This is a genomic window from Streptomyces rhizoryzae (genome assembly GCF_023155275.1).
GTDB lineage: Bacteria > Actinomycetota > Actinomycetes > Streptomycetales > Streptomycetaceae > Streptomyces > Streptomyces rhizoryzae.
Map to the genome: position 1 here is coordinate 1 of NZ_JALMUV010000025.1, position 57,671 is coordinate 57,671.

The window sequence follows — 57,671 nt, forward strand, 5'->3', positions numbered from 1 at the left end:
TCCGGCCGTTTCGCTTTCGCTTTCCGGCCTTTCCGACTTTATCAGATCTTCTTTCCTTCCCGGTCCGCATCTGCAAGAGCTGCGGTCGGTTCAAATTTCGATCCGATTCCCCGTCGGCGGGGTGTTCACTACGTTAGCGGAATTCCTCGGTGACGCCTAATCAGGCGCCCGGAATGAATTTCGACATGCGGAATTCAGTCCCGTTGAGGAGGCCGTGCAGTAGTGGGTTGCCGCGATGCGGCGGGATGGCCGCCGCAGAACCGTTCCGGCTCATCGGCAACTCGGAGAACACTACGGATCGATGGGGGCCGTGTCAACTCGGGTCAGTCGAGGTCGCTCAGCCGGCCTTCGGCGTCCGGCTGGGCGTCTTCCACCCGGCGCAGCAGGCGGGTCAACGCGTCACCCAGGATGCGGCGTTCCTCGCCGGAGAGGTCCTGGAGGAGCTCCTCCTCGAAGACCGTCGCCATGCGCATCGCCTCCAGCCACTTCTCGCGCCCCTCGTGCGTCAGCTCGACGATGACGCGGACGCGGTTGGTCTCGTCGCGTTCGCGGGTCACCAGGCCCTCGTTCGCCATGCGGTCGATGCGGTGCGTCATGGCGGCCGGGGTGAGGCCGAGGCGCTTGGCGAGTTCGCCGGGGCCCAGGCGGTACGGCGCGCCGGAGACGACGAGGGCCTTGAGGACCTCCCATTCGGCGTTGCTCAGGCCGAGGGTGGCGGTCTGGCGGCCGTAGGCGACGTTCATCCGCCGGTTGAGGCGCTGGAGGGCGGAGACGACCTTCTCCACCTGGGGGTCCAGGTCCTGGAACTCGCGCTGGTAGGCCGCGATCTGTTCCTCGAGGCTCGGCTCGCCGGGGCCGGCGGGCGCGTCTGAGGGCTCTGACATGCGGCGCAGTATGGCACGAAAGTCATTGGCGTTGAAGTTCTTCGTCATGTAGTCTTTAGCTTCGAACTTTAGGGTCGAAGTCTTGAGGGTGTGACTGTCCGGTCTCGGACATCCGGGCGTCATGGACGTGCCTCGGCTCGGCCCGGGGGGTTCCGACTCGTATCCGTCTTTGTGACCTGACCTAGGAAGGTGAGTGTGACCACCGCGATGGGCGCCGCGCTGCGCCGGATCCAGCTGGGTAACGCGCTGAGCGCGTTCGGCAACGGCTTCACCGTGCCGTATCTGTACGTCTACGTGGCGAACGTGCGGCATCTCGGTGCGAACACGGCCGGTGCGGTGCTGGCGATGCTGGCGGTGTCCGCGCTGGCCGTGCTGCCGCTGACCGGGCGGGCCATCGACCGCCGCGGGCCGCTGCCGGTGGCCGTCGCCGGCACCGTCGCGGCCGCCGTCGGCTCGCTGGGGATCGGGCTGTCGGCCAGCGTGCCGGCGGTGCTCGCGTCGGCGGTGGCGCTGGGTGCCGGTATAGCGGTGATCCAGCCCGCGCTCGCCACGATGATCGTGTGGTGTTCGACGACGCTGACCCGGTCGCGGGCGTTCGCCACCCAGTTCTTCCTGAACAACCTGGGGCTGGGCATAGGCGGCCTGGTCGGCGGCCAGCTGGTCGACGAGGCGCACGCGTCGAGCTTTGTGCGGCTGTTCGCCATCGAGGCTGTGATGTTCCTGGTGCTGGGGGCCGCCATCGCGACCGTGCGGCTGCCGCGGGTGCCGAAGGTCGAGGACGCGGTGCCGACCGGGGAGCGGGCCGCGGGGGCCTGGCGGACGCTGTTCGGCGACCGGCGGATGGTGTGGCTGTGCGTGCTGGGCTTCGTGCTCTTCTTCGCCTGCTACGGGCAGTTCGAGTCGGGGTTGGCGGCGTACGCCACGGAGGTCACCCGGATCGAGCCGGCGACGCTGGGCATCGCGCTGGCGGCCAACACCGCGGCGATCGTGGCGGCGCAGTTCGTGGTGCTCAGGCTCGTCGAGCGGCGGCGCCGGAGCCGGGTCATGGCGCTGGTCGGCGTGGTGTGGACGGTGGCCTGGACGGCCGCCGGCCTGTCCGGGCTGGTGCACGGGGCGCAGGCGGTGGCGACCGTTCTGCTGATCTCCACGTACGCGCTGTTCGGAGTCGGGGAGTCGCTGCTGTCGCCGACCGTGTCGCCGCTGGTGGCCGATCTGGCGCCGCCCTCGCTCATAGGCCAGTACAACTCGGCGTTCGCGCTGGTCAAGCAGCTGGCGCTGGCGATCGGGCCGGCCGTGGGCGCGCTGATGGTCGGGCACGGCCTGTACGTCGCGTACATCGGGATGCTCGTGGCGTGCGCGATCGGCATCACGGTGCTGGCGCTGCGGCTGGGGCGGATGCTGACCCCGGCGCAGGACCAGCCGCACCGGGCGGTGGTCCCCGCGCAGCGGGTGGAGGCCGAGCCGGTGGCCGCGGCCGTCTGACCGGCGGCCGGCCGGCGCCGTCCGCCGGGGGCGCGGCCCGTATCCGCCGGGAGCCAGGGGGATACGGGCCGGTGGCGCGTTCCGGTCAGTTCCGGGGCAGGGCGAATTCGCACCAGACCGCCTTGCCGCCGCCCGGGGTCCGGCGGGAGCCCCAGGACGAGGCGATGGTGGCGATGATCGAGATGCCGCGGCCGGCCTCGTCGGCCGGTTCGGCCCGCCGCCGGCGGGGCAGGTGCTCGTCGCCGTCGGTGACCTCGATGATCAGGCGGCGGTCGGTGCGGCGCAGCCGCAGGCGCATCGGCGGGGTGCCGTGCTGGAGGGAGTTGGCGACCAGTTCGCTGGCGGCCAGCACGCCGAGGTCGTGCAGCTCCTGCGGGAAGCGCCAGGAGGCGAGGACCCCGGAGGCGAAGGCGCGGGCCCGGGGCGCGGCCTCGGTGCCGCCGTGGAGTTCCAGTGCCGCGTTGTGGAACAGCTCGGCGTCGTGTCCCGTCCGGACCGGGTTCTGGACGACGAGGATGGCGACGTCGTCGTCATGGGCGGCGGTGATCCCCAGGGAGCGCAGCAGCCGGTCGCAGACGATGTCGGGGCTGCCGGTGGCACCGGCGACGGCCCGTTCCAGGGCGGCGACACCCTCGTCGATGTCCTTGTCGCGCCGTTCGACGAGGCCGTCGGTATAGAGGACGGCGCTGCTGCCGGGGCCCAGCGGGACCGAGCCGGAGGTGTGCAGCCAGCCGCCGGTGCCCAGCGGCGGGCCGGTCGGTTCGGCGGCGCGGCGGACCGCGCCGTCGGCGTCGCGGACGAGCATCGGCAGATGCCCGGCCGAGGCGTAGACCAGGCGGCCCTCGTTGGGGTCGTGCACGGCGTAGACGCAGGTGGCGATCTGGCTGGCGTCGATCTCGGCGGCCAGGCCGTCCAGGAGCTGGAGGACCTCGTGCGGCGGGAGGTCCAGGCGGGCGTAGGCGCGGACGGCGGTGCGCAGCTGGCCCATGACCGCGGCGGCGCGCACCCCGCGGCCCATCACGTCCCCGATGACCAGGGCCGTCCGGCCGGCGCCGAGGGTGATGACGTCGTACCAGTCGCCGCCGACCGCGGCGTCGGTGCCGCCGGGCTGGTAGGTGGCGGCGACGCGCAGGTCGTCGGGCTGCTCCAGCTCCTGCGGCAGCAGTGAGCGCTGGAGGGTGACCGCGGCGGCGCGCTGGCGGGCCTCGCTGGCGCGCAGCCGTTCGGCGGACTCGATCTGGTCGGTGACCTCGGCGCCGAAGACCAGGACGCCCTTGTGCGGGGCGAGGCAGGCGACCTCCGGGTCGGGGGCCGGACCGCTGGCGGCGACCTCGATGGGGGTGCAGGTGAAGGTGTAGTAGCCGTCGCGGGTGCGGTCGCCGCCGGCACCGGCCGGGACCTTGCGGGACTTGACCGTGCGGGGCCGGCCGCTGCGCAGGACCTGGTCCATCAGGGGCAGCAGGCCCAGTTCGGCCAGCTCGGGGAGCGCTTCGCGGGCGGTGCGGCCGGCCGGGCGGGGGCCGAAGACCCCGGCGTAGGCGCCGTTGACGTAGGCGAGGCGGTGCTCGGGGCCGTAGACGACGGCGACCAGGGCGGGGATGGTGCCGAGGATGTCGTGGACGGAGAGCGCGTCGACGGTGGGCGGCGCGGCGCCGGGCGCGGGGTCCTCGCCGGCGGGGCCCTCGGCACGGGCGGCGGGGACGCTGCCGGACGGGTCGCCGGCGGGCGCGGCGGAGTGCGCCGCGGGCCCGGCGGGCGGGGTGGCGGCGCGGTCGGACCGGGCGGCGGTGCGCCGCTGCGTGCCGGGGAACTTGGCGCTCCAGCGCGTGAAGATCACGGAGGGGTACCTCTTACTTCGCGTCGGGGCGCGGGGTCGGGCCATCGGCGTGGGCGGGCGCCCCGTGGCGTGGCGAGGGGCACTGTCGGCCCCCTCTGACGGAATGCAGCAAACGTCCTGAATCCTCGCGATTGTCACTCTTCGCAGATACGAGCCCACCCATGGTCACACGCCCAGTGTGGCCGACCGGACTGTCATCCGTCAGGCGCCGGGCGCCGGGGCGCACGTGCCCGCGCCGGGGCGCCCGGTGCGCGTCCGCCGGGCGGGTGGCCAACGCCGCTGGTCGGGGCCGGTCAGGTGGTCTCGTTGTGCCGGCCGGTGCCCGCGGCGAGTTCGAATTCGGCGCGCGGATTCTCCAGCGAGCCGAGCGAGACGATCTCGCGTTTGAACAGGCCGGCGAGGGTCCATTCGGCGAGGATCCGGGCCTTGCGGTTGACGGTGGGGACCCGGCTGAGGTGATAGGCGCGGTGCATGAACCACGCCGGGTAGCCCTTCAGCTTGCGGCCGTAGACGTGGGCGACGCCCTTGTGCAGGCCGAGCGAGGCCACCGACCCGGCGTAGGCGTGCTCGTAGTCGCGGATCCGGCCGCCGCGCAGGGCCGCGGCGACGTTCTCGGCGAGGACCTTGGCCTGGCGGACGGCGTGCTGGGCATTGGGGGCGCATTCGGGGCGCGGCGCACCGGGGGTGGCGGGCGCCGGGGCCGCCAGGTCCGGGACGGCGGCCGCGTCCCCGGCCGCCCAGGCGTGCTCGGTGCCGTCCACCCGGAGCGCGGCGGTGCACTTGAGGCGCCCGCGGTCGGTGAGCGGCAGCTTGCTCGCGGCCACGATGGGGTGGGGTTTGACGCCCGCGGTCCACACCAGGGTGCGGGCGGGGAAGCGGGAGCCGTCGCTGAGCCGGACGATGCGCCGCTCGCAGGACTCCAGGCGGGTCTCCAGCCGGACGTCGATGTTGCGGGCGCGCAGTTCGCGGACGGTGTAGCGGCCCATGTCGGGGCCGACCTCGGGCAGGATCCGGCCGGTCGCCTCGACCAGGATCCATTTCATGTCCTCGGGGCGGACGTTGTGGTAGTAGCGGACGGCGTAGCGGGCCATGTCCTCCAGTTCGGCCAGCGCCTCCACGCCCGCGTAGCCGCCGCCGACGAAGACGAAGGTCAGCGCCGCGTCGCGGAGCTCGGGGTCGCGGGTGGAGGAGGCGATGTCGAGCTGTTCGAGGACGTGGTTGCGCAGCCCGATGGCCTCCTCGACGGTCTTGAAGCCGATGCCGACGTCGGCCAGTCCGGGAACGGGCAGGGTGCGCGAGACCGATCCGGGCGCGAGGACCAGCTCGTCGTAGGGCAGGGTGAACGCGCCGTCGCCGGTCTCCTCCGCGGCCAGGGTGGCGATCGTGGCCTTCCGCTCCTCGTGGTCGAGGGCGGTGACCTCGCCGACGACGACCGTGCAGTGCGGCAGGGCGCGGCGCAGCGGGACGACGACGTGGCGCGGGGAGATGGCGCCGGCGGCGGCCTCCGGCAGGAAGGGCTGGTACGTCATGTACGGGTCGGGGTCGACGACGACGATCTCGGCGGTGCCCTGGCGGAGTTCCTGCCGGAGGGTCCGCTGCAGCCGCAGGGCGGTGTACATCCCCACGTAGCCGCCGCCGACCACGAGCACGCGCGCCACGTCGTCCGAAGACACAGTCTTCACAGAGGTTCTCCTCGCGGTGTCGACCAGCCCGGGCGGCCACCGAGCGGGTGGCCTGGCCGGCGGCGCGGCCACCTTCGGGCGCTGCGCCCCCGGACAGCGCAGCACTGTTCCATGACGCATCCCCGGCGCGGCTTTGTCCACAGCCCGGTCGAAAAGTATGGCCGGAACCGGTGGCTGTGCGGAGGGGGACATTCCGCGTGTCCGGTGCGAAGTACGCTGGTCAGGCGGAGATTGGCGCGGAGTGAGCGGAGGGGCGTACGGGGCGGATCGGGCCGATTGGGCCGATCGGGGGGCGCGGTGTGCGGAACGCCCCCTTCAATCTTGACGCGGGCTCAACTATGTTCGTACTTCGCTGGGGTGCACCCTCTTCTCGGGTCGCTCCGGCCGTCAGGGCGGGGAAGTCTCCGGGGGGAGACATCATTACCGGGGGATCACTATGCACATTCAGGGCTCTCAATGGCCGGCGTCGGTCGCGATGACCGCCGCGACCGACGGTGTCAACGGCAGCAGCGGAACGGGCGCACCGACCGGCGCCAACGGCCGGAGCACGCCGCTGCGGGTGGACGCCCAGCGCAATCTGGAGCATGTGCTGCGGGCGGCCCGCGAGGTCTTCGGTGAGCTGGGGTACGGCGCGCCGATGGAGGACGTGGCCCGGCGGGCCCGGGTCGGTGTCGGGACGGTCTACCGCCGCTTCCCGAGCAAGGACGTCCTGGTCCGGCGGATAGCCGAGGAGGAGACCGCGCGGCTGACCGAGCAGGCGCGGGCCGCGCTCGGCCAGGAGGACGACCCGTGGTCGGCGCTGGCGCGCTTCCTGCGGACGTCGGTCGCCTCGGGCGCCGGGCGGCTGCTGCCGCCGGGCATCCTGCGGGTGGACACGGGCGAGGACCGGGCGGCGGAGGCCGCCGGCGAACCACGGCTGCCGGACGGCGGCACCGGGGCGCGGGTCCCTTCGCAGCGGGTGGCGCCCGGTGAGGCGGACGGCACCCGGGCGGGCGCCGAGGCCGAGGAGACGCCCGGCGGCCAGGCGCTGCTGGAGGTCGTCGGCCGGCTGGTGGAGCGGGCGCGGACCGCGGGTGCGCTGCGGCCCGACGTCACGGTCTCCGACGTACTCCTGGTGATCGCCACGGGCGCGCCGGCCCTCCCCGACCCGGGGCAGCAGCAGGCCGCCTCGACCCGGCTGCTGGAGATCCTCCTGGAGGGCCTGCGGTCGCGCCCGACGGGGTGACGGGCGGGCCTTGACGGCCGGCCCGGACGGCTGAGACCGGGGCGGGCGGTGGCCACCGAGGGTCATGGAGGGCCATCGGGGGTCGGCCATCGATCGGCTCGGGGGCGTGTTACCGCAGCTCGGTGCGGGCGGGGGTGGTGGGGGCGCGGGGGCCGGGCCGCCGCCGTTCCGTTCGGCGAGCAGCGACCGCACGCGCCGGGCGAACTCGATGCACCGGGCTAACTCGTCGCGCCGGGTGATCTCGTCGCGCCCGGTGATCTCGTCGCGCCGGGCGGGTGGCGGTCGGTCGGGGGCGTTCGGTCCGGTGGGGCTGGGAGCACCCCGGACGCGGGACGCGTGCGGGCCGGTGGTCGGCTGCGGGCTGCGGGCTGCGGGCTGCGGGCTGCGGGCTGCGGGCTGCGGGCTGCGGGCACCCCTACGGGTGGCACCGGCGGATGCGGAAGGGCCCGTACGGGTGAACTCCAGTGCGGGCGCCCCGGATGAGTGGTTGGCCGGCGGAGGACTGAAGCACGGGCGCCTGGTGTGGCACGCTTGCGCGGTGTTGCGGTGTGACAGCGGGTTCGGGGGCCTCGGCGATGGGCGTTGACGGGCGGGACGAGCGCGGCGGCGAAGGCGCGGGAACACCGTCCGGTCAGGTCCCGGGGCAGGGCGGGCCGCGGGGATCGGCAGCACCGGCGGACGGCGCGGAGAGCGCCGGGCCCAGCGTGCCGGCGCAGCGCAGGCGCACCCGGCAGCCGGCGGACGGGCGAGAGCCGGTGGACGGGCGGCAACTGGCGGACGGGCGGCAGTCGGCGGACGTGTCCGCCGGGCCGGTGGACGGCGGGCCATCGGCCAGCGGGCCGGGGGACGGCGGCGCCGCGGGTCCGGACACCGTTCCGCCGCCGTCCGACGCCCAGTTGGTGGCCGCCCTGCGGGCCGGGGACGACACCGCCTACGAGGAGCTGTACCGCCGGCACGCGGAGGCGGTCCGCCGGTACGCGCGCAGCTGCTGCCGGGATGCCCACACCGCCGAGGACCTCACCGGGGAGGTGTTCGCCCGCACGCTCCAGGCGGTGCGCGGCGGGGCGGGCCCGGACGCCGCGGTGCGGGCCTACCTCCTGACGACCGTCCGGCGGGTCGCCGCGAACTGGGCCAAGAGCTCCCGGCGCGAGCAACTGGTCGAGGACTTCGCGGTGTTCGCGGTGTCGTCGGCCGGTGCGTCCCTGGACGACGACACCCTGGACCTCGGCGCGGACGTCCGGGCGATGCACGAGGCCGAGCAGACGATGGCGGTGCGGGCGTTCCGCAGCCTGCCCGAGCGCTACCAGACGGTGCTGTGGCACACCACCATCGAGGACGAGTCGCCGAGCGAGGTCGCGCCGCTGCTCGGGCTGACGGCCAACGCCACCGCGGTCCTGGCCCACCGCGCCCGGGAAGGGCTCAAGCAGGCGTATCTCCAGGCGCATGTGAGCCGGTCGCTGACCTCGGGAGGCGACTGCGCCCGCTATGCCGACCGGCTCGGCGCGTACGCGCGGGGCGGGCTGCGGGTGCGGGCCGAGCGGGGGCTGCGCAAGCACCTCGACGAGTGCGCCCGGTGCCGCGGGGCGGCGCTGGAGGTCGCGGACCTCAACCAGCGGATCGGGGCGGTGCTGCCGATCGCGGTCATCGGCTGGTTCGCGGCCGGGTACGCCCTCAAGGGCGCCGCCGCCGTCGCGGGAGTCGCCGGTGCCGGGGCGGCGGCGGGTGCCGGAGTGGCCGCTGCGGCTACGGGGTCGGGTGCGGCGACCGGGGCCGCCGGTGGCGCGGCTGGTGGCGGGGCTGCTGGTGCGGCCGGGGCCGGCGGGGCTGGTGGCGTGGCTGGGGCTGGTGGGGCTGGTGGGGCTGCTGGTGCCGGGGCGGCGGGTGCGGGAGCTGGTGGCGCGGGGGCCGGTGGGGTGGCTGGTTCTGGTGCGGTGGGGGCCGGAGCCGGGGCCGGTGCGGGAGGGGCGAGTGGGGCCGGCGGGGCCGGTGGTGGGGCGGCTGTGGGTGAAGGGCTGGCCGCGCCGGTGAAGATCGGCGTCGGTGCCGGTCTGGTGGTGGCGGCGGGCGCCGCGCTGGCGTTCGCGCTGGCCGGGTCCCCGCAGCCGGACCCGCACCCCCAGGCCCACCCGGCCCCACCGGCGTCGTCCGCCTCCCGGGTGCCCTCCCCCGCGCCGCCGGACACCCCGCGCCCCCCGGCGGGCGCACCGGCCCCGGAGCCGCACCCCACCCCCACGCCGTCCCCCGCCCCGGCGCCGCCGAAGCCCACGCCTGCTCCTCCCCCGGCGCCCACGCCCACGCCGTCGTCGCCGCACCCGACGCCGACGCCGACCCCCACACCCCCGCCGGCTCCGGCGCCCACGCCCACTCCTCCGGCTCCGCCGCCGACGGCGTATCACGTGAGCGCGCTGCGCTATGACTTCGCGGGGGACGGCACCGCACCGGAGGTGCGGGCCTTCGACAGCAGCTGGCTGTGGAAGCGGAACCACCCGCGCATCGGCGGCGCGGCGTACGACCACGGGGTGAGCGTGCACGCGTCGTCCTCGGTGATCATCGACCTCAACCGGCAGTGCACCGCGTACGACGCGGCGGCCGGCGTGGACGACCTCAGCCTGGGGCTGGGCGCGCTGCGCTTCTCGGTGTACGCGGACGGTTCCCGGCTGTGGCGGTCGGGCGTGGTGCGCGGCGGGGACCCGGCGGTGCCGGTGCACGTCCCGCTGACCGGCCGGAAGACGCTCCGCCTGGTCGTCGAGCCGGAGAGCGCGGAGGATCTGGTCGCGCTCGGGGATTGGGCGAGGTCGCAGATCAGCTGCCGGTAGGTCGTGGTTTCAGCCGCAGTGGGGCGGAGATCGGCTGCGGTAGGTCGTGGTTCAGCCGAAGTCGTGTTGTGCTGCCTCTTGCCTCGTCTTGCCGCTGGCCTCCCCGGCGGTCTCCCCGGCGGTCTCCCCGGCGGTCTCCCCGGTGGCCTCCCCGTCGGCCTCCGGCCTGCCTCCGCATCGGGCCTTGCCGGCTCTGCCAGGTGCCTTGCCTGTCGATGGCTCGTGGGCCTTGCCTGTCGCCGGCTCGTGGGTTGTCGCCGGCTCGTGGGTTGTCGATGCTCGCGATTTGTCGATGGCTCGTGGGTTGGCTCTGCTCTGTTTTGCCTTGGTGGGGCCTCCTGCCTGCTGCCTGCTTCCTTTTGGGGCAACGATTACGGAGAGTGATTGGTTCCCGGGGTTCGGGTTAGGGGAGGGGGAGGCGGGAGCGGGGGGTGAGGCCGGTGGGGAGGGCGCGTTGGCGGGAGGGTTCGGTGCCGGTCCAGCAGGAGCCGCGGCGGGCCAGGAGGCGGCGCAGCCACAGTTCCGCGGAGACGAGTTCGGCGAGTCCGTCCAGGGGCAGGGGGGCACCTTCGGTGGCGGCGTGCAGGGCCTTGCGGACGACGCGGGCCTCGATGAGGCCGGCGTCGGCGAGCAGCGGGGCGTCGAAGAGCTGGTGGAGGAGACCGGCGGCGGCGCGCAGGCCGGCGCGGGCCGCCGCGGTGTGCGGGAGGTGGGAGGCGGCGCCCCAGCCCGGGGGCAGGTCCCGTACGCCGGCGCCGGCCAGTACGGAGCGCAGGACGGCGGCGCGGGCGCCCGGCTGGACGCGGAGGGTGTCCGGGAGGGCGCGGCAGGCGAGGACCACCTGGTTGTCCAGGAAGGGGGCGTGCAGCCGCTGGCTGCGGACCTCGGCGGCCTGCTCGAAGACGCGGTGGTCGGCGGCCTGGCGGGCGAGGGCGGCGCGGGCGCGCCGTTCGCCGGGGCGGCCGGCACCGGGTGAGCGGTGCGCCGCGTCGCCGAGGCGAACCGATACTTCGGCGAGCGCCTCGCCCGTGAGCCAGCGGGCGGCGGGCCCGGGGCGGCACCAGGTGAGCGCGGCCAGGGACGCGTCCACCGCGCCGCCCGCCACCGGCTCGTCGGCGAACTGCCGTTCCCGCAGGCGCCGGGCGGCCTCGGCGATCCCGGTGGCGTAGGGGGTGCGGGCGAGCTTGCGGGCGGCGCGGTAGACGGTGAACGGGACGAGGACGGAGTGGGCGGACGGGCCGTCGGCCCGGGCGAGTGCGGTGACCGGCCGCAGCAGGTGGCGCCGGCGGCGGTCCAGGAGGAGGTCGGCGAGGCGGGCCGGATGGGCGTCGAGGGCCTGGCGCGCGCCGTTGCCGACGAAGTGGTCGGCGCCGCCGGACAGCAGCCGTCTGCGGTGCCGGGCGGCGAGGGTGAGCGCGGGGCCGGGTTCGTCGGTGAGCGGGAGGGCGTCGAGGCCGGTGTACGGGAGGGCTTCCGCGCCGGCGGCGACGACGACGTGGTGCAGCCGGGGGTCGTCGGCGATGCCGCGGGCGCGCTCCAGTTCTTCCTCGTGCTCGGGGTGGCCGCCGTGGGTGGCGCGGTCGTTGAAGGTGACGGCGAGGAGGCGTTCGCCGTGGCCGTTGAGCCGGCCGGGCTGTCCGGGGAGGCCGGCGGCCAGGAGGGCGAGCGTTCCGGAGGCGCTGCCTCCGGAGAGGTCGGCGCCGATGCCGGGGGCGGGGCCGCCGCGGGCCGCGCGGCGTTCGGCGGGGCCCATGCCGGGGACGGGTCCGGGGTCGAGGCGTTCGGGCCCGTCGGGGTCGGGGGCGAAGCGGGGGGCCGCCAGGCGGGCCCGGACGGCTTCCACGAGGGCTTCCCGGACGCCGTCGACGGCTTCGTCCGGGGCGAGTTGGGGGGCGGCGACGGCCAGGGATGCGGCCTGCTCGTAGGAGGCGGTCTCGGTGGTGCCGTTGCGCAGGACGAGGGCGTGGCCGGGCGGGATCCGGTGGACGCCGTCGTAGGGGGTGCCGGTGCCGAGCGCCTCGGGGGCGTCGGGGCAGGCGAGGAGCGCGGCGAGGTGGCCGACGTCGAGGCCGGCCTCGACGAGGTCGGCGAGCGGCAGGGCGGCGGTGGCGTACGCGGTGCCGTCGGCCCAGCGGGTGTGGAAGACGGGGCGGGCGCCGGCGAGGTCTCCGGTGACGGTGACGCGGCGCCCCACCCGGGCGACCGCGGTGTAGCTGCCCGGCCAGGCGGTGAGGTGGCGCAGGGCGCCGCCGCGGGCGGCGTACAGGCCGACCCGGAGCTGGTCGTCGGTGGCGCCGCAGACGCCGAGGACGGCGAGCCGGGTCTCCGGGTCGGCCTGGACGACGCGTACCTCGTGGGGGCGCCAGTCGCCGACCGCCCAGAGGGGGTCGGGGCCGTCCCAGAGGAGTTGGGCGCCGACGGGGTGGAGGGGGTGGCTCTGCCTGCCGGTGGCCGCGGGACTGCTCCACCCCACCAACCAGCGCATCCGCCGCCTCCACCCGTTTCCCCGTCCGCCCGGTGGCCGGCGGCCGTCCGGTGCAGCGGTTTCCCCAGCTGCCGTGCGGACCATGCTGCCACGGCGGTGGGGGGCGGGAGGTGGACGAGGGGGCGGGGATACGGGTGAGGCGAAGGGCCGAGGGACGGCGACGGGAGGCGGGGGCGGGGTGCGGTGCTCCCGTGGGGTGGCGGCCCCGGGCGGCCCCCCGTGTGGCCCCCGGGGCCGGCGGCGGCGCGAAAGCATCACCCGTCGCTTTTCGGCCAAAGTCCGGGCGCGATAGTGGAGTTGACGCCCGGACGACCGTGCCGGACGGGGCCGCATGGCGCGCGGCGGCCGGACGGCACCCCGCCCCGCGACGGTCCGGGAAGCGGGCTGCGCCTCCCGGACCGGACCGCCACCCGCGGGGAATGAGGTGGCGGTGTCCCCCAGCCCACTGGATCCAGTGCAGCGGGCCGACCCACGCAGAACTCATCGAAGCGCGGCCCCCGTTGGGCAGCCAGCGCGCACGAACGGGCGCATGGGCACACGTACCCGGAGCACATGCCAATTCCCGCACCCCCGTTTGAACACGAATCTCGCCATCCAAGACACCGGCCCTTAACGGTCGGGATCCGGCGAACTACTCTGGGTGGACGCCTGCCCCGGGGTACGGGGCGGCTGTCGCTGTGTCGAGGGGTGCGCATGTCCAGCAATACACGCGGGCCGAACGAAAAGCTCGGCACCGTTCTCGCCCTCGCGGGGATCAGCAACGCCGGCCTGGCGCGCCGGGTCAACGACCTCGGTGCGCAACGCGGCCTGACGCTTCGCTACGACAAGACGTCGGTGGCCCGCTGGGTCTCCAAGGGCATGGTGCCGCAGGGCGCCGCGCCCCACCTGATCGCGTCCGCGATCGGCAGCAAACTGGGGCGCCCGGTGCCGCTGCACGAGATCGGGCTGGCGGATGCCGATCCGGCGCCCGAGGTGGGGCTGGCGTTTCCCCGGGACGTGGGCGCGGCGGTGCGCTCGGCGACCGAGTTGTACCGTCTCGATCTCGCCGGACGGCGGGGCAGCGGCGGCGGCATCTGGCAGAGTCTGGCCGGTTCCTTCGCCGTCAGCGCGTACGCGACGCCCGCGTCGCGGTGGCTGATATCGCCGGCGGACAGTTCGGTGGCGCGGGAGGCGGCCGAGGCGCGGGACAAGGACGCCGCGGCCGCCGGTGACGGCGGGACCCCCCAGCACGTCGGCCACAGTGACGTCACCAAGTTGCGGGAGGCGGCCGAGGACGCCCGGCGGTGGGACTCCAAGTACGGGGGCGGGGACTGGCGTTCGTCCATGGTGCCGGAGTGCCTCCGGGTGGACGCGGCGCCGCTGCTGCTCGCCTCGTACAGCGACGAGGTGGGCCGCGCGCTCTTCGGGGCAACGTCCGAACTCACCCGGCTCGCCGGGTGGATGGCCTTCGACACGGGCCAGCAGGAGGCGGCGCAGCGGTACTACATCCAGGCGCTGCGACTGGCCCGCGCGGCCGCGGACGTCCCGCTGGGCGGGTATGTGCTGGCGTCGATGTCCCTCCAGGCGACGTACCGCGGGTTCGCCGACGAGGGGGTCGATCTGGCGCAGGCGGCCCTGGAGCGGAACCGCGGGCTGGCGACCGCCCGGACCATGAGCTTCTTCCGGCTGGTGGAGGCGCGGGCGCAGGCCAAGGCCGGGGAGGCGCGGGCCTGCGAGGTGGCGCTGAAGGCGTCCGAGGGCTGGCTGGAGCGGTCCCGCAGCGGTGATCCGGATCCGTCCTGGCTGGACTTCTACTCGTACGAGCGGTTCGCGGCGGACGCGGCGGAGTGCTATCGGGACCTGCGGCTGCCCCGTCAGGTGCGGCGCTTCACCGAGCAGGCGCTGTCGCGGCCGACGGAGGAGTTCGTCCGCTCGCACGGGCTGCGCCTCGTCGTGTCCGCGGTCGCCGAACTGGAGTCCGGCAATCTGGACGCGGCCTGCGCGGCGGGCGCCCGTGCGGTGGAGGTGGCGGGGCGCATCTCCTCGGCCCGTACGACGGAGTACGTCCGCGATCTGCTGCACCGCCTGGAGCCGTACGGGAACGAGCCTCGGGTCGTCGAACTCCGCGAGCGGGCCCGGCCGTTGCTGGCAGCGCCGGCGTAGGGGCGTACGGGGCGAGGGTGGCGCAGGGGGCGTAGGGGCGTAGGGGCGTACTGGCAGGGGTGGGCACCGGGCGGCCCGGGGCCGGGGTGCAGGGGCCGGTGCGTGGCTGGGGTGGCGGTTCGGGGTGGCGGTTCAGGGTGGCGCTGGGGTGGCTCGGGGTGGTCCAGGAGGGGTCAGGCCGGGTCAGGCCGGGTCAGGCCGGTGCGACAGGTCAGGACGGACCGAAGCGCATCGCGTCGGGTCGGCGTGGGCCGGAGCGGGTCGGCGTGGGCCGGAGCGGGGTGGGGTCGGTCGCGGTGCCTGGGGAGCGGCGGGTTGGGGACCGGCGGGTTTCGGGTGGCTTTCGGCGGCTTCGGGCGGGGGCGCTGACGGAGGTCACAGCGGAATGTCAGTGCCGCGCGTCATGATGGACTACGTCGTCGGCGATGACGCGCGGGCCCGCGGTGACGGGCGGGCCGGCGGTCATGCGGTTGGGGAGGTGCAGTGGCGGCGTACGACTGCGATGTGCTGGTGATCGGTGCCGGGATCGTGGGGCTTTCCACGGCCCATGCCCTCACGCGCGCCGTGCCCGGTATACGCGTCGTGGTGCTGGAGAAGGAGCCCGGCCCGGCCCGCCACCAGACGGGGCGCAACAGCGGCGTGATCCACAGCGGTATCTACTATCCGCCGGGTTCGCTGAAGGCCCGCTTCGCGCTCCAGGGTTCCGCGGAGATGGTCAAGTTCTGCACCGAGCACGACATCGCGCACGAGGTCACCGGCAAACTGATCGTCGCCACCGAGCGCAGGGAGCTGCCCCGGCTGCACGGGCTCATCCAGCGCGGCCGGGAGCACGGCCTCCCGGTGCGGGAGCTGGGCCCGGCCCAGATCGCCGAGTACGAGCCGGAGGTCCGCGGGCTGGCCGCCATCCATGTCGGCACGACCGGTATCTGCGACTTCGGCGCGGTGGCGCGGCAGCTGTCCCGCCTCGCCCAGGAGGACGGCGCGCGGGTCGGGTACGGGGAGGAGGTCACCGCGATCGGCCGCCGCCCCGGCCGGGTCGCGGTCCGTACGGCCGGCGGCACGGTCTACCGCGCCCGCGCCCTGGTGAACTGCGCCGGTCTGCACTGCGACCGGGTGGCGCGGCTGGCGGGGGACGCCCCGGGGATGCGGATCGTCCCGTTCCGCGGGGAGTACTACACGCTCGCCCCGGAGCGCGCGGAGCTGGTCCGCGGCCTGGTCTATCCGGTGCCCGACCCGGCCTTCCCGTTCCTGGGCGTGCACCTCACCCGCGGGGTCGACGGCTCCGTCCACATCGGGCCGAACGCGGTGCCCGCCCTGGCCCGCGAGGGCTACGACTGGCGCACGGTCCGCCCCGCCGAGCTCGCCGGGACGCTCGCCTTCCCCGGCTCCTGGCGGATAGCCCGCCGCCACTGGCGCTACGGCGCGGGCGAACTGCACCGTTCACTGTCGCGCCGGGCCTTCACGGAGGCGGTCCGCCGGCTGCTGCCGGCCGCCCGCGAGGAGGACCTCGTGCCCTCCCCCGCCGGGGTCCGCGCGCAGGCCGTGCTGCCCGACGGGACGCTCGTCGACGACTTCCTCTTCGCCGAGTCCCCCGGCATGATCCACGTCCTGAACGCCCCGTCCCCGGCCGCCACCGCCTCCCTGCCCATCGGCCGAGAGGTGGCCCGGCGGGTCCGGGGGGTGCTGGGGCTGCCGGCGGGGGCGGGGCCTGGGGCGAGCTGACCTGGAGGTCAGGTGGGGTGGGGGTGGACCGGGGGTGTCCTGGGTGGCGGACTGTCCTGGGCGGCCGGAACGTCCTGGGCGCGCCAGGCGGGGGCCCGGTGGCTCGGTGAGCCGGTGGGTCGAGGGCCCGGTGGCTTGGTGAGCCGGTGTGGGTCGAGGGCCCGGTGGCTTGATGACCCGGGGCTTGGTGCCCGGGGGCCTGGGGCCCCGGCGGCGGACCTTGGCGGACCGCTGGCGGGATGCCGGGGACGAAGGCGAGGGCGGGGTCGCCGTACGTGGCCACCGGGTCGGCGTTCCGGGTGCCGGGCCGACGTTCCCGAGTGCCGGGCCCGCGTCCGTAGAATCGAAATACTGTGTCGAAGAATCCCGCCACCCCTGAGACCGCCGCCCCCGAGACCGCCATCCCCCAGGCCCTCACTCCTGAGACCGCCGCTCCCGGAACGGCCACCCCCGAGGCCCCCGCCGCCACCGCGGTGGACGCCCGCGCCGCCGCGGACGCCCACGCCGCCACCGGCGCAGCCGCCGGTGCGAGCCCGCATGCAAGCGCGCCTTCGAGCGAGAGCGGCAGTGCGACTCGGAGAGGGAGTGCGGGCGCGGAGGGTGCGGAGGACGAGGATACGGCGGGCCCCGTGACCGCCGTCACGTCCGCGCAGGCCGGCGGGGAGCGGCGCGGTAAGCCGATGTCCCCCGAGGGGACGGGCCCGGCGGCCGACCCCGCGGGCTCGCACCACGAGCGGCGGATCCGTTCCTTCCAGCCGCGCCGCAGCCGCGTCACCGCTTCCCAGGCCGGAGCGCTGCGCCGCCTGTGGCCCACGTGGGGCGTGGACGTCGACGGGCTGTCCCGCCTCGATCTCGACGCGTTCTTCGGCGGCCTGCCGGTCGTCCTGGAGATCGGCTTCGGGATGGGCGAGGCGACCGCCCGGATGGCCGCCGCCGACCCGGAGACCGGCATCCTCGGCTGTGATGTGCACACCCCGGGCCAGGGCAACCTGCTCGGTCTCGCAGAGCGGAACGGCCTGTCCAACATCCGGGTGGCCAACGGCGACGCGATCATCCTGCTGCGCGAGATGCTCGCCCCTGGCTCCCTCGCCGGCCTGCGCGTCTTCTTCCCGGACCCGTGGCCGAAGAAGCGCCACCACAAGCGGCGCCTGATCCAGCCGGAGTTCGTGGCGCTGGCGTCGTCCCGGCTCGCGCCCGGCGCCCTGGTGCACTGCGCGACCGACTGGGAACCGTACGCGGAGCAGATGCTGGAGGTGCTCTCCGCCGAGCCGGCGCTGGAGAACCTCTACGCGGACTACGCGCCGCGGCCGGAGTTCCGCCCGTTCACCAAGTTCGAGGGCCAGGGCCTGGAGAAGGGGCACGTGGTGCGCGACCTGATGTTCCGCCGGCGCCCCTGAGAGGGGAACGAGCTCACCGGCGTCCTTGAGACGGAGGCGCCCCTGAGGCGGAGGTGCCCCTGAGGCGGAGCGAGCCCACCGGTGCGCGTCTGACGGAGCGTGCCCACCGGTGCGCATGCGACGGAGCGTGCCCACCGGTGGGCCCCCGCCTCCGCCCCCGCGTGGCCCGCGGCCCGCCCCTCCTGGTTCTGCCGCGCCTCTTGGATCTTCCGCGCCTCTTGCTTCTGCCGCGCCTCCCGGCCCGGACCGTAAACCCGCATGCCGGACCCGCCCGGCCCTCGTTAGGGTCGTTGGGTGTACCCGTCCCCGCCGCCGCTCCCCGAGCGCTCCGCCGGCCCGCCGCCGTACACATACGCCGAGGCGCACCGGGGCCCGCGGCGCCGGCCCGCGCCCTGGCACAGCAAGACCGTGCGGGCCGTCGCGCTGGCGTCGCTGCTGGCGCTGTCCGGGGTGATCATCCTCGGGATCGTCCGGCGCCAGACGGGCACCGAGGGGTTCCTGGTGGGGCTGGGGCTGGCGGTGTTCCCGGTGCCGCTGCTGATCGCGGCGTTCTGCTGGCTGGACCGGATCGAGCCGGAGCCGTGGCGGAATCTGGCGTTCGCGTTCGCCTGGGGGGCGTGTGCCGCCACCCTGGTCGCGGTCCTGGCGAACGGTTTCGCCACCGACTGGCTGGCCAGCAACATCGCCTCCGCGTCGCCGACCGAGGCCCAGGCGTGGGGCTCGACGGTCGTCGCGCCGATCGTGGAGGAGGTGATGAAGGCCGCCGCGATCGTCCTCCTCTACCGCTTCCGGCGCCGTGACTTCGACGGCATCACGGACGGCATCGTCATCGCCGGGATCACCGCCACCGGCTTCGCGTTCACCGAGAACATCCTGTATCTGGGCAGCGCCTTCGGCGAGGACCAGTCCATGGGCCACACCGGGCTGAGTTCGCTGACGGCCGGGACGTTCTTCGTCCGGATCGTGGTCTCGCCGTTCGCGCACCCGCTGTTCACGATCCTCACCGGGCTGGCGTTCGGCATAGCGGCGACCCGCTACCCCCGCCGCCGCGGCGCCCGGGCGGCGCTGATCCTGCTGGGGCTGGCCACCGCGGTGCTCCTGCACGGCGTGTGGAACGCCGCTTCCAGCCTGGGCGACGCCGGGTTCCTGATCGTCTACACGGTGATCATGGTGCCGGCGCTGCTGGCCCTGACCTGGCTGGCGCTGTGGGCGCGCCGGCAGGAGCTGCTCTCCGTGCGCGCCTACCTCGCGCCGTACACCGCGGCCGGGTGGCTCGCCCCGCCCGAGCCGCTGGCGCTGTCGTCGCTGAAGACCCGCGCGCTGGCCCGCGACATCGCCCGCCGCACCCACGGCCCGGCCGCCGCCCGCGCCGTCACCGCCTACACCACTCTGGCCACCGCCCTCTCCTTCCACCGCCGCCGCGCCCACCTGACGGGCCCGCCCCCCGACTACACCGCCCGCGAACGCGACCTCCTGGAACGCCTGTGGCGCTACCGCCCCTGGGCGGGCCCGGCCCTCCTCCAGGCATGGGCGACGAGCACCATGGCGGGTGGGCGAGGGGCGGAGGCGTCGCCACGGGAACACAGCTGACCGCCCGGGCGGCCTCCGGCACAATTGGCCCCGTGCCCGCCAAACCCTCGTCCCCCGGCGTCTCGGCCCGTATGAGCGTCCAAGCCCGCCGGGACACCGTCCCCGAGATGGCCGTACGACGTCTCCTCCACGCCTCCGGTCACCGCTACCGGCTGCAGCACCGGGTGCCGGGCCTCCCCCGCCGCACGATCGACATCGCTTTCCCGGGCGCCAAGATCGCGGTTTTCCTGGACGGCTGCTTCTGGCACGGCTGCCCCCGGCACGCCACCCACCCCAAGGCCAACGCCGAGTGGTGGCGCACCAAACTCGACGGCAACATGGCCCGGGACCGGGAGACCACGGAACACCTCGTCGCGGAGGGCTGGACGGTCCTGCGTTTCTGGGAGCACGAGGACCCGGCGGCCGTCGCCGACAAGGTCGCGGCGGTTGTCGCCTCGATGCCGCGGCGCACGCGCGGAACGGGCCCGGCACCGCGCCCGGAGTGACCCGTCGCCCGCTGCTGCGGCACCCGCGACGGCGAGTGGCCCGGGGCAGCGGGTGCCGTGCCGGTCGGGCTGCTGACGGGGAGTGAGCCGGGCGTAGGCTCGTTGGAGTTGTTGGTTGTCCGTGAATGGGAGGTTTCTGTGATGGCTGGGATACCGACGAGTGTGGTGGCGGCCGGTGGCCTCGTGGGGGGTTACGGGGTGGCCCGGTGGACGAAGAAGCGACCGCTGGGTGGAGCGGCGCTGGCGGCTGCCGGGGCCGTAGCGGCCAAGGGGTGGCACGACAAGGCCGGTACGAAGGCGGCTGCTGCGCTGAGTGGGGCGTATGTGGCGGCGTTCGCCGGGTCGCACCCGCTGGCGAAGAAGATCGGGGCGTGGCCCTCGGTGTTCGCGGTGGCGGGCGCGGTCGCGCTGGCGTCGTGGGCGGTCGCCGACCGGCGAGGCTGAGCCGGGCGGGAGGGCGGCGCGGACGGTGGCGCCGCTCGGCCGGGCGGGAGGGCGGCGCGGACGGTGGCGCCGCTCGGCCGGGCGGGCGGTGGGCGTCAGTGGCTCGCCGCCGGCCCGGGCCTGCGGTGCCGCGGCGCCGGGCCGGCCGCGGGCCGCGCGTCGTCCCGCGGCCCGCGCGGAGGGGCACCGGTCAGGCTGATGCCTCGGTGAGGAGGGCCAGTTCGGTGTCGGTGAGGGTGAGCTCGCCGACGGCCAGGAGGGCCGGAAGCTGGGCGAGGGTGCGGGCGCTGGCGATCGGGGCCGTGACGGTGGGCTGGGCGGCGAGCCAGGCGAGGGCGACGGTCGCCGGTTCGGCATGGTGGGCCTTGGCGACGGTGTCGAGCGCCTCCAGCACGCGCGGGCCGCGCTCGGTGGCGAGGTACTCCGCCGCCTTCCCGGCGCGGGCGCTGTCGACCGTGCTCCCCGGGCGGTACTTGCCGCTCAGGAAGCCGGAGGCGAGCGCGTAGTACGGGACGGCGCCGAGGCCGTTGCGGGCGGCCACGTCGGCGAGTTCACCCTCGTAGGTGTCGCGGGAGACCAGGTTGTAGTGGGGCTGGAGGGCCACGTAACGAGCCACGCCCTCACGGTCGGAGAAGTCCAGCGCCTCCTGGAGGCGCGATGCGGAGATGTTGGACGCGCCGATCTCGCGGACCTTGCCGGCCCGGACGAGGTCGTCGAGCGCGGTCAGGAACTCCCCTACCTCGACCGACTCGTCGTCGTAGTGGGTGTAGTAGAGGTCGATGTAGTCCGTGCGCAGACGGGACAGGGAGAGATCGACCGCGGTCTTGATCGTGGCGGCGGAGAGGCCCTTGTGGTCGGGGTGGGCGCCGACCTTGGTGGCGATCACGACATCGTCGCGGTTGCCGCGGGCCGCGAGCCAGTTGCCGAGGACGGTCTCGGACTCACCGCCCTTGTTGCCGGGGACCCACGCGGAGTAAACGTCGGCGGTGTCGATGAAGTTCCCACCGCCGGCGACGTACGCGTCGAGGACGGCGAAGGACTCGGCCTCGTCGGCGGTCCAGCCGAAGACATTGCCTCCCAGGCAGAGCCGGGAGACGGACAGCGATCCGAGCGGCTCGTGGGCGTGGGCGGAGCTCTGGGTGTGTGTCGCGGTCATGTGGGCGCAACGCCGGGGGCGGGGAATTTGTTCCCCGGGGTGCTGCCGGGCCGGTGGATGTCGCAGGGGCGGCGACTGCTGTGGGGAGGCCGCGGTTGGGCGGGTTGGTATGGGGGCGGCTGGTGTTGGGGGGGACTGCTGTGGGGGGACTGTTGTGGGGGGAGCTGCTGGTGGCGGGCGAGGGGGACGGACGCGGGGGCGGTGGCCGCGCCTTCCCTGGGTTCGGGGGGCGGTTGCGGCCCGGCCTCCCCTCGGTTTGCGGGGAGGCCGGGCGGGCGGCGGCGGTCAGACGGTGACGCCCCGGTCGCGGAGCCATGAGGCCGGGTCGGCGGGGGCGCCGCCGGCCGGGCGGACCTCCAGGTGGAGATGCGGACCGGTGGCGTTCCCGGTGGCGCCGACGCGGCCGATCACGTCCCCCGCAGCGACCTTGCCCGACGTCTTGACCATCGACGACAGGTGGCAGAACCACACCTCCGTACCGTCCTCCAGGGTGAGGACGATGCGGTAGCCGTAGGCGCCGGCCCAGCCGGCATGGGTGAGGGTGCCGCCGTGAACTGCCGTGACCAGCGTGCCCGTTGGGGCCGTGAAGTCCTGCCCGGTGTGGTCCGCCGCCCAGGGGTCACCGGCCTGCCCGAAGCCGGTGGCGAGCGTGTACGAGGAGAGGGGGGCGACGAAGTCGCCGGTCGGGGCGGTCGGGTGGCCCGCGTCGGCGGTGGCGGCGGGTTCCGCTTCCGGGTGGTCCTCGCCGGCTTCCCCGGCGGCGGCCGACGCCTCCGGCCGGTCCGCGGCGCCGGGGGGCGTGGCGGCGTCCCCGTCGCCCGTCTCCGGGGCCACTGCGGGCTCGTCGGTGGGCGCGGCCGATACCGGCTCGTCGGTGGGCGCGGCCGACACCGGCTCGTCGGCGGTCCGGGACGGGGCGGCAGGACCGGAGCCCTCGTGGGCCGGACCGTCGGAGGCGGACGTTGGGGCCGGGGCCTCGTGGGTGGGGACCGGGCCCTCCTGGGCGAGGGCCGGGGCAGCGTCCTCGGGGGCGGGGTGCTGCGGTGCGTCGGCTTCCCGTTCGGTGGTGGCCTGGTGGGCGTCGGCCTGCTGGAGGATGCGGTTCCGCAGCGCCTCGGCCGCACCCGCGCCCTGGTTGCCGTCGCCGGAGGTGACACCGGCCCGGAGGACGGCGGACGCGGGGACGGCCGCATGGGCCGAAGCCCCTGAGGCGGGGGCCGGGGCGGGTGCGTGGGGCGCGGACGGCGCGTGCGCAGCCGTCACGGGGGACGCGCTCGCGGCACCCGCGCCGGGGGCTCCGGTGGTGACGGCATCCGTACCGGTGCCGGTACCGGGGGCAGACGTGGCGTCCTGGTGGGCGCCGGTGGAGTCGTCCGCCACGCCACCGGGGTCGGGCATCGATATGGGCACCGGAGGCCGGCCTTCGGCCGCCGCCACGCCGCTCGCGCCGACCGCCGCGATCACGCCGACACCGAGGGCCGTGCCGCCCCTGGCGAGTCCGCCGCTGCGCGGTTTGGCCACCCGGTGCTTCGCACGGAAGCCCGGCGCCAGACGATCGTCGTCCCAGTCCAACGGGTCGGGGGAAGCGGCGCGTTCGGGGCCCTCGGAGGCTTCCCCGAGACCAGCCGCTTCGGCGGCTTCGGCGGCTTCGGCGGCTTCGGCGGCTTCGGACGGCCCGGCGGCGGACGGGTGGGCGGACGGCGAGTACGAGGGCGCGGGGTGCGGGGAAAGCTCGGGCGACGCGCCGTACGGGAGCGGGGCCCGGGGCGCGTCCCCATAGGCCCCGTGGGAGGCGTAGGCCCCCGGGGTCGCGGCCCCCCGGAGTGCATCTTCGCCGGCCGCTTCCCCGTAGGCCGCGGCAGTGCGGGGCGGCCCGCCGTAGGGGCCGTCAGCGCCGAACGCCGTACCGGTGTCCGGGCCGAGGGTGGCGCGGGCCGGCCCCGCGAAGGCGGGAACGTCGGGAACGTCGGGAGACGGAGCAGCAGCCGAGGGCGCCCCGACGACACCGACGCCGCCACCACCAGCAGCACCTGCTGCACCGGCAGCACGTGCCACACCTGCTGCACCGGCAGCACCTGCCGTGCCTTGCGAACCTGCCGTACCACCGCCCCCCACAGGGACGGTGAACCCGGTGGCCACTCCGGCACCGACCACCCCGCCGAAATCAGCGGGACCGCCGGAACCCGCCGGCCCGCCGAAGGCGGCGGGGCCGCCGAGACCCGAGGTGGACGAGGCATGGGGGGCTGGTCTGTTGGACGCGGACGCCACGGGGGCGCACTCCTTTCCTTCCTTCTCGCCTACCGGGTTAGCTGACGGGTTCGGAGCAGGAAGGTCTCCTACGGCACCCCTTGGCGAGAGGCGTCCGATTCACCCCAAGAGGGTGGTTCCCCGGTTCCTTCGGCGCAATTCCCGGCAAATCCAGGCGGATCCGGCAAGGACCGGAACCGTTCGTTCCGGGTGACCCGTCGCGGTACGAGGACACGGATCGGGCGGCTCGGAGTGCCGGCTCGGGCGGGCCGCCCGGAGTCGTTCTGGACGTGCGGGAAGAGCGCGTACGGGATTCGGCGTCGGCGCGCGGTGCCGCCACTGGCGACGGCTGGGACAACCGCGCTCCGTTATCGGACAGTAATAGAGACGGCGCGGGAAATCCAAGCGTTCCCACGAATCCACGGGAGTTCCGAAAGCCCTCCGAACGACCTTTGGCGTGGACTTTTACCCCCAGCACGGCTGCAATCAGGGCGAGTTGCCGCCTCGTCGCCAAACGATCTTCCGATGATTGTGCGCGACTCGTTATGCGGAGGGACGCCCCGCAGTTACGTAGCGTGAGGACGGTAACGTCGCCTCATGGCCGTCAACGTCGCGCACACCGGGAACGTCGTCAACAACCCGCAGGAAGTGGCGGAGCGGTACCGGGAGTTCTCCTGGCACCAGGCGCGGGGACGGTCCGAGGCGCACGCGGAGCTGGCCGCCCGGATCAGCGGGGACGCGGAGCTGTGCGACCTGCTGGCGGGTTCGCTGCCGGCCGGCGCCAAGCAGCAGCCGGACCTCCTGCTCGCCGCGGTGCGCTATCTCGACGGCCCGCACGCGGAGTTGGGGCCGCGCGGCGAGCTCGCCTACGGGCGGTGGCGCGAGTGGGCGATCCGGCACTGGGACGAGGTCCGCGCGGTGATCATGCGCCGCTCCGCCCGGTCCGATGAACCGGCCCGCTGCGCCCCGCTGCTGCCCCTGCTGGCCCGTATGCCACAGCCGCTGGCCCTCCTGGAGGTCGGGACATCGGCGGGGCTGTGCCTGTATCCCGACCGGTATCGGTACCGCTATCACCGGGCGGACGGCCCCGCGTATGACCACCGGGCGGACGATCCCACGTACGGCCACCGGGAGGGCGGACAGCCGTACGGCCACCAGGACGGTCGCCCGCACGGCCACCAGGCGGACGGCCCCGCGTACGGCCACCAGGCGGGCGGGCGCCCCTCCAGGCAAGGGGGTGACGGCGCGTCCGGGTACGGGGAGGGCGGGGCCGACGGCGGCGCCGTCACGTTCACCTGCCGCACCAGTGGGGCGGCACCGTGGAGCGAGGGCGGCGCGGCGGCGCTGCCGGGCCCGCTGCCGGAGGTCGTCTGGCGCGGCGGCATCGCCCCGGACCCGCTCGACCCGGTCGCCGACCCGGACGACCTCCGCTGGCTGCGGGCCCTCGTCCGGCCGGGCGACGAGGCCCGTACGGAACGGCTCTCGGCGGCCGTGGCGGCGATGCGGACGGGTCCGCGGCCGCACCTGGTGCGCGGCGACCTGCTCGGCGAACTGCCGGGGCTGGCCGCCCGGGTGCCCGCCGGGGCGACGCTGGTGATCTTCCACAGCGCGACGCTGGCCTACCTGCCGCCCGCCCGGCGCGAGGAGTTCGCCCGGCTCGTGCGGTCGCTGCTCGCCGAACGGGACGGCGGCGGGCACTGGATCTCCCAGGAGCACCACAGCGTGCTGCCGTGGATCACCGCGCCGGAGCACCGGTCGCTGCGGCCGGAGGACCCCATGCTGCTGACCCTCGCCCTGGACGAGCGCCCGGTCGCCCTCACCGACCCGCACGGCCACAGCGTCCACTGGCTGCGGCCCCCGCTCCCGTAAGGGGGTGACCCGGCCCTCCGCGCGCCTCCGGCCCGCGGGCCCCGATCCGCCCGGTTTGCCCGGGGCACCCGGTCCATCCGGGTCCGCGCGCTTCCGGGCCGCACACCGGCGTCGTCCGCACGCCTCCCCACCCCCCTACGCCTGCGCCTGCGCCTACGCCTACGCCTCCAACGGGCGCTGGACCGCCAGGAGTGCCATGTCGTCCGCGGGGGCGCCTCCCGTATGGCGGGCGACGTCCTCGGTCAGGACGTCCAGCAGGTCGTCGGGCCCGGTGAACCGGCTGCCGCGCAACCGGGCGCAGGGGTCGTAGAACCGGCCGGCCCGGTCGCGGGCCTCGGTCACCCCGTCAGTGAACAGGAGCAGCAGCGCGCCGGCCGGGAAGAACGTCTCGTCGACACGGTCCGGCCAGCCCGCCACGTCGCTCAGGCCCAGCGGGAGCGCGGCGGCGGACGGGGGCAGTTCCCGCAGCCCGCCGTCGGGGGTGAGCAGCAGCGGGGGCGGGTGGCCGCGGTTGAGGACCCGGAGGGCCGACCGGTCCCCGGCGGGGATCTCCGCCAGGACGGCCGTGGTGAAGCCCTCGAACCGGTCCAGGCCCGCCCGGCGGCCGCCCTCCCGTTTGAGGGCGCGCTCCAGCCGGCCCGCGACCGCCTCCAGGGTGGCTTCCTGCTCCGCGGCTTCCCGGAAGGCGCCGATGGCGACCACCGCGGCCTCCACCGCCTCCAGGCCCTTGCCCCGCACATCGCCGACGATCATCCGTACGCCGTGCGGGGTGTCCTGGATGGCGTAGAGGTCGCCGCCGATCCGGGCGCCGGCCCGCGCGCCCACGTAGCGCGCGGCGACCGCGAGTCCGGCCACCCGGGCGGGCGGGGCGGGCAACAGGGCCCGTTGGGCGGCCTCCGAAACGTCCCGGGCGGAGGCCAGCCGGGCGTCGCTCGTCCGTACGACCCGGTTGATGCCGAGTGCCAGCAGCGCCACGACGACGACCGTGGCCGACTCGGTCACCGACTCGTAGTAGTCCTCGACGCCGTGGTAGGTGGCGATGAGGAGTTCGCTGACGATGGCGGCCAGGGCCGTGACGGCGGTGGCCCGGAACGTGTAGAGGGGGGCGGCGACCAGCGGGGCGGCGGAGAGGAAGGGGGCCGCGGTGTACTGGGGCGGGGTCAGGACCTCGAAGACGACGCCCAGGAGGATCAGTACGGCGGGGAGCCAGCGCGCCAGCCGGCGGACGAGCGGGGGCATCTCGTCGTCCCGGGCCCGCCGCTCGCCCTCGTCCGTGCGGTGTCTGCCGCCTCGAAGCATCCGCACCGGCCTCTTCCCGTTCCCGCGTTCCGCTCCACCGCCGACCGGCCCGGGCCCGGGCCCGGCACTACGGCGCCCCGCCTTGCGCAGGGCCGCCCGGCAACCACACCCGCGGGCCACCACGGATACGCGGCGACACCGCCCGTAAACGCGGGGGGCACTGCCGCCCGTACGCGAGGAGCCACCGCACGAACGCGCAACCCCGCGCGAGACCGGAGCGAGTCGCCGCGCCCGGACGCGGGGCGCCGGATACCCGTCGCTGCATGTCGCACCGCCGCACGCCGTGCCGTCCTGGACGCCGCCGCCCGTGTCGCCGCCTCGTCACCTCGCCGTCCCGCCGTACGCCGCGGAGCACCTGACGGGGCGTGACGCCGGTGGGGCCGCTGGGCCTCGGGCGCGCGCCGCCGGTGGCGTTCCCGCCGTGGGCGTCGGGCTCGGCGTCCGTCGCGGGGACGCACGCCGTCCCCCCAGGCTTGCCGCCGGCCCGCCGCCCGGCGAGTCCGCCTGACCCGTCCGGGGTATGCCTCAGGCCGGGGCCGCCCCACCCCCTACGGGCCCCACCCCCGCCGGGCCGCCGTGGCGGGTTTCATGGGGTGCGGCGCAGCGCTCGAACCGCCAGGCGGACGCATACCGCTGTGAGCGGAAGTTCTGCGAACAACGCCATGACCAGCGCCGCGCGCAGTTCGCTCCCGCCGGCCGCGGTCATCGTGTCGAACCAGGCGTCGACGGTGAGCAGGGCGGCCGTCGCGGCGGCGACCGGCACCAGCCGCCGATCGCCGCGGGTGGCAAGCAGACCTGTGGTGATCAGGCCGACCGCCTCCAGCGCGTCCAGCCCCACCCAGGCGGCGGACCAGTGCGCGGCACGGAAGGTGGCCGGCAGGCTGGTGGCCAACACGACGAGCCACGGCAGTAGCGCCACCCCGCAGCCGACCAGGACGAGACCCCGCCGGCGGCCTGGAAGGCGGTCCGGACGACGGCGCTGCGGGCCGGGGAGCGATCCCGTGCGCGGGTTGTGCGGCCTGCGTATGCCGCGCTCGGCGTCCGGCTCCGGGAACAGTTCGATGATTTCCTGCACGCCCTTCAGCCTGAGCCGCACGGCGATCACAGTCAGTAATGCCGGGTGCCGTTCCCAGGGTGGTGCCAGCTTCACCATCGATCCGGATACACGATGCATGGCATAGCCCTCACCTGGCGCTTTACCGTCGGGCCATGACGATTCCCCGGGCGCTGCGGCGCAGAGTTGTTCGGGTCCGGCGGGACACCGGTTTCTTGGCGGCCGGGATTCCGCTGCACCTTGCGCTGGTGCCGTTGTGGAGCTGGATGGCGAGTGTCGCGAATCCGAAGGCGTGGCGGGTGCTCCCGCTCCCGGTTGTGCTGATCTTGCTCGGGGTGCTGGCGCTCACCGCTGTGCAGCGACGCCGTTACCGGGCGCTGTTGGGAGTGGAGATCCGCCGGCTGCCGGCCGCGCGCGAGGAAGGGTGGCTGAGGCGCGCTCTGCGGTGGCTGTCCGTGGCCCAGACCTGGCGGCAGGCCGCATACCACCTGCTTGTCGGTCCGCTCCTGGCTGTGGTGGAGCTGGGGGTGGTCGCTGCGTGGGTCGCGGGCCTGGCCGGCGTCACCGTCAACGGGTGGGCCTGGATGTTGCCGGTCCAGGTTCGCCTGGACTACGTCGACTACGCGACCCAAGCGGTGTACTACACCGCGGCAGGCGTGCTGCTGCTGTGCGCCGCACCCTGGCTGACCGGGCCGGTGACCCGCGCCGAGACCCGGATCGCGCTCGCGCTGCTCGGGACCAGCCGCTCCCAGCAGCTTCAGCAGCGTGTCGAGCACCTCTCCGAGAGCCGCACCGACCTGATCGACGCCGTCGATACCGAACGCCGCCGCATCGAACGCGACCTGCACGACGGCACCCAGCAGCGCCTGGTCTCCCTCGCGGTCAACCTGGGCCTGGCCAAGGCCGCCCTCACCAACCTGCCGGACGAGGCCCGCACCGTGATCGACGAGGCACACCGCGAGGCGAAGGAGGCCATCGCCGAACTCAACGACCTGGTGCGCGGCCTGCACCCGGCCGTCCTCGAAGACCGCGGGCTGGACGCGGCGCTGTCCGGGCTGGCCGCCCGGGTACCGATCCCGGTACGGCTGCGAGTCGACCTCGAGGAGCGAGCGGCGCCCACCGTGGAGTCGGTCGCCTACTTCGTGGTCTCCGAGGCGCTCACCAACGTCACCAAGCACGCCCGCGCCAGCCGCGTGGACGTCACTGTCAAACAGGTCGGGAGAATGCTGCGCGTGAACATCACCGACGACGGGATCGGCGGCGCAGACACCTGCACCGGCAGCGGACTGAGCGGGCTGGCCAAACGGGTCGGGTCCGTCGACGGCACCTTCCACCTCAGCAGCCCGGTCGGGGGCCCGACCACCATCGCCGTGGAGCTGCCGTGCGAGCCGTGATCGCCGAGGACTCCCTGCTGCTGCGCGTCGGGCTCGTCAAGGTCCTGGAAAGGGCCGGCTTCGAGATCGCCGCCGAAGTCGGCGACGCCGAAGCCCTGCTTGCGGCCGTCGGGGAACACCGGCCCGGGCTGGCCCTGGTCGACGTCCGCATGCCACCCGGCTTCACCGACGAAGGCGTGCGCGCCGCGCTGGCGATCCGTGAGCGATGGCCGCGGACCGCGGTGGTACTGCTCTCGCAGTACGTCGAGGAGCGGTATGCGGCCGACCTGCTGACGGCCCACACCAGCGGCGTCGGCTACCTGCTCAAGCAACGCGTCGCCGACGTGGAGGAGTTCGTGGCTTCCATCCGGCGGGTTGCAGCCGGGGGCACGGCACTGGATCCCCAGGTGGTCGCCCAGTTGCTCGTGCGCCGCCGCAGCGACCCGCTCGATCGGCTGACGCCACGCGAACGGGAGGTACTCGCCCTGATGGCCGAGGGACGCTCCAACACCGGGATCGCCGAGGCCCTGGTCGTCAGCGACAGCGCAGTGGCCAAGCACATCAACAACATCCTCGCCAAACTCGACCTGCCCGCAGCCGACGCCGACCACCGGCGCGTCCTCGCCGTCCTGAGATTCCTCGGCGCTTCCCCGACGTAACCGACCCGCCGTCCTGCGGGCCCACCGCGAACACCAGGGGCAGGAGCGGAAGGCGTGGGGGGGGGGGCGGCCTGACGCGGTGCCTGCCGCGCCGTCCGCTCACGCATCGCTCACGCGCCCGGCCGGAAAAGCGACGCGCCCCGGCCGATGATCTCCGGCCGGGGCACTGATCCGCAGGTCAGAGACCTGCTCCGCATCGTTTTCGGTGGGCCATCAGGGGCTCGAACCCTGAACCAATGGATTAAAAGTCCACTGCTCTGCCAATTGAGCTAATGGCCCGCACCGAGCAGCATAGCCCGAGGAGGTGCCGCAGCCCGAAGGCATGAGGGATCTGGCCAATCCACGGCGTGCCGCGGGCCCGCCCGGTCCACCCCGCCGCCCCCGGTACGGCCCGCTCCGCGCCCGTACACCCCAGATCAAAGCCCAGGGCCCGTACGGCACTTGGGTGCGGTACGGGCCCTGAAGGTCATGCAGGCCGGCGGCGGGAATCAGCCACGGCCGGTGGTTCAGCCGTTGCGCTTCCAGCGCGGCTTGTCCTCGCGGCGGCCGAAGCCGGACGCGCTGCCCGAGCCGCGGTGGTCGTCACGACGGCCGTAGGGGCGGTCGCCGCCGGAGCGGTAGCCGGAGGACGGGCGGCCGCCGGGGCGGTCGTCGCGGTTGAACGGGCGGTCGCCGCCACCGGAGCGGTAGCCGCCGGAGGAGCGCCCGCCGCGGTCGTCGCGGTTGAACGGACGGCTCGGGCGCTCACCGCGGTCGCGGTGGAAGCCGCCGCGGTCGTCCCGGCGGTCGAAGGAGCGGCCGCCGAAGCGGTCGTCCCGGCGGTCGCGGTCGCCGCCGCGGTCGCGGTCGCCACCGCGGTCCCGGCCGAAGCCGCCCCGCTCGTCCCGGCCCTCGCCGCGCCGGTCGTCCCGACGGTCATCGCGACGGTCGAAGGAACGCCCGCCGAACCGGTCGCCACCGCGCTCACGGTCGCGGTCCCGGCCGAAGCCGCCCCGCTCCTCGCGCCGCTCGAAGGACCGGCCGCCCGAGCGCTCGTCCCGGCGGTCGCGGTCACCACCGCGGTCGCGGCCGAAGCCGCCCCGCTCGTCCCGGCCCTCGCCCCGGCGGTCGTCCCGCCGCTCGAAGGAACGCCCGCCGAACCGGTCGCCACCGCGGTCACGGTCGCGGTCCCGGCCGGAACCGCCCCGCTCCTCGCGCCGCTCGAAGGACCGGCCGCCCGAGCGCTCGTCCCGGCGGTCGTCCCGCCGGTCGTACCCGCGGCGCTCGCCCGGTCCGGCCTGGGCCGGCACGACGGCCTCGGCCGCCGCCGCCTCGGCCGCCTCCGCGGCCTCCTGGGCGGTGGCCGCCAGCGCCTCCGCCGGGTCCTCGCCGCGCTCGCGGGCGGCCCGGGCGGTCAGCCGGTCGGCCTCCTCGCGCAGTTCGGCGGCGCGGCGCTGGAGCCGCTCCAGCTCGCGGGCCAGGACGCTGACCTCGCGCTCGGCCTGCTTGGCGGTGTTGTTCGCCGACTCGGCCTGCACCTCGGTGAGCGAACGCGCACCGGTGATCCGGGCCAGGTCCTCGTCGAACGCGCCGGCGCCGCCGACGATGTGGCGCGAGGCGTCCACGCCCGCGTCCTCCATCAGGCGGAAGATCTGGCGGCGCTGGTGCGGCAGGGACAGCGACACCACGGTGCCCTCCCGGCCGGCGCGCGCGGTGCGGCCGGCGCGGTGCAGGTAGTCCTTGTGGTCGCCGGCCGGGTCCACGTTCAGGACCAGGTCGATGCCGTCCACGTGGATGCCGCGGGCGGCGACGTCGGTGGCGACCAGCGCGTTGAGGTAGCCGTCCTTGAAGTCGGCGAGCACCCGGGAGCGGGCGCCCTGGGTCATGCCGCCGTGCAGCGCGTCCGCCTTCACGCCCGCCTCGATCAGCTGCTCGGCGACCCGCTCGGCGCCCAGCTGGGTGCGGACGAAGATGATGGTGCGGCCCTTGCGGGCGGCGATCGCGGCGGTGACCGGCGCCTTGTCCTTCGGCTTCACGACGAGGACGTGGTGGGTCATGGTCGTGACGTTGCCCTGGGCGCTGTCGACCTCGTGGCTGACCGGAGCGGTGAGGTAGCGCTTGACCAGGGTGGAGATCTCGTTCTCCATCGTGGCCGAGAACAGCATCCGCTGGCCGCCCTCGGGCACCTGGTCCAGCAGCTCGGTGACCTCGGGCAGGAAGCCCAGGTCGGACATCTGGTCGGCCTCGTCGAGAACGGCGACCCGGACGTCCTCCAGGGAGCAGGCGCCGCGGTTGATGATGTCCCGCAGGCGGCCCGGGGTGGCGACGAGGACGTCGACGCCGCGCTCCAGGGCGTAGATCTGGTTGCCCATGGACGTGCCGCCGCAGACGACCTTCATCTTCAGACCGAGGACGTCGCCGTACGGCTGGAGGGCGTCCGCGACCTGCATCGCCAGCTCGCGGGTCGGGGTGAGGATGACCGCGCGCGGCTTCTTCTTGTCGGTGTGGCCGCCGGCGAGGCGGGCCAGGGTCGGCAGACCGAAGGAGAGGGTCTTGCCGGAGCCGGTGCGGCCGCGGCCGAGGATGTCCTTGCCGGCCAGCGCGTCGGGGATGGTCGCCGCCTGGATGGGGAACGGGACGGTGACACCGTTCTGGGCGAGCTTGCGGACGACGCCCTCGGGCAGGCCGAGGTCCGCGAAGGTCACGGTCGCGGCGTCGTCGCCGCCGTCCTCGGCGCCCTGCTCGTCGGCCTCGACGGCCTCGGCAGCCTCAACGGCTTCGACGGCCTCGACGGTCTCGGTGGTCTCCGCGGCCGCCGCCTCGGGGGCGTGCTGGTCGGCGGGGGCTGCGGTCTGCTCGTCGTGCGCGGGCAGGGCGGACTGTTCAGTGGAAACGGACATGCGAAATGCGAAACCTTCCGGAGTCTCGGCACGCGCCCACAACTCCGTGTGATTTCACAAAGACCGCCTCTATGCGGTCAGCCACGGCAAGGGAGAGAACGCGCCACACGGCGCGCTGTTGACAGGGCGCCGGGCAAATGGGATCAAACGATCTACCACCATACGCACCCAGCCCCCCGCAAGGCAAATGCCCTGCCGCCCTTCCCGCTGTGTTCGTCCTCACGCCACCGTACGGCCCCGGGCGACCGGCTCCCCCCACCGCCCGGGGCCCGGCCGCGTCACCGCCCGGGGCGCCGGCGGCTCAGGCGTCCCACTCCGCCTGGGACGCCATCGGCGAGGAGAGGGCGGAGGACCCGGCCCCCGGGGCGGAGCCGTGTCCGGAGGACGCGGGGGGCACGGCGACCGACGCCTTCGGGACGAGCGGCGACGGGCCGGACGCGTGGACGCCGCCGCCCGCGGACGAGGGCGTGCCGGCCGGCGGGCTCGGCTCGGGGGTGGGCGCGCCGGGGCCCGGCCCACCGGTCGGCGACGGCGGGTGGGCGGGCCGGGACGGCGAGGGCTGCGCGGGCCCGGGGGTGCCCGCCTGGCCGCCGGTGCCGCCGTGGCCGGGCGGGGCGCCGGGTGCGGGCCCGGACGGCTTGGCCGGCCCGGGCGTGCCCGGTGCGGGCGGCGGCGCGGACTCGGGGGCCTGCGAGGCGCCGCCCCCGGCCTCCCGGTCGGCCTCGGTGCCGCGGCCGCCCGGGCGCGCGGGGCCGCCGTGGCCCAGCCGGTGCGGGCCGTCGCCCCGCCCGTCGGCGGTCAGCCCGCCGGGCCGGTGCGCCTTGCCCTTCTCGTCGCCCTGCCGGGCGGTGCTGCCGGACGGCTTCGGGGTGCCGGGGTCGCTGACGCTCATGCAGCCGGCCAGCGAGGCGGCCAGCGCGGAGACCGCCACCGCGGCGGCCGTCACCCGCGCCCTCGACCGGGCGGCCACCCCGGGCACGGCACCGGACGGCGCGGAGGGCGCCCGAGGCGCGGAGGAGGCTGACGAGGACGCGGACGACGGACCCGCGGGCGACCCACCGGCGGAAGCCCCGCCGGCAGCAGGCCCACCGGCAAAGGGCGCACCCGCAGGCGGCCCGTCCGCGCGCGGCCGCGCAACGGGCTGCCCGGCGGGCTGTTCGGCGGGCTGTTCGGCTGGCTGCTCAGCGGGCTGTTCGGCGGCGGGTGTCGGGCGAGGGGGCATCGGGCACACGGGCGGGACCTCCGGATCCGGAGCGCAGGGACGGCGGCGTCGGACGCCCTGCCCAACTCCCGCCCCCGGCCCGAGGACACGCGGCCGCCGCCGCGCACCCGGTCCGGACGCCCTCGGTCTCGCCCTCAGCCGTAGCCGAGCGCGTGCAGCCGCGCGTCGTCGATGCCGAAGTGGTGGGCGATCTCGTGAACGACCGTCACCTCCGTCTCGGCGACCACGTCTTCCCTGGTGTCGCACATCCGCAGGGTCGGGCCCCGGTAGACGGTGATGCGGTCCGGGAGGACGCCCGCGTACCACTCGCCGCGCTCGGTGAGCGGGGTCCCCTCGTAGAGCCCGAGCAGCCCGGGGTCGCCGGCGGGGGGCTCGTCCTCGACGAAGACCGCCACGTTGTCCATGAGCCGGGTCAGTTCCGGTGGGATCCGGTCCAGCGCCTCGGCGACCAGTTCCTCGAACTCCTCGCGCGTCATCTCCAGCACGCCCCCATTGTCCGCCACCGGCCGGCGCGGCACGGCCTCCCCGGCCGTTCGGAGCGGCCCCCGGCGGGGCCGCAAGCGGAGTCCGGACGTCCCGCATAACGGCCGGGGCAGCCGGGCATACGGGACCAATGGCCCGCGCAGCGCGCTCCCGGACATCGCCTCCCGACCCGCCGGACCGCCCCGGCCCCCGTCTGCCGCGCCCCCGCCGCCCGAACCGCCGGACGGCCGCCCGGCGGCGGTCCGCCCCGGTCCCACGGCGGCCCGGCGGCCCGCGCCGTACGGATCCGGTCACCTCGCTCGCCCCGCCCGCGCGCCCGTACGCCCGGGCCCTGGGGCTGGCGGCCGTCAGCCTGCTCGGGGCCTGGCTGGGGCTGCTGGTGCTCGGTACGGTGCACGCCCCGGTCGGCCCGATGGACACCAGCATGGCGCTGCGGCCCTCGCTGGCCGGCGGCACCCGGATCACCGTGCCGCCGCTGGGCGACCTGGCGCTGGACAGCCACCGTGCCCCGGTCCGGCTCGACGTGGACGTCGACCGGCTGGACCCGGCCCGCTCGGCGGCGCTGGTCGACCACCCGGAGCGGTTCGCCGGGCTCCAGGCCCAGGTCACCCACGACGTGCTGCACGGCGCCGCGGGGCTGGTGGTGACCTCGTGCGCCGCGGCGGCCGGCGGCGCCACCGCGCTGGGCCTGGCCGTCTACCGCCGCCCGCGCCGCGCGCTGGCCGCCGGCGGGCTCGCGCTCGCCGTGCTCGCCGCTTCCGGGGCCGCCGCGTACGCCACCTGGAACCCCAAGTCCGTCCTGGAGCCGCGGTTCTCCGGACTGCTCGGCTCGGCCCCCTCGGTGGTCGGCACCGCGCGCAGCATCGTCAGCGAATTCGGCGTCTACCAGCAGGAGTTGGCGCGTCTGGTGACGAACGTGAGCAAGCTGTACGACACCGCCTCGACGCTGCCGGCCTACCGGCCGGACCCGTCCACCCTGCGGGTCCTGCACGTCTCCGACATCCACCTCAACCCGGCCGCCTGGCACCTCATCGCCTCCCTGGTGCGGCAGTACCGGATCGACGTGATCATCGACACCGGCGACACCATGGACCACGGCTCGGCCGCCGAGAACCGCTTCCTCGACCCGGTCGCCACCCTGGGCGCGCCGTACGTCTGGGTGCGCGGCAACCACGACTCGCGCGGCACCCAGCGCGCGCTGGCCGGCCGCAAGCACGTCACGGTCCTCGACAGCGGGCACGTCACCCGGGTGGCCGGGGTGCGCATCGCGGGCGTCGGCGACCCGCAGTTCACCCCGGACCGCTCGGTGGCACCGGCCGGGGACGCGGCCGAACGGGCCGCCGGGGACCGGCTCGCGGAGGTGCTGCGCACCGAGCGGCTGGCCGGCACCCCGGTGGACATCGCGCTGGCCCACAACCCGGAGGCGGCGGCGCGGACCGACGGCCTGGTGCCGCTGGCGCTCGCGGGCCACCTGCACCACCGGGAGACCAGCACGCTGCCCCGGGGGACCCGGCTGATGATCGAGGGCTCCACCGGCGGCGGCGGGCTGCGCGCCGTCCAGGGCAAGGAGCCCGCGCCCGTCCAGGCGTCGGTGCTCTACCTGGACCGCGCCACCAAGCACCTCCAGGCGTGGGACGAGATCACGCTGGGCGGGCTGGGGCTCGCGCGGGCCGAGGTCAGCCGCCATCTGCCGCGGGAGAACCAGCCCGGCGGGCCCGGCGGCTCCCGGTCCCCGGGGCCTTCGGCGACACCGTCCGACCGGGCCGGGTAAACCGTTTTGGCGAACGGTCCTCCCATCCCATATGCTTCTCACGTCCCCGACGGGGCCGGTAACGGCGCCAAGGCGGGCCATCAGCCCTCATCGTCTAGTGGCCCAGGACGCCGCCCTTTCAAGGCGGTAGCACGGGTTCGAATCCCGTTGGGGGCACGCACCACCGTGTGCGAGACTGGTGCACGCCACTCGCACAATGCAAGGTCCTGTGGAGCAGTTTGGAGTGCTCGCCACCCTGTCAAGGTGGAGGCCGCGGGTTCAAATCCCGTCAGGACCGCTGCGGCTGGGTAGCTCAGTTGGTACGAGCGTCCGCCTGAAAAGCGGAAGGTCGCCGGTTCGACCCCGGCCCCAGCCACACCCATTGGGAGAAGATCCCGGTTCGGAAACGGACTGGGATCTTCTTCTTTTTCCGGCCTTCTTCTCCGGTTTTTCCGGCCTTCTTCTCCGGATGGGTCCGGGCCGGTGCCGGGGGCCGTTCCGCACCTGTCCGGACCTGGCCGACCGGCCCGGGCACCTCGGGGCACGCCGGGCCGGGCCGCGGGTCAGGGGGCGGCGTGGGCGGGGGCGGTGTCGCGGCCGCCGGGGTGGCGGTGGCGCCAGAACCAGAAGACCGCGCAGGAGACCAGCGACCAGCCGGCCAGCACCAGGAACGGGAAGGCGTGCTGGTGGCCCCGGAAGTAGACGGCGGTGTGCTGGGCGTTGACCGAGGCGCCCGGCGGCAGCCAGCGGCCGATCAGGCCGAGGACGGACGGGAGCAGCGGCCAGGAGACCGCACCGCCGGACGAGGGGTTGCCCAGGAGGACCATCAGGCCCCAGGTGGGGATCATGGCCCAGCGGCCGATCAGGGTGTTGAACATCGTGAAGACCATGCCGGACGTGAACATGGTCAGCGCGAGGATCAGCCAGGACTCCACGAACGGCAGCCGCAGCGCGCCCAGCCACCAGTCGACCACCGCGCCGATCGCGAAACCGCCCAGCAGGGCGTAGGCGGCGGTGAAGGCGATCCGCTCGGCCGGGTTGAGGCCGCGGGCGTGCACGCTGAGCTGGATGGCGCCGACGAAGCCGATGATCACGGCCGCCAGGGAGATGTAGAACAGCGCCAGTCCGCGGGGGTCGCCGTGCTGGAGCGGTTTGACGTCCCGGACGGTGACGGGCACGCCGGTGGCCGGGCCGACCTTGGCGGCGGCCTCGGACAGAAGCTGGGCCACCGTCGCGCCCGACGCGCCGGAGACGTTCAGCTCCACGCCGCGGCCGCGGGTCCGCAGCACCGCGAACTCCCGCTGGTCGTCGACGGCCGCGCGGGCCTGCCCGTAGGTGGCGTAGCCGGTCAGCCGGAGGGAGGCGTTCAGGGCCTGCTCCATACCGCTGACGAACGCCTTCTGCTGCGGGGCGGCGGGGCCGGTGACCACGGCGGTGGGGATGTGCCGGGGGGTGGGGTTGGCCATGGTGTAGCTGTACGAGCCGGCGAAGAGGCCGGCCGCGGCGGCGAGGATGACCACCAGGACCACGGCCGGGAGGAACGGCGAGGCCCGGAAGGCCGCCCAGCGTTCCGCCGCGGTCCGGGGCCGGCCGTGGGCGCCATGCGGGACGTTCTCCCCTTCATGATCGCGCATGCCCCCCACGCTAAGGCACCGATGTCCGACATACCGCCCGGGGCCGCAGCGGTCTGCCGCACCCGGGGGCCGGGGCCCGCCCGCAAATGGTTCGCCAGTCTTTTCCGCGAGGTGAGATCCTGGGGGACGTATGTCCAGTCAGCCTGCCTCCGCCCCCGCCGACGGCGCCGCCCCCTCGCTGTCCTCCCTGCTGAAGCGACTGCCCGAGCTGATGCTGCGCGATCAGCAGCGGCTGGGGCGCCGGCTCGACGGCGCCCGCCGGATCCGCAAGCCCGACGCGCGGGCGGCGGTGCTCGCCGAGATCGCCGCCGGCCTCGACGAGGCCGAGCTGCGGGTGGCGCAGCGGCGCGCCGCGCTGCCGGTGGTGAGTTATCCGCCGGAGCTGCCGGTCAGCCAGAAGAAGGACGAGATCCTGGCGGCCATCCGCGACCACCAGGTGGTGATCGTCGCGGGCGAGACCGGTTCCGGGAAGACCACCCAGATCCCCAAGATCTGCCTGGAGCTGGGACGCGGCGTCAAGGGCCTGATCGGGCACACCCAGCCACGCCGGATCGCGGCCCGCACGGTCGCCGAGCGGGTGGCCGAGGAGCTGAAGTCGCCGCTGGGCGAGGTGGTCGGCTGGAAGGTCCGGTTCACCGACCAGGTCGGCGACGACACCCTCGTCAAGCTGATGACGGACGGCATCCTGCTCGCCGAGATCCAGACGGACCGGGAGCTGCGCCAGTACGACACGATCATCATCGACGAGGCGCACGAGCGCAGTCTCAACATCGACTTCATCCTGGGCTATCTGGCGCAGCTGCTGCCCCGCCGCCCGGATCTGAAGGTGGTCATCACCTCCGCGACGATCGACCCCGAGCGGTTCGCACGGCACTTCGGAAGCGTGGCGGCCGTCGGCGGGCAGCCGGCCGGCGGGGACGGCGGCACCGGGGCCGGGGACGGCGCCACCGGGGACGGCGAGCGGCCGAGCGCGCCGATCGTGGAGGTCTCCGGGCGCACGTATCCGGTGGAGGTGCGGTACCGCCCGCTGCTGGAGGAGGGCGGCCAGGACCCGGACCGCGACCAGATCACCGCGATCTGCGACGCGGTGGACGAGCTGCGGGCCGAGGGCCCCGGCGACATCCTGGTGTTCCTCTCCGGTGAGCGGGAGATCCGCGACACCGCGGACGCGCTCAACAAGAAGAACCTCCCCGCCACCGAGGTGCTGCCGCTGTACGCGCGGCTGTCGCACGCCGAGCAGCACCGGGTCTTCCAGCGCCACACCGGCCGGCGGATCGTGCTGGCGACGAACGTCGCCGAGACCTCGCTGACCGTGCCGGGCATCAAGTACGTGATCGACCCGGGCATGGCCCGGATCTCCCGCTACAGCTTCCGCACCAAGGTGCAGCGGCTGCCCATCGAGCCGGTCTCGCAGGCCAGCGCCAACCAGCGCAAGGGCCGCTGCGGCCGGACCAGCGACGGTATCTGCATCCGGCTGTACTCCGAGGAGGACTTCCTCTCCCGGCCGGAGTTCACCGACGCGGAGATCCTGCGGACGAATCTGGCCTCGGTCATCCTCCAGATGACCGCGGCCGGCCTCGGCGACATCGAGAAGTTCCCGTTCATCGACCCCCCGGACCGCCGCAACATCAAGGACGGTATCGACCTGCTGCGCGAGCTGGGGGCGCTGGACCCCGCGCAGAAGGACGCCCGCAAGCGGCTGACCCCGCTGGGCCGGAAGCTCTCCCAGCTGCCGGTGGACCCCCGGCTGGCCCGGATGGTGCTGGAGGCGGACCGCACCGGCTGCGTCCGCGAGGTCATGGTGATCGCGGCAGCGCTGTCCATCCAGGACCCGCGCGAGCGGCCGTCCGACAAGCAGCAGCAGGCCGATCAGCAGCACGCCCGCTTCAAGGACGAGACCTCCGACTTCCTGGCGTACCTGAACCTCTGGCGGTACGTGCGCGAGCAGCAGAAGGCGCTGTCGTCGTCCGCGTTCCGCCGGATGTGCCGCGCGGAGTTCCTGAACTACCTGCGGATACGCGAGTGGCAGGACATCTACTCGCAGCTGCGGACGGTCGCCAGGAGCATGGGCATCCATGGGGACGCCGGCTCCGACCAGGGGGCGCCGGCCGCGGGCGACGCGGCGCCGGAGCACCTGCACACCGCCCTGCTCTCGGGTTTGCTTTCGCACATCGGCCTCAAGGACACCGAGGCCAAGAACGAGTATCTGGGCGCCCGCGGCGCCAAGTTCGCGGTGTTCCCCGGATCCGCGCTCTTCAAGAAGCCGCCGCGCTGGGTGATGTCCGCGGAGCTGGTCGAGACGTCCCGGCTGTGGGCGCGGGTCAACGCCCGGATCGAGCCGGAGTGGATCGAGCCGCTCGCCGCGCATCTGGTGAAGCGGAACTACAGCGAGCCGCACTGGGAACAGAAGATGGCCGCCGTGATGGCCTACGAGCGGGTCACGCTCTACGGCGTCCCGATCGTCGCCCAGCGCAAGGTCAACTACGGGCGGATCGATCCGGAGACCTCCCGCGAGCTGTTCATCCGGCACGCGCTCGTCGAGGGCGACTGGCGCACCCACCACCAGTTCTTCCATGACAACCGCAAACTCCTCGGGGAGGTCGAGGAGTTGGAGCACCGCGCCCGGCGGCGCGACATCCTCGTCGACGACGAGACGCTCTTCGACTTCTACGACCGGCGGATCCCGGCCGACGTGGTCTCCGGGGCGCACTTCGACTCCTGGTGGAAGCGGAAGCAGCGGGACGAGCCGGACCTGCTCACCTTCGAGCACTCGATGCTGATCAACGAGTCCGCCGAGGCCGTCACCAAGGACGCCTACCCGGACTCGTGGCGCCAGGGGAAGCTGAAGTTCAAGGTCACCTACCAGTTCGAGCCGGGTGCGGACGCGGACGGCGTGACCGTCCACATCCCGCTCCAGGTGCTCAACCAGGTCTCCTCCGAGGGCTTCGACTGGCAGATCCCGGGCCTGCGCGAGCAGTTGGTGACGGAGCTGATCCGTTCGCTGCCCAAGCCGATCCGCCGCAACTACGTCCCGGCACCGAACTTCGCCGCCCGCTTCCTGGACGGCACCGTGCCGCTCCAGGGCGCCCTGACGGCGTCGCTGGCCGCGGGCCTGCAACGGATGGTGGGGGTGCCGGTGGACGCCGCGGACTTCGACCTCGGCAAGGTCCCGGACCACCTGAAGATCACCTTCCGGGTGGTCGACGAGCGGCGCCGCAAGCTCGCCGAGGCCAAGGACCTGGAGGCGCTGCGCCTCCAGCTGAAGCCGAAGACCCAGGCCGCCATCTCCCGGGCCTTCGCCCAGGCCGCCGAGCGGCCCGGCAGGGACCGCCGGGGCGCCGGCCGCGGTGAGGCCGCCCCGGCCGGCCCGGAGCAGCGCACCGGCCTGACGTCGTGGACGATCGGCACCCTCCCGCGCACCTTCGAGACCCGCCGCGCCGGCCACCCGGTGAAGGCGTACCCGGCGCTGGCCGACGAGGGCAGCAGCGTCGCGGTGCGGCTGTTCGACACCGAGGACGAGCAGCGGACGGCCATGTGGGCCGGCACCCGCCGCCTCATCCTGCTCAACATCCCCTCCAACCCCGCCAAGTTCGCGCAGGACAAGCTGAGCAACCAGCAGAAGCTGGCGCTGTCCCGCAATCCGCACGGCTCCATCGGCGCGCTCTTCGACGACTGCGTGACCGCCGCCGCGGACCACCTGATCGCGGTCCGCGGCGGCCCGGCGTGGGACGAGGAGGGGTTCCGGAAGCTGTTCGACGCGGTCCGGGCCGATCTGGTCGACGCGACGCTGAAGACCGTCCGGCAGACGCAGGAGGTGCTGGCCGCCTGGCAGGCGTGCGAGCGCCGGCTGAAGGCGACGGCGTTCCCCTCGCTGCTGCCGTCGCTGGCGGATGTCCAGGAGCAGCTGGCCGCGCTGATCAAGCCCGGCTTCGTGACCGAGCACGGCGCGCAGCGGCTGCCGGACCTGCTGCGCTACCTGGTCGCCGTGGACCGCCGGCTGACGCAGCTGCCCACCAACGCCGAACGGGACCGCAGCCGGATGGCGAAGGTCAAGGAGATGCAGGACGAGTACGCCTGGCTGCTGGAGCAGTTCCCCCCGGGGCGCCCGGTGCCGGCCGCGGCCCGGGAGATCCGCTGGATGATCGAGGAACTCCGGGTCAGCTACTTCGCGCACGCCCTGGGGACCGCGTATCCGGTCTCCGACAAGCGGATCATGAAGGCGGTGGACGCCGCGGCGCCGTAGGCCCGGCCGGGCCCGGGGGCGGTGCCCGGGTCCGAGTTCGACCGCACCCCCTGACCTGCTGTACAGTCTTGCTTCGCAGCCCGCCGCAAGCGGGAGGCAACGCAAGGTCCTGTGGAGCAGTTTGGAGTGCTCGCCACCCTGTCAAGGTGGAGGCCGCGGGTTCAAATCCCGTCAGGACCGCCTCTCACGGCCCGCACCGGTTTCCGGTGCGGGCCGTTCTCGTTGTCCGCGGCTCTCGTTGTCCGCGGCCTCGGTCCGGAGCGCGCGCCGGGGTGCGTACGGGAGGTGCGCGGGGGGTGCGCGGGGTGGCCCGAAGCCCCCGGACGGTACGGCGGGGCGGCGGCGGCCGTCTTGACGGCGGCACCTGCCGCCGGTAGTCACCTAAGAAGGCGTGGGGCCGGGAGGTGGCGGGCGATGGCGGCTGCGGTACGGCACGAGACCAGGGCGCTGCTGCGCGCCCACCTGTCGGCGGCGCTCCGCTACGGCTACCGCCATCTGACCCGGCACTGCCCGGTCTGCCACCAACTGCTCCGGCTCGCCATGGAGCCGCACGGCGCCCGCTCCGGGCCCGCCGCACCCCCGGACGCCCCGGACGCCTCCCCGGCCGTCTGCGCGCCGCCGGCGGAGGACGAAAGTCCCGCCGCACGGTGACCAAGGCCGCCTGCGCCGCCGGTCGCGCGGTGACAGGCCGGTACGGAGAAATCGGCGGAAAGGCGCTATACCCCAGCGGCTATAGGGGTTCAAGAACCCTGCCGTGTGACGGGAGTCACCGAACAAGTTCCGCGGGATGGGGAACTTACCACCCGCCTACAACAGGTCCATTTAATATGTGCAATTGCACCACCCCTCCGAAGCGCCGAAACGAGACCGCCAGGTCCGGTCCGGCGAGGCCCTCCAGGGCCCCTGGAGCGCCGCTGGCGCGCCTGCCGGAGCCGACCGACGCCAGGGCGCCCCGAGGGGTCCGCGCGGCCCGGGAGCGGCCGCACACAAAAGAGATCGCGCCGGACCCGGCGGAGTCCAGCGCGATCGATGACGTACCCGGATGGAGCGGGCATGGGGCCTGTTGGGGCAGGCGCCGCGTCGTTATGAGCTCTGTGGAGCGTGTGGAGCGGGTGGAGCCTGTGGAGCAAAAAACTGGCGTTTCCGGGTTGGGGGGCCCGAAAACAGCCTGGTTATGCGGTTATTCAGGACTCGCTGCGCTGCTGCGGGATGCCCGCGAGCAGTGCGCGGACCTCAGCCTCGCGGTAACGCCGGTGCCCTCCGAGCGTGCGGATGGACGTGAGCTTGCCTGCCTTGGCCCAGCGGGTCACCGTCTTCGGGTCCACGCGGAACATCGTGGCGACCTCGGCGGGGGTAAGCAGCGGCTCGGCGTCAGGGGTGCGAGCGGTCATGAGCGGCCTCCTCGGGAGAACCGAACCATCACGGTTCTTTCCTCTAAATTCTGCACCTTGACCCGCGTTGCCCGAAATGGCGGACGCGGGCCGAGTCGGTTATAGGACGAACGGCTTGTCCTCGGCACTACAACTACACCATCTGTCCAGCCACGTCGGCCAAACCGATGGAATTGCCCTCTCAGGTGTTCAACCTCGGCGGATGCCGATGGACCGGGCCATAGCGGACAGTCACACCCCCGTGACGATCAGTCACAACACGACCACCCGCCACGAGACCCCTCAAGGAGCGCAATACCGATCTATCCGCCCTTAGTTGGACGGAAGGAGCCAAAGTCAGACTCCTTGTCCTATTTTGGCACGAGGGTGCACCTTGAGAGCAAGACCCGAAGTCAGTGCTTTAGGTCACGCTTGAGGTAATAGCCCGGATCGGGACCTACGTCCCGAACGTCCCGTCAGGTCCCACCACACCGGCAACAGGGCGCCGGCGGCCCGGTGTTCAGCTGGAGAACTGGCGTTCGCGCACCCGGCGCCACCGCTGCGAGAGCTTCTCGTACGCGGCCCCGGCCCGCTCGCCGTCCCCCTCGCGCAGCGCCGCCAGCCCCTCCGCCACCTCGGCGACGGAGCGGTCCTCGGCGAGCTGCCCCTCGGGTACCGCGTGCACCAGCCCTCCGTAGTCCAGCTCCACGAGTGAGCGCGGGTGGAATTCTTCGAGCCAGCGCCCCACATCTACCAGGCCGTCGATCAGCGGCCCCTCCTCCAGGGCGTCCCGGAGCGTCCGCAGCCCGCGGGCGACCCGCCGGCGCGCCTGCACCATCGGCGTCCGGTAACGCAGCGCGGGCGCGTCCTCACCCTTGGTGTACTCCCGCTCGGCGTCGTCGAAGAGGACGAACCAGCGGACCGGCACGTGCCAGGTGGCGGCGCGGATCCAGGGGCGGGCGTCCGGGTTGCGCTCGCGCCACCGCTCGTAGTCGGTGGCCGCCTGCCGCCGCACCACCGGGGGCAGCGCGGCGTCCAGGACGGAGGCCGGCAGCAGCTCCTCCAGGGCGGCCAGCGCCTGCCAGCCGCGCAGCCGGGTCCGCCAGGGGCAGATGCAGGTGACGCCGTCCACCACGGCGACGAAGGCGTCACCGCTCTCGTGGACCGGGACCGGCACCGGCGGGGTCGGCAGCAGATCGGCCAGCGCCCGGCGCTGCTCGTCCACGGCCGTGGGGGTGCCGTCCCGTTCGGCGTAGCGCGCCCAGTAGGAGCGCTCCGGCTCCGGGAACGCTGCCAGCGGCTCGTAGACCCGCAGATACGCCACATACGGGACCCGCACCGACGATGCCAAGGCCACGCCCGCTCCTTCAAGGAAAAGTCCACCGCCCGGAGTTGCCTACCCCCGCCCGGCCCGGATACGGCAGATCGTCCCATGCCCGTCCCCCGGGAGAGGGTGATCCCCCGGACCTGACCGATCAACGGGGCCGTGAGGACTTACGCTCATCTCAACCGGCCCTCCCCACCCACAGGAGGGCGTCCTCCGCGACTATGGGAGTCACCACCGTGACCGACGTACGTCCTGCCCCTGCGGACGCCTCCGGCGGCGTCCTGCAGACCCTGTTCCGCACGGAAGCGGGCGGCCACGAGCAAGTCGTCCTCTGCCAGGACCGGGCCAGCGGCCTGAAGGCCGTGATCGCCATCCACAGCACCGCCCTGGGCCCCGCCCTCGGCGGCACCCGCTTCCACCCGTACGCCTCCGAGGACGAGGCCGTGCTGGACGCCCTCAACCTCGCGCGCGGCATGTCGTACAAGAACGCGCTGGCCGGGCTGGACCACGGCGGCGGCAAGGCCGTGATCATCGGTGACCCCGAGCTGATCAAGACCGAGGAACTGCTGCTCGCCTACGGCCGGTTCGTGGCCTCGCTCGGCGGCCGCTACGTGACCGCCTGCGACGTCGGCACCTACGTCGCCGACATGGACGTGATCGCCCGGACCAACGAGTGGACCACCGGCCGCTCCCCCGAGAACGGCGGCGCCGGCGACTCCTCCGTGCTGACCGCCTACGGCGTCTTCCAGGGCATGCGGGCCTCCGCGCAGCACCTGTGGGGCGACCCCACGCTGCGCGGCCGCCGGGTCGGCATCGCGGGCGTCGGCAAGGTGGGGCACCACCTCGTCGAGCACCTGCTCAAGGACGGCGCCGAGGTCGTGATCACCGACGTCCGCGGCGCCTCGGTGGAGCGGATCCTGGCCCGCCACCCCCAGGTGACCGCGGTCGCCGACACCGGCGCGCTGATCCGCACCGAGGGCCTGGACATCTACGCGCCCTGCGCGCTGGGCGGCGCGCTGAACGACGAGACGGTGCCGGTGCTGACCGCGAAGGTGGTGTGCGGCGCGGCCAACAACCAGCTCGCGCACCCGGGTGTGGAGAAGGACCTCTCCGACCGCGGCATCCTCTACGCGCCGGACTACGTCGTGAACGCCGGCGGCGTCATCCAGGTGGCCGACGAACTGCACGGCTTCGACTTCGACCGGTGCCAGGCCAAGGCCGCGAAGATCTTCGACACCACGCTGGCGATATTCGCTCGTGCGAAGGCGGACGGGATTCCGCCGGCCGCCGCGGCCGACCGGATCGCCGAGGCGCGGATGGCGGAGGCCCGTCGCGGCTGACCCGGTCCGGACCCCGGCCACGTGGCCGGAAACACACCCTTGTGCGGCCCGCCGCGGGCGGTTGGGGAGACATCCCTCACCACCCGTCGGCGGGTCGCCGTACGGGACAGGTTAAAATCGCAGTTGACCAGCGTGGACGGGGCACCGTGCCGGTCGTGCCGAGCGGTGGGTGATGCGGGCGACGTACCGTATGGCCGCGGAAGCAGGTACCGTTAAAGCCCTACGGGCCGGTCTCTCCGTCGAGAGCCCGCTCTGAATCATGAACGCGTGTCAAGACTCTGGGGCCACCGAGCCCCGTCATTGAGGGGGTCGACCCATGGGGCGCGGCCGGGCCAAGGCCAAGCAGACAAAGGTCGCCCGCCAGCTGAAGTACAGCAGCGGTGGGACAGATCTCTCACGACTGGCCGAAGAGCTTGCATCGCAGTCGAACCAGCAGCCTCCGAACCGCGAGCCGTTCGAGGATGACGAGGACGACGACCCGTACGCGCGGTACGCAGAACGGTACAACAGCGAGGACGACGAGGAAGAGGGCCACTCCTCCCAGCGTCGTCGCGCCTGACGCTCTGCGCGGCCACGGGACTCATAACACCATCACGGACCCGGTCCAGGGAATCCCCCGGACCGGGTTCTCTGCTGCGCGCGGGACCGGGGCCGCCGGCCCGGCGGCCCCGCGCGGCGGCCGTGTCAGCTCGCGTACTCACCGGTCAGGGCCACTGCCTCGGCGTGATCGCCGCGCTCGACGATCTCCCCGCTGACCCAGGCGTCCACGCCGCGGTCGGCCAGGGTGGCCAGGGCGACGTCCACCGACTCCTGGGGGACGACGGCGATCATGCCGACGCCCATGTTCAGGGTCTTCTCCAGCTCCAGCCGCTCCACCGAGCCGGCGGAGCCGACCAGGTCGAAGATCGCGCCCGGCGCCCAGGTGGCGCGGTCCACGGTGGCGTGCAGGCCGTCCGGGATCACCCGGGCGAGGTTGCTGGCCAGGCCGCCGCCGGTGATGTGCGAGAAGGCGTGCACCTCGCAGGTGCGGGTCAGCGCCAGGCAGTCCAGCGAGTAGATCTTGGTGGGCTCCAGCAGCTCCTCGCCGAGGGTGCGGCCGAGCTCGGGGACCTCCTGCTCCAGGGAGAGGCCGGCCCGGTCGAAGAGGACGTGGCGGACCAGGGAGTACCCGTTCGAGTGGAGTCCGGAGGACGCCATCGCGATCACCGCGTCGCCCGTACGGATGCGCTCCGCGCCCAGCACGCGGTCGGCCTCGACCACGCCGGTGCCGGCGCCGGCCACGTCGAACTCGTCCGGGCCCAGCAGCCCCGGGTGCTCGGCGGTCTCGCCGCCGACCAGCGCGCAGCCGGCCAGCACACAGCCCTCGGCGATGCCCTTGACGATCGCGGCGACCCGCTCCGGGTAGACCTTGCCGACGCAGATGTAGTCGGTCATGAACAGCGGCTCGGCGCCGCAGACCACCAGGTCGTCGACGACCATGGCGACCAGGTCGTGGCCGATGGTGTCGTAGACGCCCATCTTGCGGGCGATGTCGACCTTGGTGCCGACACCGTCGGTGGCCGAGGCCAGCAGCGGACGCTCGTAGCGCTTGAGCGCGGAGGCGTCGAAGAGGCCGGCGAAACCGCCAAGCCCGCCGACGACCTCCGGGCGGGTGGCCTTGGCCACCCACTTCTTCATGAGGTCCACGGCGCGGTCGCCGGCTTCGATGTCGACACCCGCGCTCGCGTAGCTGGCACCGGTTGATTCAGCGGACATGGCCGATAACTTTCGTTCGGGTGGTGTGACGAGCTCTACGGGCGACGCAGCGCGTCGGCGCCGCCGACCCCCACGGTGAGCGTCCGGAGGCCGTCCACGTCGGACGTGGCCGGGGCCTTGGTCTCGGACTCCAGGAGGTGCTTGCCCAGCAGCTCGGGGTCCGGCAGCTCCATCGGGTACTCGCCGTCGAAGCAGGCGCGGCACAGCTTCGGCTTGTCGATGGCGGTCGCCTCGATCATGCCGTCGATGGAGATGTACGCCAGCGAATCGGCGCCCAGCGACGTACCGATCTCCTCGACGCTCAGCCCGTTGGCGATCAGCTCCGCGCGGGTGGCGAAGTCGATGCCGAAGAAGCACGGCCACTTGATCGGCGGGGACGAGATCCGGATGTGGACCTCGGCGGCGCCGGCCTCGCGCAGCATCCGGACCAGGGCGCGCTGGGTGTTGCCGCGGACGATCGAGTCGTCGACGACCACCAGGCGCTTGCCGCGGATGACTTCCTTGAGCGGGTTGAGCTTGAGGCGGATGCCGAGCTGGCGGATGGTCTGCGAGGGCTGGATGAAGGTCCGGCCCACGTAGGAGTTCTTGACCAGGCCGGAACCGTAGGGGATGCCGCTGGCCTCGGCGTAGCCGACCGCGGCCGGGGTGCCGGACTCCGGGGTCGCTATCACCAGGTCCGCGTCGGCGGGCGCCTCGGCGGCCAGCTTGCGGCCCATCTCCACCCGGGAGAGGTAGACGTTGCGGCCCGCGATGTCGGTGTCGGGGCGGGCGAGGTAGACGTACTCGAAGACGCAGCCCTTGGGGCGGGCCTCGGCGAAGCGGGAGCTGCGCAGGCCGTCCTCGTCGACGGCGATCAGCTCACCGGGCTCGATCTCCCGGATGAAGCTGGCGCCGACGATGTCCAGGGCGGCGGTCTCGGAGGCCACCACCCAGCCGCGCTCCAGGCGGCCCAGGACCAGCGGGCGGATGCCCTGCGGGTCGCGGGCGGCGTAGAGCGTGTGCTCGTCCATGAAGCAGAGCGAGAAGGCGCCCTTGACCTTCGGCAGGACGCGGGGCGCGGCCTCCTCGACGGTCAGCGGCTTGCCGTCCTCGTCGACCTGGCCGGCCAGCAGGGCGGTGACCAGGTCGGTGTCGTTGGTCGCCGCGACCTGGGTGGCCCGGCCGCCCTCGCGGGGCAGCGCGGCGACCATCTCGGCCAGTTCGGCGGTGTTGACCAGATTGCCGTTGTGGCCGAGCGCGATCGAACCGTGCGCGGTGGCGCGGAACGTCGGCTGGGCGTTCTCCCACACCGAGGCACCGGTGGTGGAGTAGCGGGCGTGGCCCACGGCGATATGGCCCTGGAGGGAGCTGAGGGAGGTTTCGTCGAAGACCTGGGAAACCAGGCCCATGTCCTTGAAGACGAGGATTTGGGAGCCGTTGCTCACCGCGATGCCCGCGGACTCCTGTCCACGGTGCTGCAGCGCGTACAGCCCGAAGTAGGTGAGTTTGGCGACCTCTTCTCCCGGGGCCCAGACTCCGAAGACGCCGCAGGCGTCCTGGGGGCCCTTCTCACCGGGGAGCAGGTCGTGGTTGAGTCGTCCGTCACCACGTGGCACGTCCCAGAGTCTAGGGCAGGTCGCGGATTCATCCGAACCGGGGATGGCAGGGCGGCTGGAGGAGTGCATGAACGGCGCGTTAAGCGTGCTTGACGTGCCCACGGCCGCACGGCCAGGATTCCTGCCCATGCAGACCCCGCAGCCCTTGGCGCGCCTGGCGTGCCACCGGGCGCCCCACCGCGCGCCGCGCCTGGTGCGCCGCCGCCACGTCGACCTCGGTCGGCTGGCCAGCGCCGTCTGTCGCCGCGGCTGACCCGGGCGGCCGGGCGCCACCGCGCCGCCGCCGAGCTGCACGCTCCCGTTTCCCTCCGCACACCCGCCAGGGCTTTTCCGGCGGATCCGCGCCGTATGCCGGATCCGTGCCGGCCCGGCCGGTGTGACATTCGCGACGCCTGCCCGCCCCCCGCCGTCCCCGGGTGCCGGCGCGCCGCCGCACGCTCCCGCACCGACTCCCTGGAGAGCCGCGACGATGACCTCCGCCGACCCTGCCCGCCCCGCCACCCCTTCCCGCCCGGTGCCCGCCGCCGCTCCCGCCCTGTCCCGGCGCGCCTTCGGCGGGCTCGCGGGCGCGGCCGCCGCCGCGGGCGGCCTCGGCGCCCTGGCGGCTGCCCCGGCCGCCGCGGCCGCCGCTCCGCCGCAGCCCGCCGAGCGCCCCTTCCGGGCAACCCCCGGGCGGCGCTCCCGGCGCCCCAACATCCTGTTCATCCTCGGCGACGACCTGGGCTGGGCCGACCTGTCGTCGTACGGCGCGTCCGGGATCAGGACGCCGCACCTGGACCGGCTGGCCCGGCAGGGCGTCCGCTTCACCCAGGGCTACTCGGGGTCCGCGACCTGCTCCCCCACCCGCTTCTCGCTCTACACCGGCCGCTACCCGGGCCGCACCAGGGGCGGGCTGGCCGAGCCGATCGCCGACCGGGGCGTGGGACTGGAGCCGGGCCACCCCACGCTCGCCTCCCTGCTGCGGGACGCCGGCTACGCCACCGCGCTGATCGGCAAGTGGCACTGCGGCTACCTGCCGGACCACAGCCCCACCAAGTCCGGCTGGGACACCTTCTTCGGCAACTTCGGCGGCGCGCTGGAGTACTACTCCAAGCTCGGGCTGGCCGGCGAGTACGACCTCTACGAGGGCGACGCGGAGTACAAGGACCTGCGCTACTACACCCGGATCCTCACCGAGCGGGCGGTGGACCACGTCACCGCGGCCGGGCGGGACAAGGACCGGCCCTGGCTGCTGAACCTCAACTACACGACACCGCACTGGCCGTGGATCGCGGACGGCGACACCGCCGAGAGCGCCGAGATCGTCCGCCGGATCAGGGCGGGAGACCGGCGGGCGCTCTTCCACGAGGACGGCGGCTCGCTGGAGAAGTACCGGCAGATGGTCGAGGACCTGGACCGCTCGGTCGGCGAGGTGCTGGCCGCGCTGCGCCGCTCCGGGCAGGAGGAGGACACCTTCGTCTTCTTCGCCAGCGACAACGGCGGGGAGCGCTGGTCGTACAACTGGCCGCTGTCGGGCGGGAAGGCGTCGCTCCAGGAGGGCGGGATCCGGGTGCCCACGCTCGTCCGCTGGCCGGCCCGGATCGACGCCGGGCAGGTCAGCCACGAGCCGGTCGTCACCCCGGACTGGACCGCCACCCTGCTGGAGCTCGCGGGCGCCCGCCCGGACCGCCGCTACCCGCTGGACGGGACGAGCCTGGCCGGCTACCTGCTGCGCGGGGAGCGGCCGGCCGAGCGGGACCTCTTCTGGCGGGTGCGCGGGGAACGGGCGCTGCGCCGCGGGGAGTGGAAGTACTACCGCGGCCGCGACGGGCGCGACCAGCTCTTCCACCTCACCGCCGATCCGCGGGAGCAGGCCGACCGGGCGGGCCACGAGAAGGAGCTGCTGGCCCGGCTGCGGGCGGCCTGGGAGGCGGTGGACCGGACGCTGCTGCCCTACCCGCAGGGCTGACCGGCCGGCCGCGGGCGGGCGCCCCGGGGGAGCGCCCGGCCGCGGCGGCGGTGTCAGCTCATGACGGGCAGCAGGCCGGCGAGGTCGGCCCGTTCGCCGCTGGCGCCGACCGCCGCCGCGGCCACCGCCGCCGCCCAGTCCGTACGGCCGGTGGCCAGGCGTATCCAGGTGAGCGGGTCGGTCTCGACGACGTTCGGGGGCGTACCGCGGGTGTGCCGGGGGCCCTCGACGCACTGCACCACGGCGAACGGCGGGACCCGGACCTCGACCGAGCCGCCGGGCGCCTTGGCGGCCAGGGCGTCGGCGAGCAGCCGGACGGTGGTGGCCAGCGCGTGCCGGTCGAAGGGGATCTCCTGGCCCAGGGCGTCGGCCAGGTCGTCGGTGTGGACGGTGAGTTCGACGCAGCGGGTGACCAGATAGTCGCCGAGCAGCATGGCGCCGGGCCGGCACGCGAGGACCCGGTCGTCGGGCTCGCCCTCCAGCGCTTGGGCGAACTCCCCGGCGGTGCGCTCCAGCAGCTCGACCGGGTCGCCGGCCGCCGCGAGCGCGCGGACGTGCTCGTCGATCCCGGCGGCGTACTGCGCGGCGGCCGGCGCCCAGGCCGCCAGGGAGACCTCCGGCTGCGCCGGGGCCGGCAGCCGCAGGGCGCGCGCCACGCTGCCGACCGCCATCGACAGGTGGGCGGCCAGCTCGCGCACCGTCCAGTCGCCGAGCCGGGTGGGCAGCGCCAACTGCGCGGGCGTCAGGGCGCCGACGGTCCGGCGGACCTGTGCGTACTGGGCCGTGACGGCGGCGCGGGTCGTGACCGGGTCGTACCGGCGGGCGCGCGGCGAACGCGGGGCGGGAGACATGCGGCCAGCCTAGGCGGCGCCACTGACATCCGGCCGCGGATCCCCCGGGCCGGCCGGGGCGGCGTGGGCCGGGCCGGTGTGCGGCGGGGCGGCGTGGGCCGGGCCGGCCTCGAAGACCTCGCCGTTGCGCGGGACGCCGATGCCGTGCCAGGTGAACGGGAGGCCGTCGGCGGTGTTCGGGTCGCCGGTGGTCATCAGCTGGAAGTGGACGTGCGGTTCGGTGCTGTTGCCGGAGTTGCCGCAGGCGCCGAGCACCTGCCCGGCGCGCACCCGGTCGCCGGGCCGCACGGCCAGCGACCCGCGCCGGACGTGGGCGTAGAGCGCGTACGTGCCGCCGCCGAGGTCGAGGACGACGTGGTTGCCGATCATCCGGCGGGCGCCGCCCAGGGTGCGGACCAGGCCCTCGGCCAGGAACAGGTAGCCGAGCGCGAGCCAGGACGTGCGGCTGAGGTGGTCGCGCTGGCGGTCGTCGGCGCGGACGACGGTGGCGTCGGCGACGGCGGTCAGCGGCATCCCGAAGGCCGGGAAGTCCTCGCTGCGGCGGGCGACCGGCCACCAGCCGAAGGCCGGCCGGGCGCCCGGCTCCGGTTCGGCCACCAGGTCGATGGCGTAGGTCTGGCCGTAGGCCCGGGTGCCGTGGCTGGGGATCCGGTCCGCGGGGCTGTTCAGGGCCTTCCAGCGGCCGGTCACCGGGGGCGCCACCGCGAGCGGCCGGGCGCCGGGCGCGCCCCCGGCGCCGGTGCCCCGCCGCCCGTTGGCCAGGGCGGTGACGGCCACCGAGAGGGCGAACGGCACCCACGTCAGCCAGTACGGGATGGCGGCGAAGTGGCTCCCCACCACCATCGCGAGGAAGACCAGCATGCCGAGCCGGCCGGCGGCGTCGGCGGCCCGGCGCAGCGCGGCGGACCGCGCGGCGGACGGGCGCCCGGGCGGCGCGCCGGTCGGCGGTGTGGACGTGGACGGCATGGCGGTCCCCCTGTGGTCGGCCGGGCGCCGGCGCCCGGCGGTGGTCGGCGGCCCGGCGGCGTCCGGCCGGTCGCCGGTCCGGGGGCACCCCGCCGCCCCCGCCGCTCAGGATCCGCCCCACCAGATTACGTAGTTACGTAATTACGAGCAACCAAAGGGGAGCTGCGCACCGGCCGGAGGGCGCGGAACAGCACGACGGCCCGCCAGGCGCTCCTGGCGGGCCGTCGTGCTGCCGGCCGCGGCGGGCCGGGCCGTACCTAGCCGACCAGCCCCGGAAGGGTGGTCTCGTGCGCCGTCCGCAGCTCGTCCAGCGGGATGCCGAACTGCCCCTGGACCACCAGCTCGTCGCCGTCCACGACGCCGATCCGGGTGGCCGGCAGCCCCCGCGCACCGCACATGTCGGTGAAGCGGAGCTCCTCGCTGCGCGGGACCGCGACGACCGCCCGGCCCGCCGACTCCGAGAAGAGGAAGACGAACGGGTCCAGCGCGTCCGGGACGACCAGCCGGGCGCCCTTGCCGCCGCGCAGGCAGGACTCCACCAGCGCCTGGACCAGGCCGCCGTCGGACAGGTCGTGCGCGGCGTCGATCATGCCGTCGCGGGACGCGGAGATCAGGATCTCGGCGAGCAGCCGCTCCCGCTCCAGGTCGACCCGCGGCGGCAGCCCGCCGAGGTGGTCGTGGACCACCTGCGACCAGGCCGAACCGCCCAGCTCCTCGCGGGTGTCCCCGAGGAGGTAGAGCAGCTGGCCCTCCTCCGCGAACGCCATCGGCGTGCGGCGGGTGACGTCGTCGATGACGCCGAGCACCGCGACCACCGGGGTCGGGTGGATCGCCGTGTCGCCGGTCTGGTTGTAGAGGGAGACGTTGCCGCCGGTCACCGGCGTGCCCAGCACCTGGCAGGCGTCGGCCAGACCGCGGGTGGCCTCGGCGAACTGCCACATCACCGCCGGGTCCTCCGGCGAGCCGAAGTTCAGGCAGTCGGAGACCGCGAGCGGCTTCGCGCCGGTGGCGGCGACATTGCGGTACGCCTCGGCCAGCGCCAGCTGCGCGCCCGTGTACGGGTCGAGCTTGGCGTACCGGCCGTTGCCGTCCGTGGCGACCGCGACCCCGAGGTTGGTCTCCTCGTCGATCCGCACCATGCCGGAGTCCTCCGGCTGCGCGAGCACGGTGTTGCCCTGCACGAAGCGGTCGTACTGGTCGGTGATCCACGCCTTGGACGCCTGGTTGGGCGAGCCGGCCAGCCGCAGCACCTGGGCGCGCAGCTCCGCCGCGTCCGCCGGGCGGGGCAGCTTCGCCGGGTCGTCGGCCTGGAGGGCGTCCTGCCACTCCGGGCGGGCGTACGGACGGTGGTACGTCGGGCCCTCGTGGGCGACCGAGCGCGGCGGGACGTCGACGATCTGCTCGCCGTGCCAGAAGATCTCCAGCCGCGAGCCGTCGGTCACCTCACCGATGACGGTGGCGATGACGTCCCACTTCTCGCAGATCTCCAGGAAGCGGCCGACCTTGTCCGGCTCGACGATCGCGCACATCCGCTCCTGCGACTCGCTCATGAGGATCTCCTCGGGCGAGAGCGAGGAGTCGCGCAGCGGAACGGTGTCCAGCTCGACCCGCATACCGCCGGAACCGGCGCTGGCCAGCTCGCTGGTGGCGCAGGACAGCCCGGCACCGCCGAGGTCCTGGATACCGGCGACCAGCTTCTCCCGGAAGATCTCCAGGGTGCACTCGATGAGCAGCTTCTCCTGGAACGGGTCGCCGACCTGGACGGCGGGCCGCTTGGCGGGCTTGCCCGCGGCGTCGAACGTCTCGGAGGCCAGCACGGACACGCCGCCGATGCCGTCGCCGCCGGTCCGGGCCCCGTACAGGATGACCTTGTTGCCGGCCCCGGACGCCTTCGCCAGGTGGATGTCCTCGTGCTTCATCACGCCGACGCAGAGCGCGTTGACCAGCGGGTTGCCCTGGTAGCAGGGGTCGAAGACGACCTCGCCGCCGATGTTGGGCAGGCCCAGGCAGTTGCCGTAGCCGCCGATGCCCGCGACGACGCCGGGCAGCACCCGCTTGGTGTCGGGGTGGTCGGCGGCGCCGAACCGCAGCGGGTCCATCACCGCGACCGGGCGGGCACCCATCGCGAGGATGTCGCGGACGATGCCGCCCACGCCGGTGGCCGCGCCCTGGTAGGGCTCGATGTACGAGGGGTGGTTGTGCGACTCGACCTTGAAGGTGACCGCGTAGCCCTGGCCGACGTCCACGACACCGGCGTTCTCGCCGATGCCGACGAGCAGCGCGTCGTTCTCGGGGGCCTTCTCGCCGAACTGCTTCAGGTGGACCTTGCTGCTCTTGTACGAGCAGTGCTCGGACCACATGACCGAGTACATGGCGAGCTCGGCGCCGGTCGGGCGGCGGCCGAGGATCTCCCGGATCCGCGCGTACTCGTCCTCCTTGAGGCCGAGTTCGGCCCAGGGCTGGTCGGCGTCCGGGGTGTCCGCCGCGTGCTTGACCGTGTCGAGGCTCATGCGCCCACCAGCTTCTTCAGGATCGAGGTGAAGAACCCGAGCCCGTCGGTGCGGCCGGTGCCGATCAGCGGCTCGACGGCGTGCTCGGGGTGCGGCATCAGGCCGACGACATTGCCCGCCTCATTGGTGATGCCGGCGATGTCGCGGAGCGAGCCGTTGGGGTTTCCGTACCCGTCGGCGGCCGGGCCGGCGGTGGCGTAGCGGAAGGCCACCCGGCCCTCGGCCTCCAGCATGTCCAGCGTCCGCTCGTCGGCGACATAACGGCCGTCGATGTTCTTCAGCGGAATGCTGATCTCCTGGCCCGGCGCGTAGTCGGCGGTCCAGGCGGTGGCGGCGTTCTCCACCCGCAGCTTCTGGTCGCGGCAGAGGAAATGCAGGTGATTGTTGCGGAGCATGGCGCCCGGCAGCAGGTGCGTCTCGGTGAGTACCTGGAAGCCGTTGCAGATGCCCAGCACCGGCATCCCGGCCCGGGCCTGTTCGAGCACGGTCTCCATCACCGGCGAGAACCGGGAGATCGCCCCGGCCCGCAGGTAGTCCCCGTACGAGAAGCCGCCGGGCAGGACCACGGCGTCGACCTGGTGGAGGTCCTTGTCGCGGTGCCACAGCGGCACCGCCTCGGCCCCGGCCGCCCGGACCGCCCGCTGGGTGTCGCGGTCGTCCAGCGTGCCGGGGAAGGTGACGACTCCGACCCGAGCTGTCATGACTCGGCCCGCACGGCTTCGTCGACCCGGACGGTGAAGTCCTCGATCACGGTGTTGGCGAGGAAGGTCCCGGCCATCTCATGGATACGGGCGAGGGCGGCCTCGTCGACCGGACCCTCCACCTCAAGTTCGAAACGCTTGCCCTGGCGGACATCGGCGATCCCCTCGAAGCCCAGGCGTGGCAGTGCGCGCTGCACCGCCTGCCCCTGCGGGTCGAGGATCTCCGGCTTGAGCATGACGTCGACTACGACGCGTGCCACTGGCACTCCCGGTGGTGTGGTGCGTAAGGCGGTGACCTCACAGTACCGTGTTCGAAAATCTACGCGCATAGATATACAGTGCGCCCGATCACGGGCAGGTATCGGCACCCATGCCCGGCAGGAAAAATCTCCGAAAAGAACGGGGGGCCGGATTGCGGCAGGACACGCGGACGAAATTAAATGGGCTTCACAATGCAATGCCCATCGCTGTACAAATGAAAAAGCATTGATCCCAATCAGCCGGATCCGGAGCATCACCCCATGTCAACAAGGGGTTGCTCCACGAAAGGACCGATATCCGTGGCGCAGCGCGTAGTAGTGACGCTCTCCGATGACATCGACGGAGGAGAAGCCGCAGAGACGGTCATCTTCGGTTTGGACGGGAAGTCGTACGAGATCGACCTCAATCCCGCCAATGCGAAGAAACTGCGCGGCGCCCTCGCTCCGTACGTCGAGGCCGGCCGCAAGCGGGCCCGCTCCGGCAAGACCTTCCACCGGACCGCGGTGACCCCCGACCCGGCGGCCGTCCGCGCCTGGGCCCGCTCGCACCAGATGGACGTCCCGCCCCGGGGCCGCATCCCCAAGAAGGTCTACGAAGCCTTCAACGCGGCCAACCTCTAACCGACTTGCCGGCGCCCGCGGGTGCGCGCACCGCCGACTTGCACAGCACCCCTACTGATCAGCTAGAGTCTGGAGCACGCCGAGGGGCGAGGCCGAGAGGCCGGGCCCCGAGGAGTCACGCGGGTGTAGCTCAGTAGTAGAGCGCCCCCTTTCCAAGGGGGAGGCGCAGTGTGCAATCCCTGTCACCCGCTCTGACAGTTCAACCGGTCCAAAGGATCAGGTAGAGTAGCTGTCGCGCCACTGGGTGAAAGCCGAGTGGATGCCTGCGGACGTAGCTCAGTTGGTAGAGCGCAACCTTGCCAAGGTTGAGGTCGCGAGTTCGAGCCTCGTCGTCCGCTCAGAGATAAAGGCCCCGGTCCTCGTGACCG

At 74.0% G+C, this 57,671-nt stretch carries 41 protein-coding genes, 7 tRNA genes and 1 riboswitch; of the genes, 26 read left to right on the top strand and 22 right to left on the bottom strand.

The features are described from left to right. Positions 1-323: 323 nt before the first annotated feature. Positions 324-884: a MarR family winged helix-turn-helix transcriptional regulator gene (locus MUU72_RS20160; protein WP_248014729.1), complete on the bottom strand. Its 561-nt coding sequence runs from the start codon at positions 882-884 to the stop codon at positions 324-326. Positions 885-1,079: 195 nt separating this feature from the next. Between MUU72_RS20160 and MUU72_RS20165 the strand changes: the two genes are divergently transcribed. Further along, positions 1,080-2,366: an MFS transporter gene (locus MUU72_RS20165; RefSeq protein ID WP_248014805.1), complete on the top strand. Its 1,287-nt coding sequence runs from the start codon at positions 1,080-1,082 to the stop codon at positions 2,364-2,366. Positions 2,367-2,451: 85 nt separating this feature from the next. Here the strand turns inward: MUU72_RS20165 and MUU72_RS20170 are convergent, their stop codons facing one another. Then, positions 2,452-4,203 (bottom strand): ATP-binding SpoIIE family protein phosphatase, encoded by a 1,752-nt coding sequence (locus tag MUU72_RS20170; RefSeq protein ID WP_248014730.1) that lies wholly within the window; start codon positions 4,201-4,203, stop codon positions 2,452-2,454. Positions 4,204-4,496: 293 nt separating this feature from the next. Further along, entirely contained in the window at positions 4,497-5,885 is a 1,389-nt protein-coding gene (locus MUU72_RS20175; protein ID WP_308403841.1) for an NAD(P)/FAD-dependent oxidoreductase, read from the bottom strand. A gap of 436 nt (positions 5,886-6,321) precedes the next feature. Between MUU72_RS20175 and MUU72_RS20180 the strand changes: the two genes are divergently transcribed. Both MUU72_RS20180 and MUU72_RS20185 read left to right on the top strand, forming a co-directional pair. Beyond that, a complete protein-coding gene (locus MUU72_RS20180; protein WP_248014731.1) occupies positions 6,322-7,110 on the top strand; it encodes a TetR/AcrR family transcriptional regulator in 789 nt (262 codons plus the stop codon). A gap of 575 nt (positions 7,111-7,685) precedes the next feature. Then, positions 7,686-9,926, top strand: a complete 2,241-nt coding sequence (locus MUU72_RS20185; RefSeq protein WP_248014732.1) for a sigma-70 family RNA polymerase sigma factor — start codon at positions 7,686-7,688, stop codon at positions 9,924-9,926. Between the two features lie 403 nt (positions 9,927-10,329). On the opposite strand, the gene MUU72_RS20190 is transcribed toward MUU72_RS20185, so the two are convergent. Continuing rightward, entirely contained in the window at positions 10,330-12,411 is a 2,082-nt protein-coding gene (locus MUU72_RS20190; protein ID WP_248014733.1) for an asparagine synthase-related protein, read from the bottom strand. A gap of 693 nt (positions 12,412-13,104) precedes the next feature. Here MUU72_RS20190 and MUU72_RS20195 point away from each other — a divergent pair. The 6 genes from MUU72_RS20195 (at position 13,105) to MUU72_RS20220 (ending at position 20,191) form a co-directional block, all read left to right on the top strand. Further along, a complete protein-coding gene (locus tag MUU72_RS20195; RefSeq protein WP_248014734.1) occupies positions 13,105-14,553 on the top strand; it encodes an NsdA family TPR-like regulatory protein in 1,449 nt (482 codons plus the stop codon). Positions 14,554-15,036: 483 nt separating this feature from the next. Further along, the gene (gene lhgD, locus MUU72_RS20200) at positions 15,037-16,275 is read left to right on the top strand and encodes an L-2-hydroxyglutarate dehydrogenase (RefSeq protein WP_248014735.1); all 1,239 of its coding nucleotides are present in this window, start codon (positions 15,037-15,039) and stop codon (positions 16,273-16,275) included. Positions 16,276-16,748: 473 nt separating this feature from the next. Then, complete coding sequence (trmB, locus tag MUU72_RS20205; RefSeq protein WP_248014807.1) at positions 16,749-17,672, top strand: tRNA (guanosine(46)-N7)-methyltransferase TrmB; 924 nt, start codon at positions 16,749-16,751, stop codon at positions 17,670-17,672. Between the two features lie 294 nt (positions 17,673-17,966). Then, entirely contained in the window at positions 17,967-19,262 is a 1,296-nt protein-coding gene (locus tag MUU72_RS20210; RefSeq protein WP_248014736.1) for a PrsW family intramembrane metalloprotease, read from the top strand. Positions 19,263-19,333: 71 nt separating this feature from the next. After that, positions 19,334-19,747 (top strand): very short patch repair endonuclease, encoded by a 414-nt coding sequence (locus tag MUU72_RS20215; RefSeq protein ID WP_248014808.1) that lies wholly within the window; start codon positions 19,334-19,336, stop codon positions 19,745-19,747. A 141-nt stretch (positions 19,748-19,888) separates the two neighbouring features. Continuing rightward, positions 19,889-20,191 carry a hypothetical protein gene (locus tag MUU72_RS20220; RefSeq protein WP_248014737.1) on the top strand — a complete coding sequence of 101 codons (303 nt, stop codon included), beginning with the start codon at positions 19,889-19,891 and terminating at the stop codon, positions 20,189-20,191. Positions 20,192-20,381: 190 nt separating this feature from the next. Here MUU72_RS20220 and MUU72_RS20225 read toward each other — a convergent pair whose 3' ends face one another. After that, positions 20,382-21,347 (bottom strand): aldo/keto reductase, encoded by a 966-nt coding sequence (locus MUU72_RS20225; RefSeq protein WP_248014738.1) that lies wholly within the window; start codon positions 21,345-21,347, stop codon positions 20,382-20,384. 285 nt (positions 21,348-21,632) lie between these two features. Further along, entirely contained in the window at positions 21,633-22,868 is a 1,236-nt protein-coding gene (locus MUU72_RS20230; RefSeq protein WP_248014739.1) for a M23 family metallopeptidase, read from the bottom strand. Between the two features lie 758 nt (positions 22,869-23,626). Then, positions 23,627-23,760: riboswitch (cyclic di-AMP (ydaO/yuaA leader) on the bottom strand. 431 nt (positions 23,761-24,191) lie between these two features. On the opposite strand from MUU72_RS20230, the gene MUU72_RS20235 reads away from it, so the two are divergent. Then, the gene (locus MUU72_RS20235; protein ID WP_248014740.1) at positions 24,192-25,463 is read left to right on the top strand and encodes a DUF2332 domain-containing protein; all 1,272 of its coding nucleotides are present in this window, start codon (positions 24,192-24,194) and stop codon (positions 25,461-25,463) included. A 159-nt stretch (positions 25,464-25,622) separates the two neighbouring features. On the opposite strand, the gene MUU72_RS20240 is transcribed toward MUU72_RS20235, so the two are convergent. Together MUU72_RS20240 and MUU72_RS20245 are read right to left on the bottom strand one after the other, a co-directional pair. Beyond that, the gene (locus MUU72_RS20240) at positions 25,623-26,762 is read right to left on the bottom strand and encodes a PP2C family protein-serine/threonine phosphatase (protein ID WP_248014809.1); all 1,140 of its coding nucleotides are present in this window, start codon (positions 26,760-26,762) and stop codon (positions 25,623-25,625) included. Positions 26,763-27,348: 586 nt separating this feature from the next. Beyond that, positions 27,349-27,936 carry a hypothetical protein gene (locus MUU72_RS20245; protein WP_248014741.1) on the bottom strand — a complete coding sequence of 196 codons (588 nt, stop codon included), beginning with the start codon at positions 27,934-27,936 and terminating at the stop codon, positions 27,349-27,351. Between the two features lie 35 nt (positions 27,937-27,971). Between MUU72_RS20245 and MUU72_RS20250 the strand changes: the two genes are divergently transcribed. Continuing rightward, positions 27,972-29,210, top strand: a complete 1,239-nt coding sequence (locus MUU72_RS20250; protein WP_248014742.1) for a sensor histidine kinase — start codon at positions 27,972-27,974, stop codon at positions 29,208-29,210. Continuing rightward, complete coding sequence (locus tag MUU72_RS20255; RefSeq protein WP_248014743.1) at positions 29,198-29,848, top strand: response regulator; 651 nt, start codon at positions 29,198-29,200, stop codon at positions 29,846-29,848. The genes MUU72_RS20250 and MUU72_RS20255 overlap by 13 nt, the downstream gene beginning before the upstream one ends. A gap of 206 nt (positions 29,849-30,054) precedes the next feature. Here the strand turns inward: MUU72_RS20255 and MUU72_RS20260 are convergent. From MUU72_RS20260 to MUU72_RS20275, 4 genes are all read right to left on the bottom strand, one after another. Further along, a tRNA-Lys gene (locus MUU72_RS20260) sits at positions 30,055-30,127 on the bottom strand. Positions 30,128-30,354: 227 nt separating this feature from the next. Continuing rightward, positions 30,355-32,727, bottom strand: coding sequence for a DEAD/DEAH box helicase (locus tag MUU72_RS20265; RefSeq protein ID WP_248014744.1), 2,373 nt, complete (start codon positions 32,725-32,727; stop codon positions 30,355-30,357). Between the two features lie 301 nt (positions 32,728-33,028). Then, complete coding sequence (locus MUU72_RS20270) at positions 33,029-33,697, bottom strand: hypothetical protein (RefSeq protein WP_248014745.1); 669 nt, start codon at positions 33,695-33,697, stop codon at positions 33,029-33,031. 386 nt (positions 33,698-34,083) lie between these two features. Continuing rightward, complete coding sequence (locus MUU72_RS20275) at positions 34,084-34,434, bottom strand: metallopeptidase family protein (RefSeq protein WP_248014746.1); 351 nt, start codon at positions 34,432-34,434, stop codon at positions 34,084-34,086. A 128-nt stretch (positions 34,435-34,562) separates the two neighbouring features. On the opposite strand from MUU72_RS20275, the gene MUU72_RS20280 reads away from it, so the two are divergent. The 4 genes from MUU72_RS20280 to MUU72_RS20295 all read left to right on the top strand — a co-directional run bounded on the left by MUU72_RS20280 (position 34,563) and on the right by MUU72_RS20295 (position 36,558). Next, on the top strand, positions 34,563-36,203 hold the full coding sequence (locus tag MUU72_RS20280) for a metallophosphoesterase family protein (protein ID WP_248014747.1): 1,641 nt from the start codon (positions 34,563-34,565) through the stop codon (positions 36,201-36,203). Between the two features lie 83 nt (positions 36,204-36,286). Continuing rightward, positions 36,287-36,359, top strand: a tRNA-Glu gene (locus MUU72_RS20285). Positions 36,360-36,405: 46 nt separating this feature from the next. Beyond that, positions 36,406-36,480 (top strand) — tRNA-Asp (locus MUU72_RS20290). 4 nt (positions 36,481-36,484) lie between these two features. Continuing rightward, a tRNA-Phe gene (locus MUU72_RS20295) sits at positions 36,485-36,558 on the top strand. A gap of 187 nt (positions 36,559-36,745) precedes the next feature. On the opposite strand, the gene MUU72_RS20300 is transcribed toward MUU72_RS20295, so the two are convergent. Next, complete coding sequence (locus MUU72_RS20300) at positions 36,746-37,816, bottom strand: ABC-2 transporter permease (RefSeq protein ID WP_248014748.1); 1,071 nt, start codon at positions 37,814-37,816, stop codon at positions 36,746-36,748. Positions 37,817-37,946: 130 nt separating this feature from the next. On the opposite strand from MUU72_RS20300, the gene hrpA reads away from it, so the two are divergent. The 3 genes from hrpA to MUU72_RS20315 all read left to right on the top strand — a co-directional run bounded on the left by hrpA (position 37,947) and on the right by MUU72_RS20315 (position 42,710). Next, entirely contained in the window at positions 37,947-42,059 is a 4,113-nt protein-coding gene (gene hrpA, locus MUU72_RS20305) for an ATP-dependent RNA helicase HrpA (protein ID WP_248014749.1), read from the top strand. A 105-nt stretch (positions 42,060-42,164) separates the two neighbouring features. Further along, positions 42,165-42,239 (top strand) — tRNA-Asp (locus MUU72_RS20310). Between the two features lie 234 nt (positions 42,240-42,473). Further along, on the top strand, positions 42,474-42,710 hold the full coding sequence (locus tag MUU72_RS20315) for a DUF6274 family protein (RefSeq protein ID WP_248014750.1): 237 nt from the start codon (positions 42,474-42,476) through the stop codon (positions 42,708-42,710). Positions 42,711-43,243: 533 nt separating this feature from the next. On the opposite strand, the gene bldC is transcribed toward MUU72_RS20315, so the two are convergent. Then, positions 43,244-43,450, bottom strand: a complete 207-nt coding sequence (gene bldC / locus MUU72_RS20320; RefSeq protein ID WP_003980577.1) for a developmental transcriptional regulator BldC — start codon at positions 43,448-43,450, stop codon at positions 43,244-43,246. 499 nt (positions 43,451-43,949) lie between these two features. Continuing rightward, a complete protein-coding gene (locus tag MUU72_RS20325) occupies positions 43,950-44,786 on the bottom strand; it encodes a DUF8083 family protein (RefSeq protein ID WP_248014751.1) in 837 nt (278 codons plus the stop codon). 191 nt (positions 44,787-44,977) lie between these two features. On the opposite strand from MUU72_RS20325, the gene MUU72_RS20330 reads away from it, so the two are divergent. Together MUU72_RS20330 and MUU72_RS20335 are read left to right on the top strand one after the other, a co-directional pair. Next, the gene (locus MUU72_RS20330; protein WP_248014752.1) at positions 44,978-46,096 is read left to right on the top strand and encodes a Leu/Phe/Val dehydrogenase; all 1,119 of its coding nucleotides are present in this window, start codon (positions 44,978-44,980) and stop codon (positions 46,094-46,096) included. A gap of 316 nt (positions 46,097-46,412) precedes the next feature. Beyond that, positions 46,413-46,655: a DUF3073 domain-containing protein gene (locus MUU72_RS20335; protein WP_248014753.1), complete on the top strand. Its 243-nt coding sequence runs from the start codon at positions 46,413-46,415 to the stop codon at positions 46,653-46,655. A 125-nt stretch (positions 46,656-46,780) separates the two neighbouring features. On the opposite strand, the gene purM is transcribed toward MUU72_RS20335, so the two are convergent. Together purM and purF are read right to left on the bottom strand one after the other, a co-directional pair. Then, positions 46,781-47,851 carry a phosphoribosylformylglycinamidine cyclo-ligase gene (gene purM / locus MUU72_RS20340; protein ID WP_248014754.1) on the bottom strand — a complete coding sequence of 357 codons (1,071 nt, stop codon included), beginning with the start codon at positions 47,849-47,851 and terminating at the stop codon, positions 46,781-46,783. A gap of 35 nt (positions 47,852-47,886) precedes the next feature. Further along, a complete protein-coding gene (gene purF / locus MUU72_RS20345) occupies positions 47,887-49,446 on the bottom strand; it encodes an amidophosphoribosyltransferase (RefSeq protein WP_248014755.1) in 1,560 nt (519 codons plus the stop codon). Between the two features lie 127 nt (positions 49,447-49,573). Here purF and MUU72_RS35910 point away from each other — a divergent pair, with 127 nt between their 5' ends. Beyond that, entirely contained in the window at positions 49,574-49,699 is a 126-nt protein-coding gene (locus tag MUU72_RS35910) for a putative leader peptide (RefSeq protein WP_372503229.1), read from the top strand. Between the two features lie 216 nt (positions 49,700-49,915). Next, on the top strand, positions 49,916-51,394 hold the full coding sequence (locus MUU72_RS20350; protein ID WP_248014756.1) for a sulfatase family protein: 1,479 nt from the start codon (positions 49,916-49,918) through the stop codon (positions 51,392-51,394). Between the two features lie 53 nt (positions 51,395-51,447). Here MUU72_RS20350 and MUU72_RS20355 read toward each other — a convergent pair whose 3' ends face one another. The 5 genes from MUU72_RS20355 to purS all read right to left on the bottom strand — a co-directional run bounded on the left by MUU72_RS20355 (position 51,448) and on the right by purS (position 56,682). Then, a complete protein-coding gene (locus MUU72_RS20355) occupies positions 51,448-52,245 on the bottom strand; it encodes a maleylpyruvate isomerase family mycothiol-dependent enzyme (protein WP_248014757.1) in 798 nt (265 codons plus the stop codon). A 9-nt stretch (positions 52,246-52,254) separates the two neighbouring features. Continuing rightward, positions 52,255-53,106, bottom strand: a complete 852-nt coding sequence (locus MUU72_RS20360) for a M23 family metallopeptidase (RefSeq protein WP_248014810.1) — start codon at positions 53,104-53,106, stop codon at positions 52,255-52,257. A gap of 362 nt (positions 53,107-53,468) precedes the next feature. Further along, the gene (gene purL / locus MUU72_RS20365) at positions 53,469-55,721 is read right to left on the bottom strand and encodes a phosphoribosylformylglycinamidine synthase subunit PurL (RefSeq protein ID WP_248014758.1); all 2,253 of its coding nucleotides are present in this window, start codon (positions 55,719-55,721) and stop codon (positions 53,469-53,471) included. After that, positions 55,718-56,422, bottom strand: coding sequence for a phosphoribosylformylglycinamidine synthase subunit PurQ (gene purQ / locus MUU72_RS20370; RefSeq protein WP_248014759.1), 705 nt, complete (start codon positions 56,420-56,422; stop codon positions 55,718-55,720). The genes purL and purQ overlap by 4 nt, the downstream gene beginning before the upstream one ends. Continuing rightward, complete coding sequence (gene purS / locus MUU72_RS20375) at positions 56,419-56,682, bottom strand: phosphoribosylformylglycinamidine synthase subunit PurS (protein ID WP_248014760.1); 264 nt, start codon at positions 56,680-56,682, stop codon at positions 56,419-56,421. Before purS ends, purQ begins: the two co-directional genes overlap by 4 nt. Positions 56,683-56,982: 300 nt before the next feature. Here purS and MUU72_RS20380 point away from each other — a divergent pair, with 300 nt between their 5' ends. From MUU72_RS20380 to MUU72_RS20390, 3 genes are all read left to right on the top strand, one after another. Then, positions 56,983-57,303, top strand: a complete 321-nt coding sequence (locus tag MUU72_RS20380) for a histone-like nucleoid-structuring protein Lsr2 (protein ID WP_248014761.1) — start codon at positions 56,983-56,985, stop codon at positions 57,301-57,303. Positions 57,304-57,422: 119 nt separating this feature from the next. Beyond that, positions 57,423-57,494 (top strand) — tRNA-Gly (locus MUU72_RS20385). A 74-nt stretch (positions 57,495-57,568) separates the two neighbouring features. After that, a tRNA-Gly gene (locus MUU72_RS20390) sits at positions 57,569-57,641 on the top strand. Positions 57,642-57,671 lie beyond the last annotated feature (30 nt).

What these genes read in the sequence shown, in the direction of transcription:
- MUU72_RS20160 (WP_248014729.1), bottom strand. Translation starts at nt 884, where the DNA reads ATGTCAGAGCCCTCAGACGCGCCCGCCGGCCCCGGCGAGCCGAGCCTC.
- MUU72_RS20180 (WP_248014731.1), top strand. Translation starts at nt 6,322, where the DNA reads ATGCACATTCAGGGCTCTCAATGGCCGGCGTCGGTCGCGATGACCGCC.
- MUU72_RS20185 (WP_248014732.1), top strand. Translation starts at nt 7,686, where the DNA reads ATGGGCGTTGACGGGCGGGACGAGCGCGGCGGCGAAGGCGCGGGAACA.
- MUU72_RS20190 (WP_248014733.1), bottom strand. Translation starts at nt 12,411, where the DNA reads ATGCGCTGGTTGGTGGGGTGGAGCAGTCCCGCGGCCACCGGCAGGCAG.
- MUU72_RS20195 (WP_248014734.1), top strand. Translation starts at nt 13,105, where the DNA reads ATGTCCAGCAATACACGCGGGCCGAACGAAAAGCTCGGCACCGTTCTC.
- MUU72_RS20215 (WP_248014808.1), top strand. Translation starts at nt 19,334, where the DNA reads ATGAGCGTCCAAGCCCGCCGGGACACCGTCCCCGAGATGGCCGTACGA.
- MUU72_RS20220 (WP_248014737.1), top strand. Translation starts at nt 19,889, where the DNA reads ATGGCTGGGATACCGACGAGTGTGGTGGCGGCCGGTGGCCTCGTGGGG.
- MUU72_RS20225 (WP_248014738.1), bottom strand. Translation starts at nt 21,347, where the DNA reads ATGACCGCGACACACACCCAGAGCTCCGCCCACGCCCACGAGCCGCTC.
- MUU72_RS20235 (WP_248014740.1), top strand. Translation starts at nt 24,192, where the DNA reads ATGGCCGTCAACGTCGCGCACACCGGGAACGTCGTCAACAACCCGCAG.
- MUU72_RS20240 (WP_248014809.1), bottom strand. Translation starts at nt 26,762, where the DNA reads ATGCTTCGAGGCGGCAGACACCGCACGGACGAGGGCGAGCGGCGGGCC.
- MUU72_RS20245 (WP_248014741.1), bottom strand. Translation starts at nt 27,936, where the DNA reads ATGCATCGTGTATCCGGATCGATGGTGAAGCTGGCACCACCCTGGGAA.
- MUU72_RS20250 (WP_248014742.1), top strand. Translation starts at nt 27,972, where the DNA reads ATGACGATTCCCCGGGCGCTGCGGCGCAGAGTTGTTCGGGTCCGGCGG.
- MUU72_RS20265 (WP_248014744.1), bottom strand. Translation starts at nt 32,727, where the DNA reads ATGTCCGTTTCCACTGAACAGTCCGCCCTGCCCGCGCACGACGAGCAG.
- MUU72_RS20280 (WP_248014747.1), top strand. Translation starts at nt 34,563, where the DNA reads ATGGCCCGCGCAGCGCGCTCCCGGACATCGCCTCCCGACCCGCCGGAC.
- MUU72_RS20300 (WP_248014748.1), bottom strand. Translation starts at nt 37,816, where the DNA reads ATGCGCGATCATGAAGGGGAGAACGTCCCGCATGGCGCCCACGGCCGG.
- hrpA (WP_248014749.1), top strand. Translation starts at nt 37,947, where the DNA reads ATGTCCAGTCAGCCTGCCTCCGCCCCCGCCGACGGCGCCGCCCCCTCG.
- MUU72_RS20315 (WP_248014750.1), top strand. Translation starts at nt 42,474, where the DNA reads ATGGCGGCTGCGGTACGGCACGAGACCAGGGCGCTGCTGCGCGCCCAC.
- bldC (WP_003980577.1), bottom strand. Translation starts at nt 43,450, where the DNA reads ATGACCGCTCGCACCCCTGACGCCGAGCCGCTGCTTACCCCCGCCGAG.
- MUU72_RS20330 (WP_248014752.1), top strand. Translation starts at nt 44,978, where the DNA reads ATGGGAGTCACCACCGTGACCGACGTACGTCCTGCCCCTGCGGACGCC.
- MUU72_RS20335 (WP_248014753.1), top strand. Translation starts at nt 46,413, where the DNA reads ATGGGGCGCGGCCGGGCCAAGGCCAAGCAGACAAAGGTCGCCCGCCAG.
- purM (WP_248014754.1), bottom strand. Translation starts at nt 47,851, where the DNA reads ATGTCCGCTGAATCAACCGGTGCCAGCTACGCGAGCGCGGGTGTCGAC.
- MUU72_RS35910 (WP_372503229.1), top strand. Translation starts at nt 49,574, where the DNA reads ATGCAGACCCCGCAGCCCTTGGCGCGCCTGGCGTGCCACCGGGCGCCC.
- MUU72_RS20350 (WP_248014756.1), top strand. Translation starts at nt 49,916, where the DNA reads ATGACCTCCGCCGACCCTGCCCGCCCCGCCACCCCTTCCCGCCCGGTG.
- MUU72_RS20355 (WP_248014757.1), bottom strand. Translation starts at nt 52,245, where the DNA reads ATGTCTCCCGCCCCGCGTTCGCCGCGCGCCCGCCGGTACGACCCGGTC.
- MUU72_RS20360 (WP_248014810.1), bottom strand. Translation starts at nt 53,106, where the DNA reads ATGCTGGTCTTCCTCGCGATGGTGGTGGGGAGCCACTTCGCCGCCATC.
- purL (WP_248014758.1), bottom strand. Translation starts at nt 55,721, where the DNA reads ATGAGCCTCGACACGGTCAAGCACGCGGCGGACACCCCGGACGCCGAC.
- purQ (WP_248014759.1), bottom strand. Translation starts at nt 56,422, where the DNA reads ATGACAGCTCGGGTCGGAGTCGTCACCTTCCCCGGCACGCTGGACGAC.